Here is a 57,671-nt window from a genome sequence, read left to right as displayed (position 1 = left end):
ATGTCACGCCGCCACATTTTCTAAACACATCGTCAACATAAGGAACAGGGTACCCATGAATGACAGGGACTTACATGCGATGTAAGAGTGCGATGCGCCTGCCCCCTGCCGCGATGTGATCAGGCATTGCGGTAAGTGCGGAACGAGTGGTTCCTTCACAATGCATGCCTACCTTGACCTGTATCAGGAGAGTGGCGAGTCGGGCCTAATCGAATTGGGCATCAGGTGCCTATGATGAAAGCGAGGCGCTGTCCGTTCAGGCATATAGCTTAGGCATTTGCATGCCCGCTGAATCGGCGACGCTGCAAAGGCAGCGACTACGTCATGCTTATCCATATCGATCCATATTCTGCACCGGACATGCAATCCGTTCGTGCGCCAGACGCTGCGTTTCGGATCTGACGCGAGACTATCTCGCTAATGCCACCGAGCATGCCGCCACCGTTGCTAACCTGACTGTCAATCAACATGCATGGAGGTATACGATGACCACAATGAAGCATGACGTCATTGACGATTTCAAGACCCGGCTCCGCGGCGAACTGCTCGAGCCAGGTGATCCGGGATTCGACGAGGCGCGCAAGGTATGGAACGCCATGATCGATCGCAAGCCTGCGATGATCGTGCGCTGCCTGGGTGTGGCCGATGTAATGCGTTCGGTTGCCTTTGCGCGGGACCATGATTTGGCGTTGGCCGTGCGCGGCGGCGGTCATAACATTGCGGGCAGCGCGATCTGCAACGATGGCCTGGTTATCGATCTGTCGCGAATGAAGTCCGTACGGATTGATCCCGATGCACGCCGCGCCTTTGTGGAACCGGGCGTGCTGCTCAGCGAGTTTGATCATGAAGCACAGGCTTTCGGTCTGGTCACGCCTTTAGGCATCAATTCCACCACCGGTGTGGCGGGCCTGACACTGGGCGGTGGCTTTGGCTGGCTGACGCGCAGGCTGGGCCTTGCCGTCGACAATCTGCTTGCGGCCGATATCGTGACCGCCGACGGCAAGCGGCTGCATGTCGATGAACAATCGCATCCGGATGTTTTCTGGGCAATCCGCGGTGGTGGTGGCAACTTTGGCGTCGTGACGATGTTCGAATTCAAATTGCATGCGGTCGGTCCCGAAATCTTCGGCGGCCTGATCGTGTTTCCCTTCGAGCAGGCCGAGACGGTTCTGCAACGCTTCCGCGACTTTGCACTCACCATGCCCGACGAATTGGCCGTGTGGGCGGTGCTGCGCAAGGCGCCGCCGCTACCTTTCCTGCCGGCCGACATGCATGGCAAGGAAATCGTGGCGCTCGCCATTTGCTACTCGGGCGCGGTGGCCGACGGCAAGCGTGCGATCGAGGCCTTGTACACCTTCGGCACACCCTGTGGCGAACATGTGGGGCCAATGCCTTACGAACAATGGCAGCAAACCTTCGATCCGCTGCTCACACCTGGCTCACGCAATTACTGGAAATCGCACAACTTCGCGACGCTGGATAACGAAGCGCTGCAGACGGTGATCGACTATGTCGGGAAACTTCCCGGCCCGCAATGCGAAATCTTTATCGGCGTACTCGGCGGGCAGGCCAATCGTGTGCCCGCCGACGCAACGGCGTATGCGCATCGCGATGCGATCTTTGTGATGAACGTGCATACGCGCTGGGACGATGTCAATGAAGACACGCCCTGTGTTGCATGGGCGCGGGAATTCTTCGACGTCACCACGAAGTATGCGACCGGGGGTGTGTACGTTAACTTCCTGACGGAAGATGAATCATCGCGGATAAAGGCGGCGTACGGCGTCAACTATGATCGGCTGGTGCAGGTCAAGGGCCGCTATGATCCGCGCAACCTGTTCCGGCAAAACCAGAATATCCAGCCGCCCGCGCAAGGCACGTAAGATGTTGTGCGTTGTTGCGCAGACCCGCTGTTAAGCTGCCGGGTTCGCAAGTCCGCCGTTGCCTTTTGTCCGAAGGGGAATGGCGGACCTGTTTCAGGCGGGCGCCAGTTTGTTGCTTCCTTGTTGCTTGCATGTTGCTGTTATGGCAGGCGCGCCGTCACAAACTGTCAATCCTTGATAAGATGCCGCATATTTCGCACTCTTGCCGTGCGAGGATCTTTTCGGCAGCTATGTCTTCTACTCTTGCAACGCCTGGTTCATCCGACCGCATGTTCGGTTGCGTAATGAGCGGTTTCTTCCTGTTGGTTTCCGGTTTGCCCTTGCTGTCCGGTGGCGCCGCGCGGCGATGGGCATTTATTGTATCGGCCGCATTCCTGGCCTTTGCACTCGTACTGCCACGGCTACTCGCGCCGCTCAATCAAGCGTGGACCCGTTTCGGGCTGGTGATGTCGTCGGTCATGAGTCCTATCGCACTTGGTGTGTTGTTTTTTCTTGCCATTACACCGTACGGATGGCTGATGCGGCGTCTGGGTAAAGGTGCAATTCCTGTCGGCTTCTGTAAAGAGAGTGAAACCTACTGGATAAAGCGCGATCCGCCCGGACCAGACCCGGAAAGCCTGAAGGACCAGTTTTAACGCAAAGCCAGAAAACAAAACCGCAAGCGCCCACTTACCTTCCTGCCCTACGGCAGGATTTTTGTTTACCGACGTTTACTGACGAGACGGCACGATGTCATTTATTAAAGAGTTGTTTTCCTTCATGCGCATGCGCAAGAAATTCTGGCTTGCCCCCATTTTGCTGGTCATTGCCTTGCTGGGCATGCTGGTCGTAGTAACGCAAGGCTCGGCTATTGCGCCGTTCATTTACACACTGTTCTAAGCTGCAATGATTGTTCTTGGTATCTCTGCGTTTTATCACGACAGTGCGGCAGCCTTGGTGTGCGACGGCCAGATTGTCGCCGCCGCGCAGGAAGAGCGCTTCACACGCAAAAAGCATGATGCGGCCTTTCCTGCAAACGCCTTGCGTTTCTGCATGGAAGAGGCGGGCATTACAGCGGCGCAGATCGATCGCGTGGTGTTCTATGACAAGCCTTTCCTGAAGTTCGAGCGACTGCTGGAAACCTACCTGTTTTTCGCGCCACGCGGCTTTTCCTCCTTCCGTCTTGCCTTGCCGGTATGGCTGCGCGAAAAGCTTTTCCTGCGGCGCTTGCTGGAACAGGAACTCAGTGCGGTGGTGCCTGCGCCGGCGGAATGGGCATCGAAACTGCTGTTCAGCGAACATCACCTCAGCCACGCGGCAAGCGCGTTCTATCCATCGCCTTTCGACAAGGCCGCGGTGCTGACGCTGGACGGTGTCGGTGAATGGGCGACCAGTTCGCTGGCCATCGGCGACGGCACAGATCTGCGCATCGTCAAGGAAATGCATTTCCCGCATTCGCTGGGTCTGCTGTACTCGGCCTTTACCTATCATCTCGGGTTCAAGGTCAATTCCGGCGAGTACAAGGTGATGGGACTGGCGCCCTATGGCGAACCCCGGTACGCCGCACAGATCCGCGAACACCTGATCGACATCAAGCCGGACGGCTCATTCCGGCTCGACATGAAGTATTTCAATTACGCCGTTGGCCTGACGATGACCAATGCGCGGTTCGCGGCGCTGTTCGATCTGCCGGTCCGCAAAGCCGAGGATGCGCTGACGCAGCGTCATATGGACATGGCGGCATCGGTGCAGGCGGTCACCGAGGAAGTGGTGATCAGGCTGGCGCGCTCGATAGCAAAAGAAACCGGCCTGCGTAATCTCTGCCTGGCCGGCGGTGTCGCCCTCAACTGCGTTGCCAATGGCAAGCTGCAACGCGATGGCTGCTTCGACAACATCTGGATTCAGCCGGCAGCAGGTGACGCCGGCGGTGCGCTTGGCGCGGCGCTGATGGGATATCACGGCTTCCTCAAGCAGGAGCGCGTGTCATGCACTACGATGGACCGCATGCAGGGATCGTATCTTGGCCCAGCCTATACACAGGCGGAGATCGAACGACGTCTTGCGGCAGCCGGCGCACGCTTCGATGTGCTCGGCGATACCGAACTGATCGCCACCTGTGCCGATGAACTGGCGCAGGGCAGGGCGGTTGGCTGGTTTCAGGGGCGCATGGAATTCGGACCGCGCGCGCTTGGCGGCCGTTCCATTCTTGGTGATCCGCGTGCGCCATCGATGCAGTCGACCCTCAACCTCAAGGTCAAGTTCCGGGAATCCTTCCGTCCGTTTGCACCCTCGGTATTGCGTGAAGACGTGCAGGAGTGGTTCGACTTCGATGGCGACAGCCCCTATATGCTGATGGTGTCTGAAGTCAGCGGAAAACGCCGCAAGCCATTGCCGGAAAACGCCGCGTCGCTGTTCGGCATCGACAAGCTCAAGGTGCCGCGCTCGGATATTCCCGCGGTGACCCATGTCGATTACTCGGCGCGCATCCAGACCGTGTATGCGGAAACCAATTCCCGTTATCACGCGCTGCTGAGCGAATTCAAGCGGCGGACCGGATGCCCGGTACTGGTCAACACCAGCTTCAACGTGCGCGGTGAACCCATCGTCAATACACCGGAAGATGCATTCCGCTGCTTCATGGGAACGGGGATCGAGGCGCTCGCCATCGGTAACTGCTATCTGCGCAAGGAGCGGCAGGATACGTCGCTGCAGGCGAGTTATGAAAATGCATTTGAACTGGATTGATGACCATGTCGCGCAAGAACCTCCTGCTGTCCGCGGTTACCTTCGCAGTTACCCTGATACTGGTCCTGTTGGCCGTAGAGGGAGCGCTGCGAGCGGCGAATTACCCACCGGCGCCACCCATCGGATGGCGCTGGGATGAGAGCCCTTATCGGGCTCCGTTCAATGCCAGCGACAACCAGACCAACCAGCTTGGTTTGCGTGGCAACAGGATCGAATACGATACCGACGATTTCGTGATTGTGCTGCTCGGCGACTCGCAGGTGGAAGCCGGTACACAAACCGCGGACAAGCAGCCGGAAGTCGTGTTGCGGCAGGAACTGGAGCGCGCAGGCATCCGCAAGGTCAAGGTATTCTCGGTAGCAAGCGCCGGCTGGGGCCACGACCAGCAACTGGTATGGCTCAATGAATATTTTCGTCATTATCGCGCAGACCTGGTGCTGAACTGGCTGACGCCGGTCAACGACTACTGGGAAAATACCTTTGTCGATCGCAGCGTTACGAGGGAAGCCGGACGGCTGAAGCCAACCTATACTCTGACCAATGACGGGCAACTGCAAACGATCATGCCTGCTTCGGTCGACCTGCGGCTTGCCAACCTGGTGGGGCTGGCGAAAGGACGCATCAGCAAGGGAAACAGCTACACCATCGAACAGTACCGCCTCGATCGCTGGCTGGCTCGTCTGCCCTCGTCACAGTCACCGCAGGCTGCGGCAGGCGTCTGCCCAGGTAACGAGATCGACCAGAAAATCCTGATCGGTGCCTACATGAGCGGCAACCGCAATTACACGCTGGTGACCGACGAAGACCTGGCCGATCGGCGCAGTCATTTTTCACCCTTCCTGAAGAATCAGTCGGCGCGGGATCGCTATGCGGTCGACGTCACTCATCGCCTGCTGGAAGAACTCGGAAATGTAGCGAGGGCGCACCATGCGCCGTATTTGATGTTCCATCCGTACCGGCATGATCTCGATGCCGCTTTCCGTGAAATCCGTTGCGTAAGGACGGCCGACGGCCGGCTGTTCGAGTACGACGGTTCGGATTGGCTGCGGCATCTGAAGGCAACGCCCTTGAAGGACCAGCTGATTACTTTTGATGTCAGTGCCGACAAGGCGCTTAGCTCGGGACCGAATGACTGGCATTTCAATGAAGAGGGCAACCGGCGCGCAATGCATGCGCTTGCCGAAATTCTGAAGCAGAAAAAGCTGGTGCCGCAGGCTGCGGATTGAGTAACTGTCCTTCTCATCCGCACAATTTGTACAGATAGCCCTACCAAGCGCACTTCGAGGTACTACAGGATCTGCTCGAACACCCCGGAAAAGCCGCTACCATCCCACTGGTACAGCATCTGGCTGCCATGCCGGCAGTTCGACAGTACCGTGGTGCGGAACGCCGCCACGCATTCTCCCGGCTCGTGGCGCACGCTGCGATAGACGATACCGTTGCCGCCTTCCGCGCGCACCTGCTTGCCCACGCTCTGTGACGCCGCATACGAATCCGGGGCGCCGATCGCATCACCGGCCGGGATGCCGCGCAGGTCGTACAGACTGCCGGCGATTTCCACATGGTAGACCCGCATCTGCAACTGGATCGGCGCTTCAGAGGTCGCGGCCAGAAAGCGTCCCTGGTGGTACATCGTTTCGGCTACCGCTGTTTCCTTTTCCCGCGCTGCATAGAACACTCCGTAGCTGCCATCGCTGAAGCGGCTGCCCGCCGGATTCAGGTGCGTGAACGCCGCCATGATGGGTCCGCAGCCAGGGCCATAGAGACGCTCGCTTTTCGGGACCAGTTCGATTTCACCGAGTTCGTCGCGCAGCCGGTCATTGGTCATCGCCTCCAGCGCATAGAGCGCGTCGAAGTCTTCCGGAGAGGCAACTCGGTCGAACAGGTTGATCGTAGGAAAACGTGTCGGAATGATGCGAAAGGCTGGATGCCATTCGATGATGGTTAATGGATACCTCATGTTGAGCCCGCCACTTTCAGCCGCCACGCATGGCATCGAGATACTGGCGCACCACGTACAGATCGGAGACATTGCCGGAAAGCATGCGATCGAGTGCGCTTTTGCCGGCGAAGAGAGGGGCGGTATTGGGTTTGCGAATCCAGGAGTCAGCCGCAGCGGGTTCGGGAAGAAGAATTTGCAGGGCTTTGTAAATGCCAAGGATGTAGGAAATACGTTCCAGCGTGTCACGGCCAAGGTGTGCGGACTGCGGGTCCTTCTTCCACTTGTAATAAGTTGATCGCGGCGGATCGCCAAGCAACGTAAGCTGGGCTTCGGTATCAAGTTGCCACGCCTGCGCGATGTTGCCGAACGCACGGATGGCAGCGGCTGACATGGCTTCAGGGCTTACCTTGACGGCAGGGGTGTGCGGATATTGCGGATATGCACCCATCGGACGACTCCGGCTGAAGATGAGTAAAGCCTAGTCCATAAGTGGATTTATTTCAAGAGAAAATCTATTTGGAGACTAAATAGAAATGAAAGACAGCGAAATATTTGTAAAAATTCTGTCCCGATAACCAGTCGGTGCAATCTTTCCGGCATCATGCGGTCAGAGCACCGTGCGCTGTCGCGCATCCTTCTTCCCTCGTCATTGTGCTGACAAATCAACGGCGTACAGCATCGAGGCGTATAATGGAAGGTTGTTCATTCAGGCAAAGCCAGGCCGCCATGGCCGGCAACGCTTAACCAGCGGCTGCATTCCAGCCCATTCATACCGACTATGCCAGACACCCAGTTAGCACCCTCGCAGCCTGCCTCGCCTGCGGTCCGCTTTGAAGACTTCGGACTCTCGCCCGACATTTTGCGTGCGCTTGCCGACCAAGGTTATATCCATCCGACGCCGATCCAGGCAGAAGCCATTCCGGTGGTTCTGCAGGGACGTGATGTCATGGGCGCCGCCCAGACCGGCACCGGCAAGACCGCAGGCTTTTCATTGCCGATCATCCAGTTGCTGCTCGCGCACGCCAGCACCAGCGCATCGCCGGCGCGTCACCCGGTACGGGCCCTGATCCTGACGCCGACGCGCGAACTGGCCGACCAAGTCGCCGATAATGTGAAAGCCTATTCCCGGCACACCCCGCTGCGCTCCACCGTGATTTTCGGCGGCGTCGACATGGCTCCGCAGACCGCCGCCTTGCGTAGCGGTGTCGAGATCGTGATCGCCACACCAGGCCGCCTGCTCGACCACGTGCAGCAAAAAACATTGAACCTGTCGCAGACCCAGATCCTGGTCATGGACGAAGCGGACCGCATGCTGGACATGGGCTTTTTGCCCGACTTGCAGCGCATCATCAACCTGTTGCCCAAGCAGCGGCAGAGCCTGATGTTTTCGGCAACCTTCTCGCCCGAGATCAAGAAGCTCGCCAATAGTTTCCTGAAAAATCCCGTGACGATTGAAGTCGCGCGCAGCAATGCGACCGCCGACAACGTTACCCAGGTGTTGTACAAGGTCGAGGAAGAAGCCAAGCGGGACGCCGTTGCGTACATCATCCGTGAGCGTGGCCTCAAGCAGGTCATCGTGTTTTCGAATACCAAGATTGGTGCTTCCCGCCTGTCGCGTCACCTTGAAAAAGAAGGCGTCAAGGCGTCTGCGATTCACGGCGACAAGACACAGGCCGAACGTATGCAGGCGCTCGAAGCTTTCAAGCAGGGCACCATCGAAGTGCTGGTGGCAACCGACGTTGCCGCCCGCGGACTGGACATTGCGGAGCTGCCATGCGTGATCAATTTCGACCTGCCGTATAACGCCGAAGATTACGTGCATCGTATCGGCCGTACCGGGCGTGCCGGTGCGTCGGGCGATGCGATTTCCCTGTTCACCGACAAGGATGCACGCCTGCTGGTCGACATCGAAAAGCTTATCAAGCACAACATTTCTCGCCTGGAGCTGAGCGGTTTTGTTCCGCAGCGCTCGTCCGATCGCCGCCCCCGCTTCGACGATGCGGAAGAGCTTCCGCGTTCCTCGACTTCGCCTCGTAGTGGCAACAGTGCTAGCCAGGGCAGTAGTGGAGGCGGCAGTCAATATGGCCGCAGCCATGCACCCCGCAAGGAAAAGATTGACCCCTGGTTCCTGAAGCCCTATGAGCCAGCCGCACCCACGACCGGGCAGGATGGCGGCAATGGCGGCGAAGCAAACACCAAACCGCCGAAAGCCAAGGTCGCGGCATTGCTTGGCGGTCTGTCCAAGCGCTGATTTCGCGGACCCATCCGACCTGCCGCGCTTTACCTCCTACGCATTACATTGACGTTACATCAACGGCTGGCTGTTGCCAGCCGTTTTGCCACGTGCGGCAATTGCGCGCTTCAGGGGCGCTGTTTCTGTGATTGCTGCCCTGTCACCTGTCCATGAGCTAACAAGCAATGCAATGCTGCTCTGCCCATGCGTTCATTGCCCGCTCCCAGAACACCTCGGCAGACACCACGTCTCTGATCGCCAGGCCAAGAAAACCCGCCGCTTCCTTCAATTCATCCAGCGGCCTGGCCAGATCCAGTGCTAGCGCCCCGGTTTGTTTCGACAGCTTTTCCCCCGCGGCATTGGTCACCACCGGCACATGCAGATAACGCGGCGTCGGAAAACCGAGCACGCGCTGCAGCAGGATCTGGCGCGGGGTGGAATCGAGCAGGTCGGCTCCCCGAACCACATCGGTGACGCCCTGGTCCGCATCGTCAACCACGACGGCCAGTTGATAAGCCCAGAAGCCATCCGCGCGTTTCAATACAAAGTCGCCGACTTCGGTCGCCACGCATTGGGACACCCGCCCCACCCAACGGTCCTCAAAGCTGATGCATCCCTCATCCGGCACGCGTAGCCGCCATGCGCGTGCTGCCTTGCCCGGTGCCAGTCCGTCGCGACAGATCCCCGGATAAATCGCCGCGCCATCGCCGGCGACCCCGGTGCGCGAGTCGGCGATTTCCTTGCGCGTGCAGCCACAGGGATAGGCCTGCGCGCCAAGTCGCTTGAACGCGCTTTCATACAAGGGCTTGCGCCGGCTTTGCCAGACAACGTCGCCATCCCATCGCATGCCGAATGCCTGCAGGCATTGCAATATGCTGTCGGCCGCGCCGCCCACGGTACGCGCTTCGTCAATGTCTTCAATACGGACCAGCCACTTGCCATGGTGCGCACGCGCATCAAGAAAACTGGCCAGGGCCGCCACCAGCGAACCCTTGTGCAGCGGACCGGTGGGAGAGGGCGCAAAGCGGCCGATATAGGCGGTGTGATTCATCTGTACGTCATGGTGCGGAGTATGGAGAACTCAGTAAATACTTGAACACTCAACCCCCATCCCAACCTTCCCTCTCGCCGGGCGCCCCTCCCAAGGAGAAGGAGTCGGCAGGCGACAGCAGAAGCGGCAAGGACTTGGTCCGAGGTCTTGTCCGGTATTGTAAACATCTTCATCGCCCCCATTTATCAGTGATTGATGGCGAACCGACTCCGGGCGCCCACTTCAGGAAAGGATAGCAACATGATTGAGCTGCGTCGAAGTGAAGAAAGAGGGCACGCAAACCATGGATGGCTGGACTCGTATCACAGCTTTTCCTTTGCTGATTACTACGACCCGAAACATATGGGGTTCGGTCCGCTGCGTGTCATCAATGAAGACCGTGTGGATGGCGGCGAAGGCTTCGGTGCCCATGGCCACCGCGATATGGAAATTATCAGCTATGTGCTGGACGGCGAACTTGCCCATAAGGACAACATGGGCAATGGCAGCGTGATCCGGCCGGGCGATGTGCAACGCATGAGCGCGGGGCGCGGCATCATGCACTCCGAGTTCAACCATGCCAAGGACAAGCGCACCCACTTCCTGCAGATCTGGATCGAACCCAACCAGTTCGGCATTGCACCGGGCTATGAAGAAAAGCGTTTTGAGGAATCCGCCAAGCGCGGGCGCCTCTGCCTGATCGCCAGCCCGGATGGAGGCGAAGGTTCGGTCACCATTCATCAGGACGCGAAGGTGTTTGCCGGATTGTTCGACGGCGAAGAACGCGCCACCCTGGAAGTCGCCAGCGGTCGCCGCATCTATGTGCACGTTGCGCGGGGGAGCGTCAGCGTCAACGGCATCGCGCTGTCGGCTGGCGACGCGGTGAAAGCGGTAGATGAAACGCGGATCGAACTGACGCAGGGCAACGGGGCGGAGGTGATAGTTTTTGATCTGCCTGCGTAAGCGGTTCTGCTTGTGGATCATTGGGATGGGTTATTAAGAGTACGGTAAATACCTGATGTACTCAATCCCCGTCCCGGCCTTCCCCCTGCCAAGGGGAAGGAGCTACCTGTGCTATCCATGCTATTCGCACAACACCATTTCCTTGCTCCAATTTAACAGCATGGCAAAGGACTTCCTTTATACTTGCAGGCCTTGATGCATGCGTGTTGTCCTTAAAACAAGGCTGCAGGCGCATCGCCATTGTTTTCAAAGTTATGCAGTCTCCACAGCAACCAGACCAGTCAACCAGTCAGCCCCTGACATTCCGCCAGCGCTTGCGTTACCTGCCGCTCATCGGCCCGGTCATCAGCTGGGCGTCGTCCATTGTCCGCATCAATCAACTCCAGGCCAAGACCAAGGAGGAGTTCGCCGAGCTTCGCCAGTTGCAGCAGGCACATCTGCTCCATTTCACCGAGCGTATCGACCGCTACGACAACCTCGGCATCGAAAACCGCTTTGCGGCACTGGAGCAGCAATTGGCATTACAGCAGCAGCAATTGCTCGACCAGCGTATGCAGCAACTGGAAGTGCTTGATATCGGTACACGCCTGACGCGGCTGGAAGAAGCAGTCGCGGCAATTCCGGCCACCATTTTGCCCACCGTATTGCCTGCGATCACCTCAAGGGCGGCTGAACTGGACAACCGTATTGCATCCTTGATACGTGAATTGCGCAGGGTTGAACACCAGTTCGTCGCACAACCGGCCCCACCTCAGGCGGTCGACCAGGCAAATGCGGCAAGCTCCACTGCAGCCACTGCGCCGGCTACGGCATCCAGTTTCGACATGGAAAGCTTCTATGTCGCCTTTGAAGACAAATTCCGCGGCACGCGCGACGATATCCAGGGCCGGCTGCAGGCGTATCTGCCTTATGTAAGCAAATTTGCAGGCCAGCCGGACGCCCGCGTGGTCGATATCGGCTGCGGGCGCGGTGAGTGGCTGGAACTGCTGAAGCAACATGACATCGCCGCCATCGGCGTCGACCTCAACAGCGCAATGGTGGACGTCTGCCGCAGCGTCGGCCTGCAGGCAGAATACGGCGATGCCGTCGAATGGCTGCGCCGGCAGCCGGAAGGCAGCCTTGCCGCCGTAACCGGTTTCCATATCATCGAGCACCTGCCGTTTGAAACCATGGTCGCCCTGTTCGACGCCGCCTTGCATGCCTTGCGTCCGGATGGCCTGATCATCTTCGAGACTCCCAACCCGGAAAACGTCATTGTCGGCTCCTGCAATTTCTATTACGACCCGACACACCAGCACCCGCTGGTGCCGACCGTGATCGAGTTCCTGGCACGACAGCGAGGCTTTGCCCATGCCGACATCCTGCGCATGCATCCATTTGCCGAAGACCAGCGCATCCATGAAGACACCGACCTTGCGCGACGTCTTAACCATTTGTTCTATGGCCCGCAGGATTTCGCCATCCTCGCCTGGAAAACCCACGAAGTGCAGGGCGATCCAGCGGCCGTTGTGCCGGCCTGAGCGCGGCTAAGGCCGAATCGCCGCGATGCTTGGCACCTTTCGTCTGTTGCTGGCCGTCCTGGTGGCCCTGAGCCATGTCGGCGTGACCGTGTCCGGGCTCAACCCGGGCGTGGTCGCTGTTGTCTGTTTTTACCTGATTTCCGGGTACGTGATGACCGGCTTGCTGCGGACACATTATGCGAGCGTGGCACGGGTTCCGGCGTTCTATCTCGACCGCGCGTTGCGGCTGTTTCCGCAATACCTGGCCATCGCCGCGCTGACACTTGCCTGGTTTGTCATTACCGGGCGCCATACCGCTTTCCTGCAGCATGCGCCGGAGTGGGGCGATCTGGTCAACAACCTGATCGTGGTACCGCTGAACTACTTCATGTTCAATGGCAGCGATCGCTTCACATTGGTGCCGCCGGCCTGGTCGCTTGGCGCGGAAATTCAGTTCTATCTGCTGATTCCATTTTTACTGCTGTGGCGCCTGAGGATGGCGTCATTCGCCATAGGCCTCGTCGTCTTCGGCATGGCGGCGTGGGGCGAGCTCAATACCGATACCTTCGGGTACCGGCTGTTGCCGGGCGTGCTCGTGTTCTTCCTGCTGGGCTCCGCGCTGTACGACGTCAGAGGGCAAAAGCGTGCGGCATGGCTGGTCCTCGGCGGCATCGCCGCCACCGCGCTTGGATGGTGGCTGCTGGCGGTTGCCGGACAACTACCGGTGACCTATAACCGGGAAACCCTGCTTGGCGTCGCGATTGGCCTGCCGGCGCTGTACCTGTTGGGACGCCTGCCGCAGCACTGGCTCGACGACCGGCTCGGCGACCTGTCCTACGGCGTGTTTCTGAACCATTTCCTGATCCAGTGGCTGGGAATCGGGCAGCCGACCGAAGCCGGAGCGCTGTTCGTGTACCTGCTGATCAGCCTGCTGGCGGCGGCGCTGACGCAGAGGCTGGTGGAGCAGCCGGTACTGCAGCTGCGCAGGAAGCTGCGTATGGTCCGGCGCCCTGTCCCGGCTTAGCGTTTTCGCACACAAGGGCGCTTACATTTTGCAAAAGTTCGGTGCTGTTTCCGGCATGATGCAGGGCTGTTCGACCGCAAATCGCCTTGCATAATCGGGTAATATGTGCCGCCAAACCCGACCTTAAGTCTATATAGAGTTCGGTAAATGCTTGGCACATTCGACCCCCATCCCAGCCTTCCCCCTGCCCGGGGGAAGGAGCCGTGTTCACTCCCCCGGGCAGGGGGAGGGGTAGGGGCGCCCGGCGTAGGGTAGGGGGTCGAATGTATCAATACGCTCTTTCGTCATTCATATAATGAATGCTCAGTAATCAATTAACCAGGCGACCAGTTACATTCCACCATGACGACAAGCGACACCCGGCATACCAACACGACGCTGATTTCCATCGTCGCGCCGTTTTACAACGAAGCCGAAGGCATTGATTATTTTCGCAATGCGATCCTGGCGGTGGTGGACGGTATCGCCGATGCCGCATTTGAAATCGTTTGCGTGGACGATGGCAGCAAGGATTCGACGCTGCAGCAACTGATCGCCTTGTCGAAGTCCGACCCGCGCTTCCGCGTACTGGAGCTGACCCGCAATTTCGGCAAGGAGGCAGCGCTGACTGCCGGCATCGATTTCGCGCGCGGCGACGCTGTCATCCCTATCGACTCGGACCTGCAGGACCCGCCCGAGCTGATTCCCGTGCTGATCGAAGAATGGCGCAAGGGTGCCGAAGTGGTGCTGGCGCGACGCGCCGATCGCGGCACCGATTCCTTCCTCAAGCGAAAATCGGCGGAGTTGTTCTACAGCTTCCACAACCGCCTGTCGAGCGTGAAGATTCCGCAGAACGTCGGCGACTTCCGCCTGATGGACCGGGTTGCGGTCGATGCGCTCAAGAGCCTGCCGGAGCGGCAACGCTTCATGAAAGGCCTGTTTGCATGGATCGGGTACAAGACCGTGGTGGTCGACTACGTGCGCAAACCGCGCGCCGCCGGCGAAACAAAATTCTCCGGCTGGAAGCTCTGGAATTTTGCGCTGGAAGGCATCACCAGCTTCAGCACCGCGCCGCTGCGGGTCTGGACCTACATCGGCGGGCTCGGCGCTTTGCTGACGGTGACCTATGCGATCGCCATCATCCTGCGCACGCTGATCCACGGCGTGGATGTGCCCGGTTATGCGTCGCTGCTGGTTGCCGTCCTGTTCTTCGGCAGCCTGCAGCTCATCAGCGTCGGTCTGCTGGGCGAATACATCGGCCGCATTTATCTGGAAACCAAGCAGCGTCCGACCTACCTGATCCGTCGCGAATACGGAGCCGTGGATGAGCCCTGAAGCCTACCTGGAGATGGCCGCGACGGAAGAGCAGCACTGGTGGTTTGCCGCGCGCCGCACCATCCTGTCTTCGCTGCTGGAACAACTCCGTCTGTCCGCGCGTCCGGCGATCCTGGAACTGGGCTGCGGCACCGGCGGCAACCTCGACATGCTGTCGCGTTTCGGTACGGTCAGCGCCATGGAAATGGACGATGTCGCGCGCGGCATTGCTCAATCCAGGAACGGTAGCCGTGCCGACATCCGCGCCGGTAGCTGCCCGGCAGATATTCCATTCAGCGGACAACAATTCGACCTGGTCTGTCTGTTCGACGTGCTCGAACATATCGACCAGGACCGGCAGACCCTGGCCGCGATCCGTTCCCTGCTTGCACCGGGCGGCCATGCGGTCGTCACGGTGCCGGCGTACCAGTGGCTATGGAGCCGGCACGATGAAGTCCTGCATCACAAACGCCGATACACCGCGTCCGAACTCAAGGCCAAGGCATTGGAAGCAGGCTTCCGCATCGAACGCATCTCCTATTTCAACACCTTGCTGTTTCCGCTCGCTGCCGCACTGCGGCTGAAGGAGCGGCTGCTGGGAGGTAGCCCGGGCGGCACGGCGGTACCGCCAGCGCCTGTCAACAAGGTATTCCGCCTGGTCTTTGGTTCCGAGCGCCATCTGCTACGCAGCATCAACCTGCCATTCGGCGTATCGCTGGTGGCGATCCTGAGTCCCGCATAAGATGCGCCGGACCCTGCAAACACTCCGCTGGCAACAGGCTCAGCGCTTCCTTGTGTCCGGTGTGCTCGTCACCGGCCTGCATGTGCTGGTCGCCGCCTCGGTGATTCGTTTTCTATGGCCGAATCCGATGTTTGCCAATGGGTTTGCCTTTGTCACGGCAACTGTTGTGTCGTATGTGATCAACACGCGCTGGAGCTTTTCCAGCAGCTTTCAGTCACGCAGCTTCCTGCGCTTCTGCGTCGTTTCCGTCATCGGCTGTGTACTGGCGATGGGCGTATCCGGCATAGCCGACGCCTATGGCTGGTCGTACTGGATCGGCATTGCGGGGGTGGTGATGGTGGTGCCGCCGATGACATTTTTGTTGCACAGTCTGTGGACCTACCGATGAAATCGATGACGACATTTCGCCCCGGCGTCGCCTTCGATGACATGCCGGCGTGGCATGGGCAACAGGGACAAAAAAAGCGGCGCACCGACTTCCTTGACCTGGCGATTGCCATCCTGGCCGGGATCGCCGCCTTCATGCTGACGACGGGTGGCAAGCTGCTGAGGCCGCGCTACATCGACTGGCTATGGCAGCAGGATCCGGCGACCTTCTTCCTCGGCTGGCATTTCTTCCGCAACACGCCTTTGCTGCAATGGCCTCTGGGCGCCAATCCCGCGTACGGTACCGACATCGGCAGCTCGGTCGTGTTCTCGGATTCGATACCCTTGCTCGCGCTGCTGTTCAAGCCATTTGCCGCGATGCTGCCGCCGACCTTCCAGTACCTCGGCCTGTGGATTCTGCTGTGCTTCGTGCTGCAGGCGGTATTTGCCAGCCTGCTGCTGGCGCGATTCACCAATGACCGCTGCTTGCGTGCGCTGGGATGCGCATTCTTTGCCTGTGCCCCGATTTTTCTCTGGCGACTCTACGGCCACTATGCGATGTGCGGCCAGTGGATACTGGTGGCCGGACTCTGCCTGTACTTCTCCCCACGGCAACGGTATGGACGCTGGATGCTGTTGCTGGCGGTCGCCTCGCTGGTGCATGCCTATCTGCTGGTGCTTGCCGGAGCGATCTGGGCTGCCGATATCCTGCAGCGCATGCTGAAAAAAGAACTGGGGCTGATGCGTGCCGCATTCTTCATGGTCAGCACCTTTGTCGTTGTGCTGCTGGTCATGTGGGCGGCCGGTTATTTCATGGTGGCGGGGGAGGGACTGAAAGGCAGCGCACCGATCCTCTACCGGATGAACCTGCTCTCGGTGTTCGATCCAGAAGAAATCTGGTCGCACCTGCTGCCCGACCTGCCGCAGACCGAAGGCGATTACGAGGGCTTTGCGTTTCCTGGTCTGGGCATGCTGTTGATGACACCGGTCGCGCTGTTCCTGTATCTGCGCGGACCACGTGGAAATATGGCATTGCGTACCGTGCTCCCGCTGCTCCTCGTCTGCATCGCGCTGGTCGTTTATGCCGCGTCGAACCAGGTCGCGCTCGGGAATCGCGAATGGTTTGCCTATCCTCTGCCACCGGTACTCGAAAGCATCGCGGCGACCTTCCGTGCAACCGGCAGGATGGTCTGGCCGACGGTATATGTGCTGTATCTCGCCGTGCTGGTGATGGTCTTTACTCGTCTGTCGCGACGTAGCGCGATACTGCTGTGCACCGGTCTGCTGTGCCTGCAACTTGCCGATTCGACCGCAGCATTCCGCTACTTCAGGCACAAGTTCAGCCGCCCGCCCGCCCAGATGGTCGAACTGCAGGCGCCGTTATGGAAGCAGTTTGCGACGCGCTACCGGCATATCGTGTTTGTCCTGCCCTACAACGCGCCCAAGGGCTATGTGCCGCTCGCCTTCTACGCGGGAAACAATGGCATGACGATCAATATCGGTTATTTTGCCCGGATAAGCGAGGAGAAACAGGCGCAAGCCCGCCGCCAGGTGGAAACAGCGGTGCGCGCGGACAAGCTGGACCCGGCGACGCTGTATGTGTTCCAGAATGAGGAGTTGTGGCAGGTCGCGCTATCGCATGGCGACAGCGCGGATTATGCGGGAACGCTGGATGGGTATCGCGTGTTTGCGCCGGGGTTCGCGCGGCGCTGAATGACGAATGGCTGAGTTGCCGGCCCGCTCAGGCCGCGTTTTCGGTTTTTTCCGCCTTGCGGGCAGCAGCCGTCACCGCAGCCGCCGTCGCCGCCGGCATGTCATCCAGTCCGGCTACCGCTGCAGTCTTGAGCTGATCCGGTCGGTTCACGATGAACACCGTGCCTTTCTTTTCGACGATGTTCAACTTCATCAAGGTATGCAGCGCGCGCGAGACGGTTTCGCGGCTGGTGTTCACCATGATCGCAATCTCATGCTGCTTCGGCAGACCTTCGATGACCTGGCCTTCATTGGTATCCCGCACAAACTGCTGCAACTGCGCAAACACACGCTGGAAAGCGTTCGGAATACTCAGCAGGGTGCGCTGACGCGATGCCGACCGTACGATCTGGGCAAAGTGAGTCAGGAAGCGCTCCGCGATCAATGGCCGGTTGAATATCAGCGCCTTTGCCTGGGCGGTCGGCAGGAAAGCCACTTCGGACTGCTGCACCGAGACAATCGAGGCCGAGCGCGGCTCGCCATCGATCACCGACAGTTCACCAAAATACGCACCCGGAGAAATGAAGTGAATCCCGATTTCACGTCCGTCTTCGGTTACGTCCACCACTTGCAGCCGACCGGTAAGCAGGAAGCATAAATGATCCGCGGTATCGCCCTTGCGCAGAACCATGTCATGGCTCTGGAAGGTTCGGCTGGACATGAGCTTGGCGACGACGACGAGCGTGTCTTGGTCCAGGCCCTTGAATAGCGGAATGTTGGCAGCGGTTTCTAATGCGATTGGCATGTAGCTTCAATAATCAACAGCTTTCAGGCTTGGGAATGCTGTCAATTAAACAGCACATCGGCCAAAAAACGTAAATATGCAATAACTTCAATTAGTTAAACGCTTGGTCAGAGCTAATTATTGCTCAAGACCATGCATTTCGCGTAGGAATTTTTTTGGAATATTTGGGGAACAATTTGCCAAACTAAATTGTTGTCGTTGAAACGCTGTGGAGCATGTTGGCAAGAACATAAACAATGCTGAACCCCAAGCCGTCCAGCCGCGTTTACAGAAACCAAGAGTAGATGAAGATGTTTCATTAAAAACTTGGCAAAACAATAAAAGGCCTGCGCATTCTGGGACGTTATTGCATGTTGCGCCTTTTAAAATACACGCCGGAAACCAGAAACATAGCCCCCTGGCAAGCTATGCTGCTATACTTTTCCCCAAAGTAGGGATAAATCCTATCTATAAAGCGAGAGAGATGATGCAACCGGTAGTTTCGACTGGCTGGAAGAAATGGGCGGCACTGGTCTGTATGACGGTAAGTTCGGCGTGCGCGTTTGCGGCCGATATGGCCGGTTCCGTCTCGTTCGCGATCGGTGAAGCAAATGTCATCGGTGAAGACGGTAAATCCCGTGCGGTAACCCGTGGCGAAAGCATCAACGCCGGACAGATCCTTGAGACAGGGGCGACTGGCCATATCCACTTGCGCATGGTCGACGGCGCTTTTGTTAGCATTCGTCCGCAATCGCGTCTGCGCATCGAGGACTATCACTACGATGCCGCCAACGCAGAAAACAACCGCATCAAGTTCGTCCTCGAAAAGGGCGTCGCCCGCAGTATTACCGGCCGCGCCGGCGAAGCCTCCAAACAAAATTACCGTCTCAACACGCCACTGGCAGCCATCGGCATCCGTGGCACCGATTTCGTGGTGCAGGCAACCGCCGATATCACGCGTGTCACTGTGCAGAGCGGCGCCGTTGTCATGTCGCCGCTGGCAGCCGATTGCCTGGCCAGCGCGCTCGGGCCATGCAAATCCACATCGAGCCGCGTGCTGACAGCCGCCATGCGCGACGCCTATCTCGAACTGCGCAATCGCAATGAAGCGCCGTTGCTGATCCCGGCTGAGAAAGCGCTTGAATCCCCCAACACCGTGGCCCCGCCTCGTCCGGAAGAGCCACGTGCGACGAGCGACAAACAAGCTAAAGGCAGCGTGGGAATCGATTCGCGTGATGCTGTGCGCGAAGCCACTGCAGACAACTTGAAGAATCAAGTTGATACCGCCATACCGCCCGCACCTACTCCGCCGCCTCCGCCCCCTCCTGTCGTAGAAAAGCCAGCGGAGTTCTGGTGGGGACGCTGGACGAAATTCATACAGCCGGGCGAGGATGGTAACCCCGTCACTGCGGCACAGGCTCCGGACCGTGAAATGTCGATGAGTAATGATGTGTTCGGCATGGTCAAATTAAAAGGTCCGGTCATGCTGCCGACCACCGGGGTTGCCAAATTTCAGCTGGCTGGTTCCGAAGCCTACGTCATGACGGACAAGAAAACCTTGGCTGCTGCAAATATTACGTCGCCAAGCCTGACCATGAACTTTGAACAGCGCCGTTTTGAAACGTCATTAACAATTAATTCCAACGGCATCGCGCCTGTCGCATTTCAATCGTCCGGTTCCATCAACAAAGACGGTGATCTGAGAGGTGATGCGAATGCAACGGGGACGGTCTTGAACGGTATGCTGTCTAGAGATACCGACCAGGCGGCATATGTATTCCAGCGTGACATTTCCGGCAACCAGAGCGTTGTCGGTGTTACCCGCTGGACCCGCTGATACCCGCCTTCCAGACATCGGTAGATGCTTCGTTTCTGTTTGCTCGGGGCTGCGCTATGCGCAGCCCTGATCGCACCCTCCGCACTTCCCGGACTGTTCACTCCTGTTGATCATGCCCTGAACGACTGGCGCGTGCGCTTTTCGGTGCGGCCGCATGTCGAGTCCCGCATCGTCATCGTCGACGTCGACGAGCATAGTCTGGCAGAGCAGGGCGCATGGCCATGGCCGCGCGAGACGCTCGCCCGCCTCATGAAAACCCTGATCGACGATTACCATGTCGCCGGCATTGCCGTCGACATGGTCTTCCCGGAAAAGCGTCCCAATGACCGCGTCCTGGCCGATCAGCTGCAGCGCCCCGAAGTCACCGGCGCGGTCGTCTTCGACCTTGAGCAGCGCAACCTCGCGGCGCTCAAGTTTATGCTGCCACCCGCCATGCCGGTCAGGATGGAAGAGGGCGCGCCCCAGGTCCCCGGCGTTCCCGTCGTCACCAATCATGCCAGCCTGATGCCTGCGCGCGTCGGTCATATCACACCGATCTTCGACAGTGATGGCGCCGTGCGCCGCCTGCCGCCGCTGGTCTGCGGCGTAGGCAGCGACTGTCGGCCCAGCCTTGCGCTCGCCGCGTATGCAAGCATGGTCGACAAGCCGCAACTCAATCTGCATCGTGGCCGGAGATGGTTGTCCGCCCCATGGGAACTATCCCTTGAGACCGATGACGGCGCGGCGATTGTCACCCTGCCGCTAAATGAAGATGGTTCGCTCGTCGTACCCTACCGGCATTCGCGCCAGGACTGGACGTCGGTCTCCGCTGTCGATGTCCTCAACCGCAAACCCGACCCTGCGGTGCTCAAGGGCGTCATCGTCCTGCTCGGCGGCACCGCACTCGGTTTGTCGGACGTGATTGCCACGCCGCTGGGTCCGGTGGCGGCCGGTCTCGAACCGCACGTCGAAATCCTGTCCGCCTTGCTCGACAATGATTTTCCGGTGCTGCCAAAGTCGGGCACGCTGCTCGCGGGATTGCTGTTGCTGCCGTTTGCGTTGCTGCTTGGCTGGCTGGTACGGCATTACGACAAGCCGCTGCAGCGCTCAGCCGTCTTCCCGGCCTGGCTGTTCGGGACATGGGTCGCCTCGGCATTGATCGCGCTGGCCGCGCTGCACTATGCCGGCATCCTGCTTCCCTTGTCGCCGCTCCTGGTCTTCCCGCCGCTCGCGGTATTGCTCATCCTGTCGACCGAGCTCTATCGCACCGGACGCGACCGGGCCGGTGTATTTGCCTTGCTGTCGGCCTACCTGCCGCGCTCGGTGGCCGACCGCCTCAGTGCCTACGGTCAGGTCCATACCACCGTCGATGCATCACGCCGTGAAATCACTGTGCTGTTTGCCGATATCCACGGCTTTGCTGGCCTGAGCGAACGCACCACGCCGGAGATCGTCGCCCGCCTGATGCAGCGGGTCTTTTCCGAGATGGCCGAAGCCGTCGTCAATCATCACGGCACCATCGACAAATTTATCGGCGACGCCATCATGGCTTTCTGGAACGCACCCGACGACGATCCGCTGCACGCCAGTCGGGCACTCGCCGCCGCAGTCGATATCCAGAAGCGCATGGACGCACTCGCACCTTTTTGCGACGAGCTCGGCCTGTTGCCGATCAAGGTCGGCATCGGCCTGGAAACCGGTTCGGCGCTGGTCGGCAATTTTGGTTCCGCGCATCGCCGCACCTTTACCGCATTGGGCGAGCCGGTCATCCTGGCCAGTCGTCTCGAAGGACTGACCAGCATGTACAAGGAGCAGATCCTGATCGGCCAGACTTGCGCCAGTGCGCTCGGCCTGCAGGATTTGCGCGTTTTGGGTACAGTCCAGATCCGAGGACGCATCCAGCCGGTCACGATTTACTGTACCAATTCATGAAACGACTATTTTCAAGGGACCGCTGGCAGCAGGCATGCGCAACCGCATTGACGGCAGCCGGCGTGCCTGCATTGGTGACGGCAAGGGCGACCGTGACAATGATTGCGGCACTGCCGATACTTGCAGCCGTGCCGCTGGACGCCCACGCGCAGCCCCAGGTTCAGCCCTCCGCGACGGGCGAGACACAGAAGCCTGCCATGCCCGCGCCGGCCTCCACGTCCATGCATGGCATCACACCGGACGATCTGGCCGCCTTTCCCGAGGCGCGCAGCCACCTGGACAACGGCAACCTCGTCGCCGCGCTCAAAACTTTGCAGGACATGGAACGCGCGCATAGTGACAATCCCAACTACTTCAACCTGGTTGGCATCATTGCGCTCAAGCTCGCCGATTACGCAACGGCGGTCACCGCCTTCGAACGGGTGGTCCTGATGCAGCCGGAGAATGCCGGCGCCTGGCTGGACCTGGCGATATCGTCCGCGGAAGCCGGCAACTTCACGAGCGCCAAAGGCTATTTCGATTACATCGAAAACCAGTTCAGCCCGCCGCCGGTCGTCAACATCGTCATCGCCCGCTACCGTGCGCGCATGGCGGCACGCGCCAATGTGTCGTTGTGGCAGTTCAGCATGGACGCCATGGTTGGCGTCGACACCAACGCCAACAGCGGCCTGCAAAATACCGCGATCCCGCTCACCTTCCGTGACGAACGTCAGGAGCTGTTACGTCGGGAGTATCTGCTCGATTCCACCTTCGAGGCGCGCAGCGACCGCTACGTACAGGCAGGCGTCGGCGCACGCTATCGCCAGCCCCTGGGTGACAACCTGCTCGATGTATCGATGGGATTGCGCACGCGCGACTACGTGCAGGAAAGCAGCTTCTCGACCGTCAGCGCCAACCTCAGCGCCGGCCTGTATCGGCCCACTCGCCTTGGCGATGCCAGTGTGCTGATGCACGTCGAGCACCTGTGGCTGGGTGGTTCGCCGCTGCTGCGCAACGTGCGCGCCGTCGCACAGATAGAACACCCGGTAGAGAGTTGCCGTATCGGCTTCAGCGCCGAGAACGAATGGCGGCGCTATACCGAGCTCAAAAACTTCGACGCCAACATATTGTGGGGACAGGCAGGCGTTGCCTGCGACTGGAAACTGGCCGACGTCCCGATCCAGACCATCGTGCTGGGACGCACCGGTCATGACAACCCGACCGGCGACCGCGCCGGCGGCGTGACCCGCCACAATGAACTGATTGCCCAGGTCGCCATGCCGATCGCCTGGGGCGCCCGTGCAGAATTCAGCACTACCTTCGCCAAAGCGGCCGACAGGGAAGGGTATAGCTCGGTGCTCGAAGACAATGCCGCGCGCCGCCTCGATCGCCGCAATATGCGGCTGACCGTCACCGTACCGTTAAACACGGCATCGGATGTCCTCTTCCTCGCCGAAGACAACCGCTTCAAGTCCAATCTGGCCCTGTTCAGGCAAAGCGGCAAAAGCATCAGTGTCGGATTCCGCTACAGGTTCTGACGCCGAAAGTTATACCAATTCCAACCTGCGGGCAGTTGAGGTAACGGTCCATATTGATGGCAGTAGCCGTCATGATCCAAATTGGCCAATTTCCCGTATAGCACAGCAGCAAATGGCTATGAATTTTTAATTCAAAATGCTATTCACAATTCCATTCAAAAAAGACATACTCACTATGAAAATCGATTAAATATTGCTATTCATAGAAATGAAGAAACATGGCTAAAATCCAACATATCGACAGGCTTTACCAGTTGCTAATGCGAGGGCCGGCAAGAACGTCGACTATCTTGGACGAGTTGGAAACCAGCCAGCCGACGTTTTCCCGGCTCTGGGCAACCGTGAAAGACGGCTTCGTATTAGGAGCAAGCAAAGCTCGGCAATACGCATTGCGGCGTCGCGTAGCGGGGGTTGATACGCCAATCCCGGTATTTCGTATTTCCGAAGAAGGGCAGGTTGAGCCGGTCGGCCAACTCCATCCTCTTCAAGGAGAGTTTTATGCGCTTACCCCGCTAGAGGGAACAGCGTATCAGATCTTCGAAGGAATGCCGTTCTTCCTGTCGGATCTGCGTCCGCAAGGTTTCTTGGGCCGGGTGGAACCAAGCAAACATCGCGACCTGGATCTGCCGTCGGATATTTTGAAATGGACCGATGAGCATGTGCTTAAGTACATCTCGCGTCGCAGCGAGCATGCGCCCGGCAATCTGCTTCTGGGAAATGAGTCATACGCCAGATATATCGCAGACATGATGAGCGCGCGGGAGTCAACCATGCGGGAGATCGACCGGGCCGCGCACTATCCAAAAATGGCAGAGCACTCCATGCAAGGAGAGCCGCCTGGTTCCTCAGCAGGCGGCGAGCAGCCGAAGTTCACTGCAACCATTGAGCGCAACGGCGAAAACGCAGTCATCGAACACGTCATCGTGAAATTTTCTCCCCAGGTCGCTACGCCGAGCGGTCGCCGCTGGGGCGATTTACTTATCTGCGAACATCTGGCGCTCGAAGTGTTAAGTCGCAACCAGATAGCTGCGGCGAAAACATCGATCCTCGAAACGGGAGGGCGTGTGTTCCTGGAGGTAGTCCGATTTGACAGGGTCGGACTGAAAGGGCGACGTCCAATGGCGACCTTTTCTGCATTGGATGGGGATCTCGGCATGCTGGATCAGAGTTGGACAGTGGTTGCCCGTGAGCTTGGCCGCCGTGGCGAGTTGTCACCAAAAGACGTGCAGACAGTCGAAATCCTTGACCTTTACGGGACACTCATCGGTAACACGGACAAGCATCATGGAAACATCGCCGTCGCGTGGTCATTCGATCGGCGACATCAATTGCTCGCTGCCTATGACATGCTGCCAATGCTATATCGTCCGAACACGCATGGTGAAATTGTCGAACGAGAATGGCTGCCTAACTTGGGGACGCGACTTGAACTACGACATCTGCCATTCTGCTATGACATGGCAAATCAATTCTGGACGGACGTACTGAACGACCCACGCATTTCCGCAGAATTCAAGCAGGAAGTCGCATCTCGCCATGCGAATACGATGCGTGCTTTAGATATACAAAAAAGTTGAGCACAAGGGCGCTGGTGAGTCCTCGTGATCACCCACTGCGCAATCAGCCATTCAGTAAATCATAAAGTCTTAACCGCAAACAAAACCCCACCAACTTGCCCACCATCGCCTACAAGCCCCTTCCCCTTGGCAGGGGCGCCCGGCGAGGGGGAAGGTTGGGATGGGGGTTGAGTGCATCAAGCATCGACTAACCGCTCTAAGATAAGAATTGAGTGCATCAAGCATCGACTGACCGCCCTAAGATAAGAATTGAGCACATCAAGCATCAACGGACCACTCAATAACCCGACCCCGTCGCATTGACAGTCCCAAGGCAAGCGAAAAAGCGCGTAGCGCCGAGACGTTACGCTGAACGACGACTCCCGCCAATACATAAACCAGCCTTCAACCTATCGAGAGCTTAACGCGTAGGCCGCCCACCGCCGGATGCATGCCCGCATGACCTCCAGTGAAAACCGCATCCCTTTTGCCGGTAGCAAACCAAGCACCATTCTGAAAACCCGGCACACGACCTCGACGGCAATGCATGCGACAGAGCGGTCTTGCTAGGCCGCGCAGCGGATCGCTCTCGCCCAGATATAGAACAGCGCCGTTCTACCCTTGCAAACGACTAAATCAGTCCCTCGCAACAAAAAAACCACCCATATTTCCGCCCAAAACAATAAAACCAACACTTCCGTATAGACAGACAAGTTATTAATAAGCATCTAAAACAGGCAACACCTACATATAAACCACGCAAAAATGCCATCCTGACAAGGAAACCCATTGCAAAAATGCATGATTGTTGGACGGTGGCAACGATTTCATCGTAGAATCGCGAGCAGTCCGAGAACGCTGCGGATTGAGCGTGTTGTTTTTGAGAGAAAGAAAGACACGTGTGATGACCATCACATTGAAACTTGTCTAGCCTCAATACTATACGCACAGCAACTGGCTCAACACAAAAAAAGCCGGCTTCGCTGGGATTCTTAATTTTTCCTTTTTGGGAGTTTTACAAATGGCAATTACCGTAGCAATGCAACAAACAGTCGCCGCAATGTACGCTGCACTGTTCAACCGTGCACCTGAAAAAGCTGGTCTCGATTTCTGGTGCGGCCAGCTGGACTCCGGCGTTTCGCTGGCAGCTATGGCTCAAACAATGTACGAGACAGCACCTGCTCGTGCTACTTACCCTGACGGCATCAGCAACGCTGACGTTGTTAAAGCTTTCTACCTGAACGTTCTGGGTCGTGCTGGCGACGCAGAAGGCCTGGCTTTCTGGGAAGCCCGCCTGAACACACTGGGCACCAAAGGCGCCCTGATCGCTGAAATGGTTGCAAACGTTCAGTCCTACACTGGTACTGATCCTGCTGGCGTTACTTCCAAAGCACTGTTCGACAACAAGGTTACAGTCGGTTTTGCTTACGCAGTTACCCTGGGCAAGGAAGACGTTGAACTGGCCAAGTCCGTCCTGGCACTGGTTACAGCAACTGACACATCCGCTGCTCTGAGCGCTGCTAATGTCGGCCAGACTTTCACTCTGACTACTAGTGCTGACACACTGGTCGGTACATCCGGCAACGACACCTTCACAGGTGCATTTACAGGACTGCAAGGTTCCGACACCATCATCGATCAATCCTCGACTGATGCTGACGTTGCAAACCTGACTCTGACTAGCGCAATCAGTGCCGGCAACGCTAACAAAGCAAAGATCGCAGGTGTTGAAAAAGTTAACCTCGAGTGGAATGCATTCGGTACCGCTTCTGTTGACGCTGAAAACATCTCCGGCGCTACTATTACGCTGACAAGCGCAAAGGCTGGCTTCTTGGGTAACGGTACTGTTACCAATGCTGCGAAGAACACTGTAACCGCTGGTTCGGGCATGGTTGGTACACTGACAGTCGCAGGTATTACCGAAGCAACCGTGAACGGCGGCGTTGCAAAATCTCTGGTTGTTGATGGCACTACCACCAACACAAAGAACCTGAGCGTTACTGTTAACGCTGGCACAGCTACTACTTCCGTTGACGTCGGTTCCACAAATGGCTTCGTTGCTGCGACTATTGATGCTGGTGCTGCAAAGACCATCAAGGTTACGGATGCCGACGCAGTTGCCACTACTGACGGTTACACTGCAACTGTCAAATCCAGTGCTGCTACTGTTAGCTTGACAAATGAGTTCGACGTACTGAACTACGAAGCGACCGTAAATCAGACACTGACTCTCGTTGATAACATCGAGAAGTCCATGACGATCACTGGCGCTGGCAAGGTCGCAGTTGAAACAGTGCTGGCGAACGTGTCGGGTCTTACATTGACCGGCGCGGACTCCTTGAAGATCACCGATGCTGCTGCTACTGGCGATCTGACTAAGATCGACGCTAAAACTGTTGAACTGGCAGTGAACGCTGGTGGCACAGTCACTTTTGTGAACGGCCAAAAGGTCCTGTTGTCTTCGGATCAAAGCTCGACGCTGACCGTAAAGAATGGTGCAGTTGGTACAGCTGATAGCCTGTCCTTGTCGGTTACCAAGGCCCAGACTTCGCTGACAACTTCTGACGTTGAGACAACCAACGTTGCTGTTGATGTCGCTGCGACGACTGTCGTTGGCGGCTACGATATCAACCTGGCTACTTTCAATGCCGGCACGAAGAAGGTTGTTCTGACTGGTAACAATTCTGTTGAATTCGGTACCGCTCTGACAGCAAAAACATTGGACGCTTCTGGTCTCACTGGCAACCTGAAAGTTGTTTCTACTTCCACGGCTGCGATGGACATCATCGGCTCCGTCGGTAAGAACAACATTGACACTGGCGTTACTGCTGCTGGTGCTACCGCTAGCGTGACTACTGGTGACGCCGATGATACGGTGAAGTTCGATGGTACTGCTGGCGATGCAGTCGCTAACGTCGGTGGCGGTAAGAACAGCGTGACTTCCGCGGTTGTGGGCGGTACGCTGGTTGTGAATTCCGGTGCCGGTGACGACACTGTTCTTGCAACTGCTCTTTCGGCTGGTACCTTGGTTGCTAGCCTGGGTGACGGCAAAAACACCATCTCTACAACACTGGCTAACGGTGCAACTGACAACGTGACCATCGCTACCGGCGCTGGCGCTGACAGCATCAAGTTGGGCCTCGGTACAAACGACGCTACCGACGTTCTGACAATCACTGCTGGTGACGGTACCGACACGCTGACACTCGACACAACCGGTGCACTGAAACTGGGTACGATTTCTCTGTCCGGTATTGAAGCGATCCAAATCGGTGCTGCTAGTGCTGCTGGTACATCGGCTACCTTCGCTGCTAAGATCCTGAGCGGTCAGTCCTACGCAATCGCTGGTGGTTCGTCCACTACTGTTACGGTTGATGCAACAGCAACGACCGCAGGCGAAACTATCGACCTGAGCAGCCTGGTTATCGACCAGTCCCTGACTAAGGCAGTTACTAGCGTTGTTATCAACGGTACAGCACTGGCTAATTCTGGTGACACAATCACTGGTACAGCAATTGCCGACACAATCGATGGTAAGGCTGGTAAGGACACCATCACTGGCGGCAAGGGTGCTGATGCTCTGACTGGCGGCGCTGATGCTGATACGTTTGTATTCGCTGCTGGTGATTCCGGAACGACGACTGCAACTGCTGATACTATCGCTGACTTTGTTTCTGGCACTGACAAGATCAAAATTGGTCTTGCTGGTACAGTAGCGAACTACACTGAAGTTGATGGCGCAGCGGTTGCAACTTTGGCTGCCGCAGTTACAGCCGCGGATGCAGCATTCGCTGGTAGCGCAACGAATCTCCAGTTCTACGCAGTGTTCGATCTGAATGGTACTGGTGCCGGTGCGCTGCTCGTTGACCTCAACGATGACAATGCAACGGATCTGGTCATCCAATTGACCGGTGTTGGTACAGCTGCAGGCTTTAACTACGCTGACATCATTGCCTGATCTTTATAGGAGATGCACCCTAGGCGCAAGCAGAGGGTGTTAATAAAAGCAGTTAAAACCCTGTCTCTCAATAGGAGACAGGGTTTTTTATAAGAACAGTAATAGCAAAATAGCAGTAATGCAGACTGGTGCAGTCGCCATCTGCACCGACCAAGAAGGAATTTGACGGCTGGGGAGTGCAAACTCCTCAGTCTTTTTTTGTTTTTCAAGAGCACAGCAAATTAGTTTATTGCTTGTGAGCGTCGTATCTGAATCAATTGCTAAATTCGTTTCGAGACTGCGATTTCTACCGCGAAACTGAACATTGACAATGCATTCTCTATATAAGCCCGGCCGGTAGGCTAAGTAGTAAAACCGCTGTTGCCAAACGAACCCCGTGTGTTGCACTGGGCCGCTGAGGAAATACTTACCCAGCGATATTTACTCCCAGCGGTGACCACCATCGAAGCTTTGTTCCTTCAACTAAGAAGAGAACTCGATCCCACCCTAATTCAAACTCAACCTGTCAAGCTCGGCAAGCCGTACCCATTGGAACAATGCTTAGAAATTTCATTGGCGATGCAACATCATTTACAGAGACTCGATCCATCAACCTTAGCTGGGCCGTCGAGATTAGGTTACTCGGCATTGGCGGGCTTTCCGCGTTGCGGAGGAAGTATGCGGCAGGTATGGGATGACCTGCGTGGTGAATACTTTCAGAATGCGTTTTTGGCAGGGGCGTTATACATCGATGTCTCCAACGATACGGTCACCCGTACCAAGCCGCCGGTTGAAATTCTTTCCTTTGCGGATGCGCACTTCAAACCTGTCGAAGATTATCGCCACTTCGCCACATTGGCGTCGCGTTACTGGAAAGCACATTTTTCCCCCAACCATATTGGGCCAACCCTTGCGCCGTACTTTCCCCTGATAGCCGTAATACCTGAAAGTGGTGTGCACTTCCAGTCTATGTCTGGCTACATCCTTGCAGTTGTAGCGACTGGAGAATTTCGTCCCAGCGAGGTAGTGTTGGACGCACCGGCGATGAAAGCCGACTTATTTGAACTTATCGCAAACTGTCTTGCAGGGTCTTCGTTTGAGGTGGCAAGTGACCCGCTAAAGGGGCGTGCGATGGCACTTCATTATTGCAAAAAATATCGTGCTGAAGGCTACCGTCAAGCTGCCGAAGCACGTACAAACGCATTACGAGATTTGTTGGAGGCGAACAAGCGTTTATCCAGTTTGAAAGTCACGGTCATGGCACCTTAAGAATCGGAGATATTGAACAGCTCAATAAAATGTCCTGCACCGAGAAAGCAATAATCTACTGACCGGGACTGATCGGCTCTTTTACGCTCCAGGTACTTCTCCCTACAGGTAAAATGCCTAGCAACCTATTTAAGGAGCGACACCTATGAGCGATTGGACGGCAGGCTATGTGGCAGATATCGGTTATACCTATGGATATTACAGTGAGCTCAATCCACTACACCTACGTTTTGCATTCTTGAGTGCAGGATTAGCAGAGCCAAACGTTCGCGTTGCATGCGAGCTTGGCTTCGGGCAAGGGTTAAGTGCAAACATACATGCTGCTGCCTCTATCACCAAATGGTACGGTACGGATTTCAATCCTTCACAAGCCGCCTTTGCCCAAGAACTAGCACAGGTATCAGGTTCTAATGCGCAATTATTTGATGAGGGTTTTGCCGAGTTCTGTGCACGCTCGGATTTACCTGATTTCGACTACATTGGGTTGCATGGCATCTGGAGTTGGATCTCGGATGAGAACCGTAAAACCATAGTTGACTTTCTTCGTCGCAAGTTGAAGGTTGGTGGCGTCCTATATATCAGCTATAACACGCAGCCAGGTTGGGCAGCCATGGTGCCGATGCGTCATTTGCTCACTGAGCATGCCGAAATCATGGCAGCACCCGGGCGCGGTATAGTTTCGCGCGTAGATGCCGCCATGGATTTTGCTGGAAAACTGCTTGCTACCAATCCGCTCTACGCTCGTGCCAATCCTCAAGTTGTCGAGCGTATTGCGAAGATGAAAGAACAAAACCGCAACTATCTTGCTCATGAATATTTCAACCGCGACTGGCATCCTATGCCGTTTGCCGAGATGGCAGAATGGCTTGCGCCAGCAAAGCTCGATTTTGCTTGTTCCGCCCATTATTTGTCACATGTAGATGTTGTAAATTTAACGGAAGAGCAGCAGACGTTTTTGAAAGAGATCCCCGACGTAATGTTTCGTGAAAGTGTGCGGGATTTCATGGTCAACCAGCAATTTCGCAAAGATTATTGGGTTAAAGGAGCACGTACATTATCTGCCTTAGATCGGATAGAACACATACGGCAACAACGAGTGATCCTAGTAGTCTCTCGAGCTGACGTCTCGCTTAAGACAAAAGGAGCATTAGGCGAGGCCAAGATGAGCGAAGCGGTGTATAGCCCGATCCTTGATACCTTAGCCGGTCATTCAATTTTAACGGTTGGACAAATCGAGCAGGAAGTAGCAAGTCGCGGTATCAGCTTAGGGCAAGTTGTTGAAGCGTTGATGCTACTTACACATATGGGCGTTTTGACGGCTGTTCAGGATGCAGAGTCCATTAACAAAGCTAAACCGCATGTCGACAAACTGAATTTGTACCTCATGAGCAAAGCACGGAGTAGTAACGAAATTAGTTACCTCGCCAGTGCCGTGAACGGAGGAGGCATTGCTCTCGGCCGCTTTCAGCAGCTGTTTATACTAGCAATCCGCCTAGGTAAAACGGAACCCGCAGAGCTTGCAAGTTTTGTCTGGAACATTCTCTCCGCGCAGGGACAGAAGATTGTCAAAGAAGGTAAAACGTTAGAGACAGTGGAGGACAACCTTGCTGAACTAACAGCACAGGCGACTACTTTTACAAAACAGCAGCTGCCAATATTGAAGGCACTTCAAGTCGCTTGAGATTAGACGGTCAAGTACGATCTGCACATCAATCGCAAAGACGGCGTTTGATAGCCGGAGAGTGAAAGCTCTTCGGCGTATTTATATGCCGCTTAGGCCCTCGAACCAAGTATCTAACTTCCGAAGGCGAATAGGTAGGGATCCGGTTGCGTAGTCATCTGCTGCCTGTCTTTGGCAAACGGCACATGGATGAGATCGGCAGGCATGAAGTCATCGCGATGCATCACGCGCGGCGTCACGAAGGCGCATCGCCGGCATCCGCCAATCGATTGCTCATCATGATGCGCTACATCTATAACCTTGCCATCAAATGGGGCATCCCGGGTGTGAAGGTCAATCCTGCATCGGGTGTGCGTCTGCTGGAAGAGAACAACAAGCGCGAACGTTTTCTTAGCAAGGTCGAAGTGCAGCGCTTGTACGACTGCCTGCTGTGCAGTGAAAACCGCATACTGCAGTACATCGTCCCGATGCTGATCTATACCGGTGCGCGTCGCCGCGAAGTGCTGACTGCACGGTGGGAAGATATCAATCTCGATACGATGTCGTGGCGCATCCCGATCAGCAAGAGCGGCAAGGCGCGCCATGTGCCCTTGTCCAATGCGGTGATTGAATTGCTGCGCAAGGTGCCGCGCCTGAAGGAGTGTCCTTACGTCTTCGCCAATCCCAACACGCACAAGCCTTATGTGTCGATCTTTTATTCATGGGATACCGTGCGCCGCAATGCCGGCATACCGGATGTGCGCATCCATGATCTGCGGCATAGCTTTGCCAGCTTTCTGATTAACGCCGGTCGCTCGCTGTACGAGGTGCAACGCATTCTTGGTCATGCGCAGATCACGACCACGCAGCGCTATGCACACTTGAGTAGTGAGACCTTGCTGGATGCGGTCAATGAGGTGGTTAAGCTGAGTGGCTTGTCGGGCATGGGGGGAACCTCGGCTTCGACGTAGGGGTATTGTTCGCTGTGCCGCGCCACAGGCGCGCTCAAAGGCCACAAGCGCTCATGGCAAACCGATGAATGCCTGTTGCGTAATCATCTGCTACCCGTCTTTGGCAAGCGGCACATGGATGAGATCGTCAGGCGTGAAGTCATTGAGATGCATCATGTGCGGCGTCATGAAGGCGCATCGCCGGTATCGGCCAATCGCCTGCTCATCATGATGTGCTACATCTATAACCGCGCGATCGATCAACGATCAGGTCACAGCGTTCATCGATCACTTGAACGGTCTATCGGACCATGAGCGTCTTTTAGGTGCCGCAATTCGTCATCCAGCAATTTCAACAAGGCTTTCATCTTTTCGGTTTCAAAAAATGGTTCAAAGACTGCAGCAACTTTGACAGGTGTTTCATATGTAACTTCCCCATTGAGTATCTGTCTCAACTTCTGCATACCAGGGTGGGCATGTCCCGCGTAGCCAGGGGGGAAAAAGCTTCTGTACATGGGCGGGAATTTGTTCACTTTCAAGATACTGTTGAATCCCAACGTCAAGTGCATGATCAGATGTCGACGTTGACTCTCCCTGTCGGAAGGAATTTCTCCTGACAGGAAATCTGTTTTCCTATGCAATTCATATGCCGGACGAATCAGGTGGTCTTCGTAGTTACGGTGAAAGTGAGTCGCTTTCCCACTTTCCGGCGGCACGCCTTCTTCTGAAATCAGCACTCTAAACACGCCTTTGCGATCGAACGCCGTCAGAAGGACATCATATGTTGCTGGTTCACAGAGCACTTCCATCTGATCACGATTCAGCGAACTGATATCGCCATTCTTAGGGGCAGCCACTGTAAGTTTGATTCCATCGTGCCAGCTATTGACAAACGCGCTATCGGAAGAGGTCGACATCAAGCCCAATTCCTTAAACTTCTTTCCTTCTGTGAACAGCTTAACATGCGAATTGTCATGCGAATTAATGCCAGCGGTCATACCTCGGTGCAACAGGCCTGGGTAGGAGCCGCCGCGCTCCCTTATTTTTGCGAGTGCGCTCTGGATATGAGTAAGCATCTTTGCCTGTTCCGAGGTCAATGAACGATCGTGTCGCATTGCCTCGCTAAGGCCGCCGCCATCTTGGATGTACTTTTTTAGCGCTCCGATTTCCTCTCCGGTCAGGAGCGTTTCGAGTTCGTTCAGGCTTAAAGGAACGTAAGGCTGCTTCTTCGCCGGGGGTATCTCGGTGTCTAGAGAACGCGAGATATGTTTCGCTGCCCGCCCATGTGCTGTGCGAAGAAAGCCTTCCATAAGGCTTGCAGTCGAGCCACGTCGCAATGGCGTCCGTAACTGCGGGCTGTCCTCAGCAGCTGGAGTGGCATTGGAAACCGTCGGAGCGGCGTCAGGGTAACGTAAGTCCGGATAACTGGCACGTTGTCTTCCCGTTGGGGAGGTTGGGTTGTTTGAAGGGCTTTCTGTACCTTCACTTCGATTGTCAGTAGGAAAACAGCATCCAATTGAAGACGCGGCGGCGCTCCATATATTATTCATTTCGATGTTCTCCTCTATGACTTGGACTCTGGTATTTAGCCTGGTTGTAGATGAGTGTCAAAAAAGAAAAAGTTGTTCCATAGGGATCCTAATTAGGCTCCATGCGATGGGATAAGTGGATATTTTTCTTCACATAAGCGGCCAAAAGAACGGTGTTACCCATTAGCCGCCCATCGTCAACAGTCCGAAGTCAATACTCACAATGTGCTGCGATAGTCGTATTCGATGTGGCCGTCGCTTGAGATTTTGCAGCTCATCGTGTGCGCCCTAGTTTGTGCGCCGTAGCTTTAATCGAGACAATGCCGTTTTAAGTGAAATGCATATTTAAATTATCATTCTTGCAATGATATTTTCTTTTTGCTATTGTCCCGTCTACATTTTTGGCGGGAGGCATTTTGGTATGGGCAGTATTTTAATCAGCGTTCCGGATATGGCGGATGGTGATCTGGTGTTCGATGAGGCCGAAACAAAACTGATTCTTACATTTTTCTGGCCCCACAAATCGGCGGACATCGGTGGCATGACCGTTGATAACGATGCGCGCCGACTAGCGCAATCCGCATTGATCGCCGCTATCGACGGATCCTATGCAATGGGCTTTATCGACGCATTGGGGCGGACCATCGTGCGCCCAGGCTCGGGCATCAAGTCCCTTGCACAAAAACTCGGTCGCAAGTTTGTCAAGCACTGGTGGAAGCATGCTACACAGCGTAACCTTGAAGACGTCAAAATTTATGATGCCGTGAAAGTCACCATCGCATCAAAGTTAAAGTTTCGTATTGACGCTACGCTGCAAGGCGTTGCCCTCAAGCGTGGCAATGCGCCATTCTACGCAACCACTACCGGCGTGGCGCTCGTATGGGCATGAACTCTCGCGAGCTCCGGTCTTTGTCAATCTGGATTGGAGGCGCCCTGGCTGTTGGCATACTCGCGCTTTACGCGGCGGTTGTTCGTTCAACGATGAACGAAAATCCGGTCTCACTGCTTGCCTGCATGGAGGTCGAAGCATCATGGCGCGCATGGACGTGCGAGAAAGTGCTCCGCCATGCGTCGTTGACGGAAGATCAGGTGCGTCAACTCAATCAGGAGGCCGGGCTCCGCTTCCCTCTGGCGATGGAGAATCCCAGGCATGTCGAAGAGATGTTCGCGTTATTCATCGACAGAGGCGTCGATATCAATGCACGCGACCAGGACACCAAGGGATGGACTGCATTGCATGGCACCTCCATGGGGGACCCTGCAGAGAAAGTCGCGATCCTGCTTAGGCATGGCGCACGGATTGACCTCCGTGACAGCGACGGCCGAACGCCATTGGACCTCGCGCGGTTGGCACAGCAAAAGCAACCTGCGAACCCGCATATCGCCGAGACGATCCGGCTCCTTGAAGAAGCGCAGGGAAAATTGCCGTCATAATCGATTGTGCTGGTGTCGTCGTACAGATGTTGCGAGATGGTTGAAACCGCAAGATGCTCCAATGCGATGAGATGGATTCCTGTCCTGTTAAGTGCCACCACATCCATCGTCTTGCGGCTTGCGAAGAATGGGGTCAAGTCTTGCATTAACGTACCTACCTCCCAATTAGCCGTTAGTCCTGGCCAAATGTATACGTCACATCTTTACGTGAAAGGTCACACGAGAGTCAGGCCTTTTATGTAGATAGAGTCCTACAAAATTACAGCAATGCAGAGGTTGCACGCGCATCCTGCGTCGTCCAGGAAGATATTTACAGCCGGAGAGTCAAAGCTCTTCGGCTTTTTTTAGGCGGTTGCTGCATGGCGTTTGTACGACAGTAGCTTTGTCGAGAAGCTTACATGGCCGTACGCTGGAAAATGCGCCATGCGATTCGCCCGCACTGCGTGCCGAAAACGGACGGCAAACATGCATGCCATGGAGTTTAATGTGATGGGGTAGCCTCTGGCGGACTGCATGGCTGAACAGTTTCAAGCGTGACCGACCGAGGCGAGAGAGTCTTCTGCGTCGGTCGAAGCATGACCAGGTCGACGAAATACAGCACAGCTGCATATCCGTAGATACACATTAGGACAAGTGCAGCGAAGACGTGATATCCGATCACTTCGGCGTGCCCAGGCTGATGGTTCATCGCTGTCTCCGGTATGAAATGTTTGTACCAATGTACCGCTAGGCGGTTACAGAGATTTGATTCATCGCAAAGGTATTTTTAGGTGCCGGACCTATCTGTAGGCGTGACCGCGTGCAAAGAATGAAGTCAAGTCTTGTAGCTGGAGCTTGTCCGTTACGTCGTCCTGAACCCCGTACGTGCAGGCATGGTGAGCGACACAGTCGAGTGAATCTGGTGTTCTTGCGAGACGACGGTTGGGATGTCGCCAGCAAAATTTGTACGGCATGCCAGCGAAGGTGAGTGATTGCAAGACCTAACTCCCGGTTTTGCGGACTTGGTTTTCTGGGATGCGACGTGAAATCCTCTTGTCCTGTCTTATCGGGATGGCATGGCTTTCCGGCAAATCAATGCTGCAAGATTGAAACCGAAAGTCTGTTGCCAACCCGATACTTCCATTAAAATAATCCCCGGCTCAATTCCGAGTGCAACTTGTAAACCAGCTAACACCTACCAACACGGAAGTCGGCGAATAGCCACCGAATAAAAACGTGCCTGCATGCGCACCGGCCCAGCGTCCGTTTGCATGCGTGCCAATCCAATATCAAACAGACCTTCATCGAAAGAAGGCATTGATCACGTCAAAATGTCTTGACGTCTATATCAGGGGGAAACCATGGGCTTCGACTGGAAATCAACGACCTTCGTCCTGCAGAGCCCGGGTGCGGCGACTGCGGACCGCCTTGCCGACTTCAAGGCTTACCTTGCCGCCAACAAGGCAGCCGGGCTGAACACCATCACGCTCTTTTCGCCGGTGCCGGTTGATCCGGTGACTGGCGAGATCAAGGCAGCCTTCACGCCCGGTAACGCGTACAACGCTGAAGCAAAAAGCCCGGATTACTTTGGTGCCTTTACTGCCGCCGCGCATGAAGTGGGATTGAAAGTCATCTGGAAGCCGCAGTTCAACCTGGACCGATTACAGCCCGATAACGTGAATGAGTTTTCCACGCCGGCCAACTTTAACGTTGCTAATTTTCTGGCCGGGGTCAAGACATTCTGGGCGCAGTGGGCCCCGGCGGCGCAAGCCTATGGCGCCGACATGGTCATTATGAGCACCGAGAACGGAGCCTATGCGGCCAAATATGAAGCAGCCTGGCGCGACATCATTGCCACCATACGCAAGGATTACAAGGGGCCGTTGACCTACGCGGAGAACAACATCGTTTCACGCGACTATGCGCATGGACCGGATGACATTCCCTTCTGGGATGCGCTCGATTTCATCGGCGTGGACGCTTACAACCCAGTGGGGAACGGTGGTTCGACCAGTTACGAGACAGCAGTGCAGGATTTCCATGCGAACAGCGTCAATATCAGGGACAACGGCTTCAAGGTTGACATCCCGGCGGTGTTGAAGGCGTTAAGCGCCAAATTCGGCAAGCCGGTACTGTTTGCCGAATTTGGCATACGTTCCGTGGCGGGCGCATCGTCGATGCCGGCGCAGTTTGCCTTGCAGCCCGGCGAGACGGTGGATTTTCAGGAGCAGTACAACTACTACAAGGCGTTTCTGGATATCTATCGCAATGAGTCCTGGGTTGCGGGAGTTAGCACCTGGAATGAGCATAACGAATGGTCTCCCTATCCGACGCATCCCTTGTGGGCCCACTACACGGAAACGTTTGGGCGTGCAGGTGGCGATTATCTTGGGAAGCCAACCGAGCAGTTGCTGAGGGACTACTGGCTCGAGATGTCGGCACCCGGCATTACCGTCAAGGCATTGCACAATGCTGACGGCAGCTTCCGCCAGAACGATGTGCTTGTCGGCGGTGCGGGCGCGGATATATTTGCCGAGCTGGGCGGCACCTACCGTGCGTATGGCGGTGCCAAGGCTGACATTGCCGTGTTCACTGGCGCACAAAGCGGCTACACCGTCACCAGCGAAGGTGCCGCGCTTAAGGTCATCGATAAAAGCGGCAAGGAAGGCACAGGTACCCTGTACGACATCGAGCGTCTGAAGTTTGCGGACAAGACCATCGCGCTCGATATCGCGGGCAGTGCCGGACAAGCGTATCGCCTCTACCAGGCAGCGTTCGACCGCAAGCCGGATCTTGGCGGTCTCGGTACGTGGATTGATTTGATGGACAAAGGCATGAGCCTTACCGAAGTGTCGTCGTACTTCCAGCGATCGGATGAGTTCAAGACCCTCTACGGGACCACCGTGAGCGACGACAGATTTGTCGAGCTGCTGTATCAGAACGTGCTGGACCGTCTGCCGGACCCCGGCGGTTACGCGACCTGGAAGGGCGTTCTGGAAGCGAAATCATGGACAAGGGAGCAGGTCCTGATCGGCTTTAGCGAAAGTACGGAGAACCAGGTCAAGGTCATCGGCTCGATCCAGAATGGTATTGAATACCAGGCCGTTGCCTAACGCTGGTGCCGCAGGTCGCCCTGTTACCAGATCACGTTTTACCCTTAGGAGGAGACCACCAAATGAAAAAAACCCGCGTCATCGGTGTCATCGCATCGGCCATATTGCTCGGCTGCGGCGGCGGGGCTGATATCAATACCGCTGCTGAGTCCTCTACTCAGTCGACCTCTCAGTCCGCCTCCCAATCCGCTTTTCACTCTACTTCCCAGTCCGCTCCGGCTGACGAAGTGTTATTAGCAAAACCGCTCCGGCTGGTAACGGTTACGGACACCATTGCCACGTTCTCGGGGGTGCGGGGAAATTACACCGTCTCAAGAACTGCCACAGGCTATACAGTGACCGACAATATCGGTTCTGATGGCACCCGCACTTTTGCTGCCGGTGAAATTAAAGTTCTTAAATTTGCCGATATTTCCATCGACCTGGAACTCATTAACAAGTCCGCGACAGTATCGTCCACAGATCTGGCTTCCCTCATTGAGCTGTATATCGCTTACATGAACCGGGTACCGGATGCCGAAGGCTTGAGCTACTGGATCGACCAGATGAAAGCGGGGATGAGCCTTGAGGACATGGGCAAGATTTTCTATAGCGCTGCGGTCGCCAATGCGTCGCTGACGGGCTATCTGCCCAATGCAACCAACGATGATTTTGTACGAACGATCTATAAGAATGTGCTCGCCCGGTCAACGCCGGATGCGGAAGGTCTCGCATATTGGGTCGATCGGCTTAATACCGGCGCTGCCACTCGCGGCACGCTGGTGAAGTCGATGCTGGCGTCTGCGCATACGTTTAAGGGCGATGCGACGTACGGCTGGGTCTATGACCTGCTCACCAATCGAATTGCAGTCGCGTATGAGCATACCGTCAGCCAGGGAGTAACTTACAACTCGGCGTCCGATGCGATCACCATCGGCAAGGCGATTTCGGGCGCTGTGACTGCCACGGACACGACTGCGGCGGAGACAGCAATTGACGAGCTGATGGCAGACAAACGGGCAGCAAGCGCAACCATTGTTTCCGGCGCGGTCTCCATGGGCAATGTTGTGTCAGACGGTACGGTATCCGCCTACCGCGTCGCCAATGGCGTAAAGGATGCGTTTATCACCAGTGCGAAAGTCGACTTTAACGGCCAGTACACACTGAACCTCGGCGCATATACCGGACCGGTCCTGGTCGAAGTATCAGGAGGAACGTATAAGGACCCGGCAACATCGGCGATCGCATCTGTTTCTTCACCGATGCGTACCGCAATCGCCAACGCAACGGGTGCGGTCAAAGCCAATATCACGCCCTATACGGAAGCTGCGGTCGTGAACGCGAGTGTAGCAAGTGGTGGTCTCACCTCGATCAACATCACGGTTTCATTTGATAATATCAACACCAAGTTGGGCTTTGATATCAGGATAACCAGGCCATCCAACATCGCGCAGAAGTCGAATGATTTCGCGACGTCGAAGTCGACTGGTTATGGTGTATATCTCGGCACGCTTGCTCAGTACAAAGCTGAAAAGGTCATTGCCAATTACAACCAGGCGATTGCCGATGCCGCTGCCATGTTGGCCGCCGTGCAGCCGTTCATGAGTAACGATTACATCCAGCAGGCAGCCAACAACTATGTGGCGAATGCCAACGCGCAGAATATCGGCGCAGCAAAGCTGGTATGCCTTCCACCTAACCCCTATGCGTTGGTCACGGTTCCCTGGCGTTGTGATTCAGGCATGACACCACCGACCGTTAAGTGCATTGCGCCGAATGTGCTGCAAAACGGCATATGCATAAGCCAGGGGACTACAGCACCAATCAATCTTGCAAAGACCTGGACAGGCACATGGAACTGGACAGGCGCGGCCACACAATGTTCAAACCTGACGTTGAACAACGGCGGACCTTTAACGTTTTCTCTGAGCCAAAGTGGAAGCACGTTCTCAGGTTCCGTGACTGCTAACGGCGTTCAGTCCTATTCGACCCCGTCCTGTCAGGTGACAAGCACCGGCTCCCGAACCGGTTCTGTCAGTGGCACCTTGTCTGGCAGCACAGTGAAATGGACTATGACACTGAATGGTGTTGGCTATACCGGGAACGGTAGCGTTTCAAATGGTGTGATGGCCGGCAGTGTCGTGAGAGATTCCGTCGGCGGGTCGGGGGCGTTTAATCTGCAATAACCCTGAATAGCCAAAAAAGTTTTCTGAAGGTTTCTAAGGCCGGAGAGTACATGCTCTCCGGCTTTTTTACTTCTGAGCACTGAGCGAGGTACGGTGGTTCTTGCAACAGGGTGAGCTTGTTCGCTCGACTCACAGCAACCCGGTAACAGTCACTACATCGCCAGCGACGGTCACCGATGCAACTCCTGTCAATACAATCGACTCGTAGTCGCCCGTTCCCGCATTGGCCTCGGCGTCCCACCAGGTCAGCGTTCCGGCGTTGAAGTGCCAGTTGCCATCGCCAAGCGCTGCGGAACTCGCCTGCGGCGCCAGAAGATCTGTCATGGCGTCGTTACCATCGATATCGAGCACGTCCCCGACGCGGAAGCCGGAAAGCATGCCGCCTGAGACGTATGCGGTTTCCAGATCCACTGTCGTTGTTCCCGAATTCGTGGCTGCAAATATCGTGCTGGCTTGAGCGGCCGTTGCAGGTCCGGTTGCGGTAATGTTCACTGCATCGTTCAGTACGGTCGCGGTGGCGGCTGCAACTGTGCTTGCCGTTTCGCTGATGTGGTACACCACGGCCTTGGTAAAACCCTGCAGCGTGGCGGCTTGCGCAACTGTGGCGTCGCCGGTCGCAGTGACGGTACCAGTGACCTGGCTCAGTACGGCATTGCTGCTGCCAGCGATGGCAGCCGCCGTATCAGTCAGGGCGGAAACGGTCACGGCCTTGGTAAAGCCCTCTATCGTGGTGGCTTCCGCCACCGTTGCCGTCCCCGTTGCCGTGACCGTGCCGGCAACCTGGTCCAGCACCGCATTGTTGCTCCCAGCAATGGCAGTCGCCGTATCGGTCAGCGATGAAACAGTCACGGTCTTGGTAAAGCCTTCAATCGTGGTGGCCTGGGCCACCGTTGCGACCCCTGTCGCTGTAACAGTGAGGGTGACCTGGTTCAGAACAGCGTTGCTGCTGCCAGCGATGGCAGCGGCCGTGTCAGTCAGGGTAAATAGGGTTACAGCCTTGGTAAAGCCCTCGATCGTGGTGGCTTGGGCTATCGTTGCCACCCCCGTCGCCCTGACAATGCCGGTGACCTGGTTCAGTACGGCGTTGGAGCTTGCGGCGACGACTATCGCCGTGTCGGTCAGGGCAGCAATGCTGGTCGTGCCCGTGTTGGTTGCCGCTTCAATGATTGTGGCTTGAGCGACCGTTGCCGTCCCGGTGGCTGAGATATTTACCGCGCTGTTAAGAGCGGAGGCGGGTGCGCCGGTGATGTTGGCAACCGTATCCCTGATGTTGTACACGACGGCCTTGGTGAAGACCTGCAGTGCAGCAACGTCTGCGACAGCGACATTATCGCTCGCCGTGACAGCGCCGGTAACCAGATTCAATACCGCATTGCTGCTGCCGGAAATGGCAGCAGCCGTGTCGGTCAGGGCGGCAATGCTGGTTGTGCCGGTATTGGTTGCTGCTTCAATCGCGGTAGCCTGAGCAACGGTTGCTGTCCCGGTGGCGGCGATATCCGCGGCACCGTTGACAACGGAGGGAGCAGCGCCGGTAATGCCGGCAACCGTATCGTTGAGACTGTAAGCTGTCGTACCTGTCCACGCTAAAAAGTTCATGCCGACATATTGAGCGACTGACAGTGCCTCTATCGCTTTCAGCGTACCCGCCCCTGTGAACGTCACACCGTTGAGCGCAGTGACATTGGCAGAGGCGACCGCGAGCGTTTGGCCGGCTGTCAGCGCAATGGTTTTTGTGGCAATGCTGGCAACTCCGGTGCTGGCAGTGATTCCTCCGCGGGAAAACGTAGCTGTCCCACCGGCGATAGAGATAACGATATCACCGGTCGCATCGCCGCCGAAGCTCACGACATGGGTTGTGCCATGTTCCGCCACGGTAAAGACCGGAGTCCAAGGTGCTTCCTCCACTGGATCGGCGATGATGACTGGCGGAATGAGTCCCAATATAGCCTGGTCCATCACCGTCCCTCCCGATGTGCTGCTCACGCCCTGCGCGATATTTCCAATTTCCGTGGACTTGATCAGGGTGGCTAGTCTGCTGCCCGTGAAGCTGCTTGCCGCATTGCTTAAACTGCCATTGGCTGCTTCGGCGGTGATTGCGTTTTCAATCATGCCATTGGCGACCGCGTCTACCCTTGCAATGACCGAAAATGCGTCGATGGCTATGGCCGTGTTGAACGTTGACGCGTTGATGGCAGCGGAAACGGCAGCCTTCACCGTGGTATTGAGTGCACTGATAATAAGAGCCGCATCCGCCGCAAGGCTAGTAATCTTATCCATCGTCGTAGCATCGACAACGCCGGCCTTGGCCGCCGTCATGCCGATTAGCGCCTTGATGAGGTCCTGCGACTCAAGCGCCATGAGTGGCGTATGTTGCGAGGAAGAGGCGCTGGCGGTCGCGCTGATGATCTTGTCGGCGAGTGCATGCGCAACACGGACTGTGATCGCAGAGGTGTCCGGAATGGCGCTTCCGGCAGCCCCTTTGATCAAGCCGGCAGTGATATCCATGATTACCGCAAGCTGTGTGACAGCCCCCTTCATGGCGACCGCGTTCTTTACATCGACTGTAGAGGAGCCGGATGCTGTTGCGACCGCGGTATGGTTGAATGTCAGGAGGTTCAGGTTGAGGTCGAGGCCAAGTGCAGTCTTCACTTTTATCGCCGCTTCGGCGATGCTCAGGCCCTGACCTGCCATCGCATTTACCATCGTGGTCATCGGCGTGATCATCGTTTCCGCTGATGCGCCAAGTGTCGGCACCGGCGCAATGAGCACCGTGTCGTTGGCCTTGCCGGTCGTCATGTCCTTTCCGCCCGTCGCAACGATGGGTCCGTAGCCACCAACGAGGGTAAATTTACCGTTTGCGTCAGTCGTCACAGTAGTGGCGCCAGCATCCGGTAGTCCGTCGCCGTTGGCGTCACGGAACACCGTTGCGCCTTGGATAATGCCATTTTGAACTGATCCCTTGATAGACTGCAGTTCAGCGATCGCATCCGCCAATGACTTCTTGGCCAATGCCTTTGCCAATGCGGTTGTCGGCTCATCCATTCCGGACGATCGTAGTGCGAGGTAGCTTTCGGCAAAACGGGTTGCGGCGCTTGCCGACGATCTGGCCTCGTCGGATACCGTGAATGACAGTGCCACTTCCGCGCGCGTCATCCGGCCGCTATCGAGTTGATCCACCCAAAATGCTTTGCCGCCCGCATCACTGTCGCGCTCGAAGAAGCTGAGGTACAGCGCCTCCACGTAATCACTGGTTGAGGTGTTTGCATGCTTGCTCTGGAAAACCGGAGAAGCGCCAAATGCGAATGCAAGGTCTTGCAGCGAGGCGCCACCGTGCAGCTTGCCGATCCAATATTTCAAGCCTGTGATATCGGGTGCGCGGTCGAAGAAAATATCGTAAAGACGTAATACCGACGTGTGCGTATGCGCTTCGGTAGACGTGATGAATGACTGGGCCATCGACATGGAGGTCAGGCCATTTTCCGCTTGCCTGGACCAATACGTCGTCCCCTCGGCATCGCCGTTTCGCAGCAGGATGCTCTGGTACAGCCTATGGATGTAATCGTGGATGGCAGGTTGCGTCATGATCTGTCATTTCTTTATGATGATCTATGCGGTGGCGCTTTTGTTAACAAGGACACTGAGCTGCATCTATTGTCATGGTGCCAACGGAACGCGTCCAAGGCTAGGTGATGAAAGTCCCGCACTTTTCGGAGTACATGTTGCAAAAGAGAATAACAGAAAGAGAATTCATCCGATATGGATATACCGCTGCAATAAACCGCCGCTTCTCAATTCGTTCTGACGGACTGTGTTCGTGGCGGCGTGACAACACGTTCATCAGATGTCATCCCTGGAGTGATATCCGCCTTCGGTGTCCGGCAGTGTTATCGAATACGTACAAGGCCATGATGGATCGCATCGGGCAGTTCACCTCGCGCCAACCCATGACGCTGCTGGCTTGCCGCTTACAGCCTTCAAACGTCGCGGGCTCGTTCCTGTGCGCTGAATGAGGTAAGCTTTTCGCTTTTCGTAACAGGCATCAACGAAGGCTACAATGACCTCGACATCATGGCAAGCGCAGCTTCAGGCAGCACAGCGGGCCGCACAGGAAGCACGGTTCGATACATTTCTTGCACAGTGCCAGGCGATACTTGACCAGCATGGCAATGATATCGATGCAGTCTTGCATATCGGCTCTGTATTACTCGCTTTCGGTTTTCTCTCCGGCGCACGCAAATGCTTTTTGCATGTCCAGTCACTGGCGCCGCGTGATCTGCGACCGCTTGTTAATCTTGCCAACATCGCGCAGCAGCAAGGCGATCATGCGGAATGTCGCCGCTTGTACGCTTCCGCGTTACAGCACCTGAGCAATCATCCGGTTATTCGCCGCAACGCATTGCTCAGTGTTGAGTACGATCCGGATATTACGAATGCAATGCGCTTGTCGGAAGCACAAGCCTGGGGTGATTGGGCTGTTGCGCAGGCCGGTGGAATCAAGCCAAGGCCCGAACTTCGTCGCCTGCACGACCGGCCCTTGCGCATTGGCTATGTATCCGCTGACTTGTGCCAGCATACCGTTGGCTTGTTTGTAAAAGATATCTTGTCGGCCCATGACACTAGTCGCGTCGCAGCGTACGCATACAGCGCGGGTCAGGTTGACGATTGGGTCACGGCGGTGGTGCGGCGGTCGTGTACCTTCCGTGATGTGCGTGCGCTCGATGATCTTGCGCTGGCTGCACAGATTTGCGCCGACGAGATCGATGTGCTCGTCGACTTGTCCGGCCATACCGGCGGTTCCCGCCTCACCGTGTTTGCGCATCGTCCTGCGCCTGTGCAGGTGAGCTGGCTTGGCTACTTTGCCACCACGGGTCTGTCTGCGATCGATGCCGTCATTCTGGACGAATGGCATGCGCCGCCCGGTACGGAAGCGCAGTTCGTTGAGCCGATTATCCGTCTGCCGCATGGTCGCTTCTGCTATACCCCGGTGCCGTTTGCACCAGCAGAAGCCGCACCTCCACCGAGTATCACCAAGGACTACATCACGTTTGGCTCGTTCAACAATACCGCGAAGCTGAATCACCAAGTGTTTGCCCTTTGGGCGCAAGTGCTGCACGCTGTTCCTGATTCGCGCCTGATACTGAAGTGGCGCACTTTCCAGGATGCGGAGTTCAGGCAATCGGTACATCAGACGTTTGCCGCGCTAGGCATTGACCCGCAGCGTGTTGAACTGAGAGGAGCGTCGTTCCATGCCGATCTGTTGAAAGAATACGCAGATATCGATATCGCGCTTGATCCTTTTCCATTCACTGGTGGCCTGACTAGTTGCGAAGCGCTCTGGATGGGTGTACCGGTCGTGACCTGGCCGCAGGGCAGGGTGGTGAGCAGGCAGACGCATGCTTTTCTGCACGCGATTGGATTGCCGGAGCTGTCTGCATGCGATGAAGAAGACTATGTGCGTATCGTTACCGGATTGGCACAGGATGTCACTTATCTGAGCGAGTTGAGAAGCGGCATGCGTGAGAGGATGCGCGCTTCAACGTTAATGGATACGCAGGGTTTTACCCGACAGCTTGAACGATGCCTCATTGACCTTTATCGGGGTTTCATGCCTGACCTGCTTAGGACTCAGCAGTAAGTAATTTGGTCAAATTCGTCGATCCGGCACGGACGTGGATTAATCATATAGCTCCATGCTGAGCAACTGTCACATCAGATCGTGACTACTACAATTAGAAATGCGCTCTGCGTTTTTTGGACAAACCCTAGTCAATCGAGGTTGTTTCCATCACACCTTTACCCTTTGGAACATACTGACTCCACAACGTCTCGACATTGTGTTCTATTGTTTCCAGCTTCCCGTTTTGAAATCTGGTTGTCTTGTACTCTTCCCATGGCGGCCGGCAAGGCTTACCTTCGAACCAGAAATGCACATATCTCTGCACATCGCTGTCTTCGCGATTGCGATAGATCCATCTCAGTTCGGAACCGGTAACTGACCGGTTCTTGACTTCCCCTGACCCAAGCGATTCACTTGAGCCAATTGGATGGTCGCCATTTTCTCCCGCGAAAGATTTTGTTACAACGGATTTAATATCGAGACCGTCGAGTACAAAATGCACATGCTTTTTAGCTTCCTTGGTTGCCCAATACAGACCTCCTTTCGATTTGCGGCGAACTGCACTGTTATCGAATTCGCCGCCGTTGACCGCAGTTTTATACTTGTCATGTTTAGTTAGGGTTTCGATGAAGTTTTTTTCCTGGCTCAGAAAGTCGCCGCTTTTTTCTTCCGGCACTTTTCTCTTGTTGAGAGGCTGGTTTTGTTCTTCCAATAGAACCCGGAAATCACTGATCTTACAAGGCAGATGCCGTGCATTGAAGACTTGACGTACGTAGTGATTGCGATCCCACGCTAGTGGTCCAGATGATTTTTCAACCCCGTATACCAGATCACCTTCTCGAAAGTTTCTGGAAGCGAAAGGCCTATTGTCTTGAAATTGTTCGCCTGATTGTTGCCTGACTCTATAAGCAGCCGTCGTCCGACGAAGAGTTCTTCCTTGACGCATATGCGAAGATGCTCCATTCCCGGAAGGTTCATTTGTTACGGGAGAGTCTATATCGATAGGGGCGGCTCTATATGACATACGTGTAGCAGTCGGGTAAATGACCATTGGCCCATTACTCTGTGGTGCCGCTTCCGCCCTATCCTCAGCTGTCATTGCTGAAGCTGGCGATGGCATACCGTTACCCTCTTGCACTGGCGTCAATGCTATCTCAGCAGTCGTCTGTGCAGTCCTTGATGGAACACATGAGAAACACGATAAAAGTGATCTCAGCATAGTCTTCTCCTCATTAAACGATATGGGAAGTGATTTTTAAGCCGCTTCTGTGCACGCGAGTGTCGCTCTTTATGAGTCGCCTGACTTTGTTTCTGGTTCCTTAAACACATCATTTAAAGGTTTCGTGTTTGCCCTTTGGGCGCAAGGACTGCACGCTCCTGATTTGCGCCTGCTACTGAAATGACGCACTTTCCAGGACGCGGAGTAATAGATCGTGGAAAAGATCTGTACACCGTGCTGAAAGATGGCCACGTGACGTGAGTCACGATTGCAACAACACCAAGCCCATTCTGCAAGACATTCCGATAATGCCAATTTATAATGGCTGAAATTTCCCAGCAAGCTTGCAGTAAATCGCGCCCGAAGAGTGTAAGCTCTTCGGGCTTTTTTTATTTCATGCTTCGGCAATTGATCATTCATGCAAACACAACCGCCCTTCGATCCACCCTATGTAAGCACCTACTCTGCGGAGGATGGCATCAGGCACGTTGAAACGCTGGCAGATGGCAGCACACGGATTCTTTCGACGGCAGAATATGCGGAACGCTATCGTGTCATCACCGCACTCGCGAATGCGGAAGCGCGTGGTTCGGCGCTTGCAAAGACAACGTCCAACGCGACTGGCAAATCCGCTTCATCGTCATCCGCGACCAACAAGGCTGCGGTTATTCTGAATGTGCCGTTTGCGGAAAAGGACCAGGCAAAAGGCCTGGGCGCACGTTGGGACGCCGCCAGGAAAAAGTGGTACGTGCCACATGGCGTCGATGCCAATTTGTTCAGTCGCTGGCTTCCGGACGAATTGAAGTAGCAGAAGTAGCAGAAGCAGCAGTGTGGACGCCGACGGGTTGCAGTACTGGGCCGGTGCTTTGGCGGCCGGCACTGAAACCCATGCATCGCTTGTCAGCGCGATCCTGTTGTCCGCGCATACCTTCAAGGAGCAAACGTATAAACCTATCTGTTTCCGCTCGCTGCCTGCACCAGGCATTTCGATAACTTGTCGAAGTGCAGCAAGGCGGCCTGCGTCAGCTCGATTTGCTTGCGCCGGGTGTCTTCGGTATCGGACAGCATGATCCAGCCTTTTTCGCGCATGGATTTAAGCCGGCTATGGACAGTGGCGGGCGACCCGAACTCATCGTTGCCCATCATGTCTCTTACGGATAAACGCAGGTTGTCCTGACTGGCACGGGCGATGAAGGAAAGAATGCGTTCCTCGAGTGGATCAAGAGGCGGCAGCGACGGCAAGCCACGAATCGCTTCGGCAAGTTGCAGGAAGCGAAGGTAAATATCAGCGGGGCGAGTCGATCTTTTCATCGTCAAACCGTGTTAGTGTTTCAAAGCGAAAACATGCGGCAATATGCAGTCGAACATCGTGTGTTGTCTGATTATCAAAAAAGTTTATTGTAATACACCTGTTTCCCGATGCCTCTGCTTTTGCTTAACGCTTCCATGGTCGCCGGTTCGGCCATTCTCTTTCTCTCGGTGTTTGTCGCAAATGAATGGCTGTTCAATAGTCACTACTTCTCATTCATACCAGGGGTCAACTGGATTTATCTGCCGGCAGGAATGCGTTTGCTATGCACCTTGCTTTTTGGTGGTGCAGGCGCAATCGGCATTCTGATCGCTTCCTGGCTTACCTGCATATTTTATTTTTTTCCGGACGATCCGGTACGCTCTGCTGCGGGCAGCATTGCCTCAGCGCTTGCACCTTATCTGGTCTACAAGCTGGCGCAGTATCGATACGGCCTGCAACCGTCATTGGTCAACTTGAGTCCGACGGGCTTATTGCTGCTCAGTGTCTTGTACTCGCTCGCCAATCCGTTGCTGCACCACACCTGGCTGTTTATGCGTGGCGACCCGGTGGGATCGGGTATTTTTGTGATGATGCTCGGTGACTTTCTTGGCACTCTGGCCGTGCTGTACACGATCAAAGGGGTTTTGTCTTTTGTGCCAACAGCCAGGTGAAGTCACAGAAAATCGCTCATGGACAGCCTGATTGGTCTTGGGGCGCCGGTCATAAAACGCTGTCTGGCAACAGTGTCGATTCGCGACTGGTTTTCGGTGTATGCGCGGAGCAGATGACGATCACCTTCACCGCTGGCGTTGAAGCAATTTTTTAGCGCTTCGGCTGAAACGAACGCAATGAATTCTTCTTCGTCCACGTGAAACGAAAACCAAAGACCCCGCGTCGGATCGTGCTCACTCATTTCTGTCTCTCTGTCGTTGGCTGTAACTCTTATAGGGCTTGCCGTGTAATTTGACGAAGCGCATAAGCAGCAAATCCGCTGATACCGCGCACGCCGTCACAGCTGGCGTGGCTGGCGACATTCTGTAAATACGATCTATATTCTATAGCGGTACGCTGAAGTTCCGATATCCCGTAATTATGGGATGTGTGGAATGACGACGCCTGTAGGTCTTATTCGATTTTTCATATCATTCCTTGCCTTTTATAAGGGGTAACGGGGGAGCCCCCGTTCGCAAAAAAGCCGACTCTCAGCCGACATAAAAGTTATCAAAAATACAGCTTTTTCTGCAAAGTATGTTATTGTTGTGCCAACATTGCTTTTGTTGCAATTATTTGGGGCGGAAATCCATTTATCGGTATGTGAGCTCCTAATGAACGTCAAGCGACAAAGCAAAGATTTAATAAGTCGCTATATCGTTAGGGGAATGTCGTGTCGTTCAAGCCGTTTGATTCTGAAAACGAGGCCGGTTCTCTGGAACCGGATTCTTTGGTTGCTCCCGTCGCCGACAAGCTTCTACAACCCGTCGCTTCGCTGACGAAATCAGTACAGGCCTTGCAGTCAGGGCAAATTCAGAACGCTCTGACGGAGGGTTTGTCGGCCGTAGGACCGTTCAATAAAAACCTAGCCAAAGCCCTGGGCACAGCGAAGTTGCTGCACACAGCGGCGTCCGCCGCCGAAGAATTTGGCAAAAAGTCTGCCAGCCAAGCCCCATCCCACGTGATCGCCGATCATCCGCTCACCGGCAGCGCAATTAATGATTTCGCGGTAAAAACCCCGCCGTTTGTTCCTGAAGCGGCCAAGGCCGGCAACAGCAACGATGACGAGGCAGGTGATGATTCGGCTGCAATGCTGCAGGCATTGTCTCAAGAGTTTTCTGATGAAACCCGGCTGTTGCGCTTTTACTCGGCGCTGCCCGCAAACATCGCGCTGTACATTGAAGACTTGCAGGGTCATGCAGGCTTGTCCGAACTATTCAGCTTCGAACTCACCTTGCTTTCCAAAGATGCCGGGCTTGAACTCAAAAGCCTGATGGGCAAGAACGCCAGCGTCGGAATTCAGCAAGCTGATGGCAGCGAGCATTACGTCAACGGTTACATCAACAGTTTTGCGTTTACCTCGGCAGATGGCGGATTTGCTTTCTACAAAGCCGAAATCGTGCCTTGGCTTGCGTTTCTGAAGCGCCGCATTAACTCCCGCATCTTCCAGAACAAAAGTGTTATCGATGTTCTGAAAACAGTTTTTAGTGAAGATTATCCAGGCCTCGCCGATTTCGAATTCCGGGTACAGGAAGAATACAAGCCTGAAAGCTACATCGTTCAGTATCACGAAAGCGATCAGAACTTTGTATGTCGTCTTCTCGAAAAAAATGGACTGTTCTACTTCTTTGAGCACGGACCGTCCGGACACAAGATGGTGATCGGCGATAAGTCGTCCGACAACACCTGCTGCATGCCGCACAAACGACATGCAAAAATAAAGTTTAACGCCGGTAATCGTACGCATGACGAGGATGCCGTCATGCATATCGCGGCACAACGCACACTGCAGTCCTCGAAGGTCGCGCTCAACACCTTCAATTACAAGGCGCCGTTATCGCCGCAATACGTTGAATTACCGACTGATGCCATTCAAGGCGACGTTCCCATGCTGGAGGTCTACGATGGAACTCCGGCGTTTGGATACAAGGATGTCGGCGACGGCATGCGGCAGGCAAAGCAGAGATTGGAGGTTCTGGAGTGGCAAGCCAAGGTGTTCAAGGGAGCATCGGATTGCAGGTCGCTTGAGCCGGGCCGTACGTTCATCCTTACCGAACAAGAATTGTTTGATCCACTTGATGAAACGGCTTCGGATTTTCTCGTTTTATCGGTAAGTTACACCGCATGTAATAATTATTTTCACCGCGGGGGTGCGGCGGTCTACAGCAACAGCTTTACCTGCATTCGTCGCAAGATCCCATTCCGGCCTCGGCAACAGCACGCCAAACCCACCATGCCCGGCCCGCAAACAGCAACGGTCGTCGGTCCCAAGGGAACCGAAATCCACACCGACAAATATGGACGTATCAAGGTCCAGTTCCACTGGGACCGGTACGGACGTAACGACGACGCCAGCTCATGCTGGATACGCGTGTCACAGCCATGGGCTGGTCAGGGTTGGGGAACAGTCGCTATCCCGCGTATCGGTCAGGAAGTCATTATCGATTATCTCGAAGGCGACCCTGACCGGCCGGTCTGCACCGGGCGACTGTATAACGAAAACCAGCCTTTGCCATACGCCTTGCCGGGAGCCGCGCACGTCATGGGTTTCAAAAGCAGGTCGACACCCGGCGGTGGAGGCTACTGCGAAATAGTCATCCATGACAAAAAAGGACAGGAACTCGTCAATATCCATTCGCAAAAGGATATGGTGACCACTGTCCAGAACAACCAGGCAACGGTAATCAACGGATCGAGTCAGACAAACACCGTTACCAACGGCTTTCACGTCACAAAGGTCAAGAAGAAAGTCGAACTGGAATCTCAGACCGAGTTCATTCATCTCAAAGCAGCGACCGGAATTACGCTGGAAGTCGGCGCAAGCAAGATTCATATGGCCGCGAATGGAAAGATTACGATCGAAGGCGTGCATGTGGATGTGATCGGATCTGCGCGGATTGATTTGAATACGAATTCCGCAACGCCTTCGCAACCAGCAAGTAACAACAAACAGGGAAGCTCCGCCAATGCGGTTTCAAGCGATAGCAAAAAAAAAGTGCCCAGTTAAGCGCAAAGAAACCATCGATCCTGAATTTTGAAGCCGAGAAACCGTTCGTAAAAAACAGTGGATACCGGATTGGCAAACTGTCGAGCAAATATGAAACCAGTGGCCGTGGGCCTGGTACGGTTTCAAGTGGTAAGGATGACGAAGGCGGAGTGTCTTACGGTAGCTATCAATTAGCGTCGCGAAAAGGTTCCGTCGCCAAGTTTCTAGCCGGTGAAGGTGCTAAATGGGCGGATGAATTTAAAGGGCTTGATCCCACAGTCCCTGGAGGGGAGTTTACGAGGAAATGGAAAGCGATAGCAGCTCGTTCGCCGATGGAATTCGGCGACGCGCAGCATCAATTTATTCAGCGAACACATTATGAACCCGTTATTGCAGCAGTAAAAAAACGAACTGGCTTAGAACTTTCCGAACATTCAAATGCAGTCAAGGATGTGGTTTGGTCGACAGCCGTCCAGCATGGCGGCGCTCAGCACATTATTGCTGCCGGAGCAAGGTCAGTAAGCTTGAAAACATCTGATCCAAAATTTGATCATGCGCTCATCAATGCCATCTATGAAAGTCGATCGAACTACGTGGCCGGGCTCAAGAAAATGTCTCCGGTCCGGAAAAGTAGAGAAATTGCCAGGTATAAGAAAGAACGCATTGATGCGCTAAACGCGTTGAATGGAGATTCGTAGTGAACACGGTTAAGCAGTTTCAATCAAATATCGAGCGACGATGTGTCGCTCTTCTGAGCATGACTCTATTCATGGTAACAGCAGGGATTAATGCCCACGCAAATGAGTGTACTGAGGCCGACCTGAAATTTTCCAAAGAATACGAATCATGTATGGATAAGTCTGGCGGGGTAACGGTTGATATGCGAGCTTGTATCCAAAAAGAACTTGAGCGGCAGGACGCTCGTCTGAACCGCGTTTATCAAAAATACTCTGCGTCGCTAGCACCTAACGTTCTAAAAAGTCTGCGCGAGGCACAGCGTGCCTGGGTGCAATATCGTAATAAAGATTGTGCTTGGGCCGGAGCACCTGACGAGAATGCCACGTTGGGGCCTCTCATTATCGACGGATGCCACCTCGACATGACGGTGCGACGTGCTAATGAATTTGAGAGCTTTTTATCGTCCAGATGATATGAGCAGGGCCTAATACCTTACCCCTTGTAGCCTCCGCTCCTTCCCCCTGGCAGGGGGAAGGTTGGGATGGGGGTTGAGTGTGTCAAGTATCCACTGAACTCTCAATAGAGTATCGATGATGCTTCAGTCGACATTCAGTCCATGAGGTAAAGGTCTTAAAAGGAAACTAATACGAAAACCTGGGACTTTGATAAAGCAAAACTACATCTAAATCTCCCAGAGAAAATCAACCGTTATATGACCGAACACCACATCAACGAAGCTTCATTCAAACTTCCAGTCGAATTAAAGGACAAAACTGTCCATATGTTCGTCACCGCCGATGATGGGCCAAACGATTTCAATGTCGTCGTAACCCGGGCCGATGTCGAGTCCTTTGAAACCCTTGAACATTTCACGCAACGGCTAGTTAATGAACTGAGCGAATCGCTCCCGGCATTTGAACTCCTGCAAACGTTTGAACGAAGTTTCGAGGACACGCCGGCAATTGAACTGACCTACAAATGGAACAATGGCGGTAATGCCATGCACCAGCGGCAGGTCATTACACTGGTCGTTGGCGTAAGCGCTGAAACCAGGCAAGCCATCATGATCGCCGCTACGTGTCCCAAGCCGTTCAGCGAACATTGGAACAAGGTTTTCAATGATCTGCTGGACAGCGTTCAGTTACGACGCCCCGCATCGATCGTTGAGGATACCCTTGGTGATAATTCAGAAGAGATACCAATTTCTGGGGAAACGCCGTCGCCGGCGTCGGTGAACGTTGAGCCGTCATGTGTATTTTCTCTCCGTGTGCGAGACCGCATCCTGCATGTCTTTCACACAGACGATGAAGCATGCAAGTCAATTAGTGCCATTGAAGTCGAGGACGGCTTGTGGAAATTTTTCGATGCAGCCGGCGATGCATTGCACCCTGAATTTATTGAACCGAATACCGGGAAAATCTGGCGCACAGCAGGCCGCTACCTGTTGCGTCCCAGTATGACGCGTGATGTGGACACACTCTACCGTTATCTGGATCACGTGCAAGGTGTGCGTGGCACTCCACCTCTGAACGGCATCACCGCAATCCGTGCATATCTTGAGCGTACGCGAGTGAGTTCTCCGATAGTCTTGCAAGAGAGTAAAGCGGGATGACTCAAGCGGCAAGGCTGGGGGACCCTATTGGGCATATCCCAAGCATGAGTTGGTTGCTACGTGGCCTATTGATAGGGGCGGGAATTGCACTGTTGGGTGTGGCAATCGCCGGAACCGGGGGGCTGGCGGCAGCCGCGATCATCGGCGCTACCGCTGCTGGCGGTGCCGGGCTCGGCGAACTCCTCAGCACCATGAGCTGGGCACCCAAGGAAGTATGCGGATTCATCATTGGGGCATGTTCGTCAAACGTATTCACCAACGGAATCAAGGCGGCCCGTGCACATGTCGACTTGGTGAATTGCTTTAAGCATTCCACACCACATCCGCCAATCGCCACGGGAAGCGCAACAGTTTTTATCAACGGACTCCATGCCGCACGGGTAGACGATCAGATTGCATGCGGAGCCGTAATTACGAGTGGGTCGTCAAATGTGTTTATCGGCGGAGGCATCTACCAAACCGACCCAGTCAGTCCGGAGAATCTTGTACCCGGTTGGATTCATGCCGCATTGTTTCTCGTTGGCGGAGCAAGTGCGATTGCCCTTGCGGGCCCGGTCATTGCGATTGGATGTCTGATCGGTGGCGTGGTAGGCGGCAAGGCCGGAGAAATTCTGGGCGGAAAAGCATTTGGCGATGGTTCGGATGGACAGAAATGGTCCATGCTTGCTGGATCGTTTTTGGGCGGCATTGTGGGAGCAAAAGGCGCTCCCAAAACTTGGGACATTGCAAAAAGGATTGATGTGCAGGTATCGCCGGGTACCTTGGGTATGAGTGGTGGGAATATTAAAGTATCCTTGAAAACGTCGAAAGATGCCGGATCGGCAGGCCAATACAAGACGACTGGAATGGACAATAAATATCTATCTGAAGAAATTCCAGGAAATTCAGTGTGGCCCGGGCAGCAGGTAAAGTACTTGACGTCAGTTGAGAAAATGAAGCGCCAAATAACCTTTAAGAATGGTAACGCCTATGATTCTGATGGCAAACTATTTGACACAGGGGACGCCTATGGTGGAAGGGCCATTTTTGTTATGGACGAACATGGGGCTTTCTACGTTGAGAAGTTTCCAGAAGTCGGTGAATTTCATCATTCAAGTTTTTTGGCAGGAAAGCCTGTTGCTGCAGCAGGGGAAATAGAAGCGACCGAAGGAGTAATAACTGCAATTTCCGACCAGAGCGGCCATTACAAACCTAGTTTGGACTTTACGGCTCAGGCGATGGGGGCATTAAAAGAAAACGGCGTGAAGATGGAATATGTTTATCCAGATTTTCGTTCAAATTGATTCTATAAATTACCTGGTTCTATTTAGATGAGCATCTCAAATCCAGACAAGGCAGCTCTGCTGTCTTTGACGTACGCTGCGCAATTTAGCCACCCAATGAAGAATGGAGTTAAGCGGGTATTCGACACGCTGATTTTTCCTAAACTTCCATTTCAGTCTCCGGCAATATATTTGGATCAAATCCTTCATCTTCTCGATTTAAACAATTCGTTTGAAGAGATAGTACCCACCACAGTGGGGCATAAAGATGCTGAAATACGTGAGTTTCTGGAGGTGTTGGCGGACGAAATAGAAAGTCGATACCCTGACTACCGGCGTTCTGGGCGAATGGCAGGCACTTCCGGGAAATGGTCGCAACATACTTCGCTAAGCAATACCATTATTCTCGAAAAAGACGAACGTCTTCCTGACGTGGACGGTAATGCCGTTATATGGGTGTACGTTGAGCCTATCTCTACCCGGTTGCCAGAAGAACTAATAAAAAATGAACTCCAAAAATTTTATACGCGTGAAATTGCTGCTGGTGCACCTAAGAGAAAAGATCCGGAAGAATACGCCGAAGCTTCAGCGAAGCGGCTAGTAAAATATTTTCAAGAGGGCGATGAGCTTGTAGCTGCGAACCTTCTGATTGAGCTATCAAGGAACTCTGAGCACATTCTGTTAAAAGAGATCGATACTTCGACCGGCATGCAATGGATTTCAAATTCCGAAAACTTTGACTGGCTTTCTAAAGTCCTCCGCGGTATTGCGGAGAGAGTACGGCCGAACAGAGTGTGAAACAGGCACGACTTTGATCAGTCCGCCGGTTCGAAAAGTATTTCAGATTGAAGTATTGGATTAAGTGCACGGTGCACGAGCGTTTCTGCCATCAATGAGGGTTTTTAGTAGGAACTTCCTCGCATAAGCGTTCGCATCCGCCATATGTTCTCGGCATCGTCGCAGACACGCCAACTAAATTATATGGAATTCTTAGACAACTTTCGCGGACCATTGAATGCAATGTTGTATCCCGCTCGATGGAATGGCTTAAGAAAGAATGAAGTTGGAAGGGTGATGAGCGGCTTAGTCCATCCTTGGATTCATAAAATACCGGCGCATTGGTATTTGGAGCGGATTTGACCTGCAACCCAACTTAGTCCGAAACCGCGATGGAAACTGCGGTTAGAAATCGTTGTGCAAAGCGGTTAGGCGTCAGGTAGCCAAGCGAACTGTGCGGCCGTTCGTCGTTGTATTCCTGTCGCC

44 protein-coding genes are annotated in these 57,671 nt (G+C 55.1%); 34 read left to right on the top strand and 10 right to left on the bottom strand.

Going from position 1 to position 57,671, the window contains the following annotated elements; genetic code table 11:
• The first annotated feature begins 485 nt into the window (after window positions 1-485).
• The 5 genes from ACFQUU_RS19595 (at window position 486) to ACFQUU_RS19575 (ending at window position 5,833) form a co-directional block, all read left to right on the top strand.
• Entirely contained in the window at window positions 486-1,883 is a 1,398-nt protein-coding gene (locus tag ACFQUU_RS19595) for an FAD-binding oxidoreductase (protein ID WP_382249805.1), read from the top strand.
• 230 nt (window positions 1,884-2,113) lie between these two features.
• On the top strand, window positions 2,114-2,518 hold the full coding sequence (locus ACFQUU_RS19590; RefSeq protein WP_382249804.1) for an SxtJ family membrane protein: 405 nt from the start codon (window positions 2,114-2,116) through the stop codon (window positions 2,516-2,518).
• A 94-nt stretch (window positions 2,519-2,612) separates the two neighbouring features.
• Window positions 2,613-2,762, top strand: coding sequence for a DUF5989 family protein (locus ACFQUU_RS19585; RefSeq protein WP_382249803.1), 150 nt, complete (start codon window positions 2,613-2,615; stop codon window positions 2,760-2,762).
• 6 nt (window positions 2,763-2,768) lie between these two features.
• Complete coding sequence (locus ACFQUU_RS19580; protein WP_382249802.1) at window positions 2,769-4,607, top strand: carbamoyltransferase; 1,839 nt, start codon at window positions 2,769-2,771, stop codon at window positions 4,605-4,607.
• Window positions 4,608-4,612: 5 nt separating this feature from the next.
• Complete coding sequence (locus tag ACFQUU_RS19575) at window positions 4,613-5,833, top strand: hypothetical protein (protein WP_382249801.1); 1,221 nt, start codon at window positions 4,613-4,615, stop codon at window positions 5,831-5,833.
• A gap of 62 nt (window positions 5,834-5,895) precedes the next feature.
• Here the strand turns inward: ACFQUU_RS19575 and ACFQUU_RS19570 are convergent, their stop codons facing one another.
• The gene (locus ACFQUU_RS19570) at window positions 5,896-6,567 is read right to left on the bottom strand and encodes an RES family NAD+ phosphorylase (protein WP_382249800.1); all 672 of its coding nucleotides are present in this window, start codon (window positions 6,565-6,567) and stop codon (window positions 5,896-5,898) included.
• A 16-nt stretch (window positions 6,568-6,583) separates the two neighbouring features.
• Window positions 6,584-6,997, bottom strand: coding sequence for an antitoxin Xre/MbcA/ParS toxin-binding domain-containing protein (locus tag ACFQUU_RS19565; RefSeq protein ID WP_382249799.1), 414 nt, complete (start codon window positions 6,995-6,997; stop codon window positions 6,584-6,586).
• A 330-nt stretch (window positions 6,998-7,327) separates the two neighbouring features.
• On the opposite strand from ACFQUU_RS19565, the gene ACFQUU_RS19560 reads away from it, so the two are divergent.
• On the top strand, window positions 7,328-8,800 hold the full coding sequence (locus ACFQUU_RS19560) for a DEAD/DEAH box helicase (RefSeq protein ID WP_382249798.1): 1,473 nt from the start codon (window positions 7,328-7,330) through the stop codon (window positions 8,798-8,800).
• A 157-nt stretch (window positions 8,801-8,957) separates the two neighbouring features.
• Here ACFQUU_RS19560 and gluQRS read toward each other — a convergent pair whose 3' ends face one another.
• On the bottom strand, window positions 8,958-9,833 hold the full coding sequence (gene gluQRS, locus ACFQUU_RS19555) for a tRNA glutamyl-Q(34) synthetase GluQRS (protein ID WP_382249797.1): 876 nt from the start codon (window positions 9,831-9,833) through the stop codon (window positions 8,958-8,960).
• Between the two features lie 240 nt (window positions 9,834-10,073).
• Here gluQRS and ACFQUU_RS19550 point away from each other — a divergent pair, with 240 nt between their 5' ends.
• The 7 genes from ACFQUU_RS19550 to ACFQUU_RS19520 all read left to right on the top strand — a co-directional run bounded on the left by ACFQUU_RS19550 (window position 10,074) and on the right by ACFQUU_RS19520 (window position 17,412).
• Complete coding sequence (locus ACFQUU_RS19550) at window positions 10,074-10,775, top strand: pirin family protein (RefSeq protein WP_382249796.1); 702 nt, start codon at window positions 10,074-10,076, stop codon at window positions 10,773-10,775.
• 254 nt (window positions 10,776-11,029) lie between these two features.
• Window positions 11,030-12,295: a class I SAM-dependent methyltransferase gene (locus tag ACFQUU_RS19545; RefSeq protein WP_382249795.1), complete on the top strand. Its 1,266-nt coding sequence runs from the start codon at window positions 11,030-11,032 to the stop codon at window positions 12,293-12,295.
• A gap of 25 nt (window positions 12,296-12,320) precedes the next feature.
• On the top strand, window positions 12,321-13,298 hold the full coding sequence (locus tag ACFQUU_RS19540) for an acyltransferase family protein (protein WP_382249794.1): 978 nt from the start codon (window positions 12,321-12,323) through the stop codon (window positions 13,296-13,298).
• Window positions 13,299-13,640: 342 nt separating this feature from the next.
• Window positions 13,641-14,612 carry a glycosyltransferase family 2 protein gene (locus tag ACFQUU_RS19535; protein ID WP_382249793.1) on the top strand — a complete coding sequence of 324 codons (972 nt, stop codon included), beginning with the start codon at window positions 13,641-13,643 and terminating at the stop codon, window positions 14,610-14,612.
• On the top strand, window positions 14,602-15,333 hold the full coding sequence (locus ACFQUU_RS19530) for a class I SAM-dependent methyltransferase (RefSeq protein WP_382249792.1): 732 nt from the start codon (window positions 14,602-14,604) through the stop codon (window positions 15,331-15,333). The genes ACFQUU_RS19535 and ACFQUU_RS19530 overlap by 11 nt, the downstream gene beginning before the upstream one ends.
• A 1-nt stretch (window position 15,334) precedes the next feature.
• Window positions 15,335-15,721: a GtrA family protein gene (locus ACFQUU_RS19525; protein ID WP_382249791.1), complete on the top strand. Its 387-nt coding sequence runs from the start codon at window positions 15,335-15,337 to the stop codon at window positions 15,719-15,721.
• A 5-nt stretch (window positions 15,722-15,726) separates the two neighbouring features.
• Window positions 15,727-17,412 (top strand): DUF6311 domain-containing protein, encoded by a 1,686-nt coding sequence (locus ACFQUU_RS19520; RefSeq protein ID WP_382249790.1) that lies wholly within the window; start codon window positions 15,727-15,729, stop codon window positions 17,410-17,412.
• A gap of 28 nt (window positions 17,413-17,440) precedes the next feature.
• On the opposite strand, the gene ACFQUU_RS19515 is transcribed toward ACFQUU_RS19520, so the two are convergent.
• Entirely contained in the window at window positions 17,441-18,196 is a 756-nt protein-coding gene (locus tag ACFQUU_RS19515; RefSeq protein ID WP_382249789.1) for a Crp/Fnr family transcriptional regulator, read from the bottom strand.
• A 463-nt stretch (window positions 18,197-18,659) separates the two neighbouring features.
• Here ACFQUU_RS19515 and ACFQUU_RS19510 point away from each other — a divergent pair, with 463 nt between their 5' ends.
• The 8 genes from ACFQUU_RS19510 (at window position 18,660) to ACFQUU_RS19475 (ending at window position 32,833) form a co-directional block, all read left to right on the top strand.
• Window positions 18,660-20,012: a FecR domain-containing protein gene (locus ACFQUU_RS19510; protein WP_382249788.1), complete on the top strand. Its 1,353-nt coding sequence runs from the start codon at window positions 18,660-18,662 to the stop codon at window positions 20,010-20,012.
• 24 nt (window positions 20,013-20,036) lie between these two features.
• Window positions 20,037-21,923: a CHASE2 domain-containing protein gene (locus ACFQUU_RS19505; protein ID WP_382249787.1), complete on the top strand. Its 1,887-nt coding sequence runs from the start codon at window positions 20,037-20,039 to the stop codon at window positions 21,921-21,923.
• A complete protein-coding gene (locus ACFQUU_RS19500; protein ID WP_382249786.1) occupies window positions 21,920-23,440 on the top strand; it encodes a tetratricopeptide repeat protein in 1,521 nt (506 codons plus the stop codon). The genes ACFQUU_RS19505 and ACFQUU_RS19500 overlap by 4 nt, the downstream gene beginning before the upstream one ends.
• Before the next feature lie 218 nt (window positions 23,441-23,658).
• Entirely contained in the window at window positions 23,659-25,017 is a 1,359-nt protein-coding gene (yjjJ, locus tag ACFQUU_RS19495; RefSeq protein ID WP_382249785.1) for a type II toxin-antitoxin system HipA family toxin YjjJ, read from the top strand.
• 1,000 nt (window positions 25,018-26,017) lie between these two features.
• Window positions 26,018-28,954, top strand: coding sequence for a DUF4214 domain-containing protein (locus ACFQUU_RS19490; RefSeq protein ID WP_382249784.1), 2,937 nt, complete (start codon window positions 26,018-26,020; stop codon window positions 28,952-28,954).
• 432 nt (window positions 28,955-29,386) lie between these two features.
• Complete coding sequence (locus ACFQUU_RS19485; protein WP_382249783.1) at window positions 29,387-30,202, top strand: hypothetical protein; 816 nt, start codon at window positions 29,387-29,389, stop codon at window positions 30,200-30,202.
• 145 nt (window positions 30,203-30,347) lie between these two features.
• Window positions 30,348-31,883, top strand: coding sequence for a class I SAM-dependent methyltransferase (locus ACFQUU_RS19480; protein ID WP_382249782.1), 1,536 nt, complete (start codon window positions 30,348-30,350; stop codon window positions 31,881-31,883).
• A gap of 185 nt (window positions 31,884-32,068) precedes the next feature.
• Window positions 32,069-32,833: a tyrosine-type recombinase/integrase gene (locus ACFQUU_RS19475; protein WP_382249781.1), complete on the top strand. Its 765-nt coding sequence runs from the start codon at window positions 32,069-32,071 to the stop codon at window positions 32,831-32,833.
• Window positions 32,834-33,093: 260 nt separating this feature from the next.
• Here the strand turns inward: ACFQUU_RS19475 and ACFQUU_RS19470 are convergent, their stop codons facing one another.
• Window positions 33,094-34,362, bottom strand: coding sequence for a hypothetical protein (locus ACFQUU_RS19470; protein WP_382249780.1), 1,269 nt, complete (start codon window positions 34,360-34,362; stop codon window positions 33,094-33,096).
• Between the two features lie 400 nt (window positions 34,363-34,762).
• On the opposite strand from ACFQUU_RS19470, the gene ACFQUU_RS19465 reads away from it, so the two are divergent.
• The 4 genes from ACFQUU_RS19465 to ACFQUU_RS19450 all read left to right on the top strand — a co-directional run bounded on the left by ACFQUU_RS19465 (window position 34,763) and on the right by ACFQUU_RS19450 (window position 41,032).
• Complete coding sequence (locus ACFQUU_RS19465) at window positions 34,763-35,230, top strand: hypothetical protein (RefSeq protein ID WP_382249779.1); 468 nt, start codon at window positions 34,763-34,765, stop codon at window positions 35,228-35,230.
• 92 nt (window positions 35,231-35,322) lie between these two features.
• Complete coding sequence (locus ACFQUU_RS19460) at window positions 35,323-35,775, top strand: ankyrin repeat domain-containing protein (protein ID WP_382249778.1); 453 nt, start codon at window positions 35,323-35,325, stop codon at window positions 35,773-35,775.
• A 1,340-nt stretch (window positions 35,776-37,115) separates the two neighbouring features.
• Entirely contained in the window at window positions 37,116-38,867 is a 1,752-nt protein-coding gene (locus ACFQUU_RS19455) for a DUF4214 domain-containing protein (RefSeq protein ID WP_382249777.1), read from the top strand.
• A 5-nt stretch (window positions 38,868-38,872) separates the two neighbouring features.
• Window positions 38,873-41,032, top strand: a complete 2,160-nt coding sequence (locus ACFQUU_RS19450) for a DUF4214 domain-containing protein (RefSeq protein ID WP_382249776.1) — start codon at window positions 38,873-38,875, stop codon at window positions 41,030-41,032.
• Between the two features lie 129 nt (window positions 41,033-41,161).
• Here ACFQUU_RS19450 and ACFQUU_RS19445 read toward each other — a convergent pair whose 3' ends face one another.
• Window positions 41,162-44,614, bottom strand: coding sequence for a DUF4214 domain-containing protein (locus ACFQUU_RS19445; RefSeq protein ID WP_382249775.1), 3,453 nt, complete (start codon window positions 44,612-44,614; stop codon window positions 41,162-41,164).
• Between the two features lie 472 nt (window positions 44,615-45,086).
• Between ACFQUU_RS19445 and ACFQUU_RS19440 the strand changes: the two genes are divergently transcribed.
• Window positions 45,087-46,667: a glycosyltransferase gene (locus ACFQUU_RS19440; protein ID WP_382249774.1), complete on the top strand. Its 1,581-nt coding sequence runs from the start codon at window positions 45,087-45,089 to the stop codon at window positions 46,665-46,667.
• A gap of 127 nt (window positions 46,668-46,794) precedes the next feature.
• On the opposite strand, the gene ACFQUU_RS19435 is transcribed toward ACFQUU_RS19440, so the two are convergent.
• Window positions 46,795-47,595: a hypothetical protein gene (locus ACFQUU_RS19435; RefSeq protein ID WP_382249773.1), complete on the bottom strand. Its 801-nt coding sequence runs from the start codon at window positions 47,593-47,595 to the stop codon at window positions 46,795-46,797.
• Between the two features lie 691 nt (window positions 47,596-48,286).
• Between ACFQUU_RS19435 and ACFQUU_RS19430 the strand changes: the two genes are divergently transcribed.
• Window positions 48,287-48,676, top strand: a complete 390-nt coding sequence (locus ACFQUU_RS19430) for a DUF5710 domain-containing protein (protein ID WP_382249772.1) — start codon at window positions 48,287-48,289, stop codon at window positions 48,674-48,676.
• Between the two features lie 143 nt (window positions 48,677-48,819).
• On the opposite strand, the gene ACFQUU_RS19425 is transcribed toward ACFQUU_RS19430, so the two are convergent.
• Window positions 48,820-49,179 (bottom strand): winged helix-turn-helix domain-containing protein, encoded by a 360-nt coding sequence (locus ACFQUU_RS19425; protein ID WP_382249771.1) that lies wholly within the window; start codon window positions 49,177-49,179, stop codon window positions 48,820-48,822.
• Window positions 49,180-49,287: 108 nt separating this feature from the next.
• Between ACFQUU_RS19425 and ACFQUU_RS19420 the strand changes: the two genes are divergently transcribed.
• On the top strand, window positions 49,288-49,830 hold the full coding sequence (locus ACFQUU_RS19420) for a hypothetical protein (protein WP_382249770.1): 543 nt from the start codon (window positions 49,288-49,290) through the stop codon (window positions 49,828-49,830).
• Between the two features lie 2 nt (window positions 49,831-49,832).
• Here the strand turns inward: ACFQUU_RS19420 and ACFQUU_RS19415 are convergent, their stop codons facing one another.
• Window positions 49,833-50,072: a DUF1488 family protein gene (locus ACFQUU_RS19415; RefSeq protein ID WP_382249769.1), complete on the bottom strand. Its 240-nt coding sequence runs from the start codon at window positions 50,070-50,072 to the stop codon at window positions 49,833-49,835.
• A 471-nt stretch (window positions 50,073-50,543) separates the two neighbouring features.
• Between ACFQUU_RS19415 and ACFQUU_RS19410 the strand changes: the two genes are divergently transcribed.
• The 6 genes from ACFQUU_RS19410 to ACFQUU_RS19385 all read left to right on the top strand — a co-directional run bounded on the left by ACFQUU_RS19410 (window position 50,544) and on the right by ACFQUU_RS19385 (window position 57,206).
• On the top strand, window positions 50,544-52,877 hold the full coding sequence (locus tag ACFQUU_RS19410) for a type VI secretion system Vgr family protein (protein WP_382249768.1): 2,334 nt from the start codon (window positions 50,544-50,546) through the stop codon (window positions 52,875-52,877).
• Between the two features lie 17 nt (window positions 52,878-52,894).
• Window positions 52,895-53,554, top strand: coding sequence for a hypothetical protein (locus ACFQUU_RS19405; RefSeq protein WP_382249880.1), 660 nt, complete (start codon window positions 52,895-52,897; stop codon window positions 53,552-53,554).
• Window positions 53,554-54,006 carry a lysozyme inhibitor LprI family protein gene (locus ACFQUU_RS19400; protein WP_382249767.1) on the top strand — a complete coding sequence of 151 codons (453 nt, stop codon included), beginning with the start codon at window positions 53,554-53,556 and terminating at the stop codon, window positions 54,004-54,006. Before ACFQUU_RS19405 ends, ACFQUU_RS19400 begins: the two co-directional genes overlap by 1 nt.
• 240 nt (window positions 54,007-54,246) lie before the next feature.
• Window positions 54,247-55,146, top strand: coding sequence for a DcrB-related protein (locus ACFQUU_RS19395; protein WP_382249766.1), 900 nt, complete (start codon window positions 54,247-54,249; stop codon window positions 55,144-55,146).
• Window positions 55,143-56,429, top strand: a complete 1,287-nt coding sequence (locus tag ACFQUU_RS19390) for a PAAR domain-containing protein (RefSeq protein ID WP_382249765.1) — start codon at window positions 55,143-55,145, stop codon at window positions 56,427-56,429. Before ACFQUU_RS19395 ends, ACFQUU_RS19390 begins: the two co-directional genes overlap by 4 nt.
• A gap of 27 nt (window positions 56,430-56,456) precedes the next feature.
• Window positions 56,457-57,206, top strand: coding sequence for a hypothetical protein (locus ACFQUU_RS19385; protein ID WP_382249764.1), 750 nt, complete (start codon window positions 56,457-56,459; stop codon window positions 57,204-57,206).
• 355 nt (window positions 57,207-57,561) lie between these two features.
• Here the strand turns inward: ACFQUU_RS19385 and ACFQUU_RS19380 are convergent.
• Window positions 57,562-57,671 (bottom strand): integrase core domain-containing protein (locus ACFQUU_RS19380; protein WP_382243339.1); only part of this gene is annotated, 110 nt, incomplete at its 5' end.

Source organism: Herbaspirillum sp. GCM10030257 (assembly GCF_042666555.1).
Lineage (GTDB): Bacteria > Pseudomonadota > Gammaproteobacteria > Burkholderiales > Burkholderiaceae_D > Noviherbaspirillum.
Note: the sequence above shows the minus strand (reverse complement) of the source record. Positions and strands in the feature narration are given on the sequence as shown.

Coding starts and splice junctions, on each gene's coding strand:
- ACFQUU_RS19430 (WP_382249772.1), top strand. CDS start 48,287: ATGCAAACACAACCGCCCTTCGATCCACCCTATGTAAGCACCTACTCT.
- ACFQUU_RS19395 (WP_382249766.1), top strand. CDS start 54,247: ATGACCGAACACCACATCAACGAAGCTTCATTCAAACTTCCAGTCGAA.
- ACFQUU_RS19425 (WP_382249771.1), bottom strand. CDS start 49,179: ATGAAAAGATCGACTCGCCCCGCTGATATTTACCTTCGCTTCCTGCAA.
- ACFQUU_RS19420 (WP_382249770.1), top strand. CDS start 49,288: ATGCCTCTGCTTTTGCTTAACGCTTCCATGGTCGCCGGTTCGGCCATT.
- ACFQUU_RS19465 (WP_382249779.1), top strand. CDS start 34,763: ATGGGCAGTATTTTAATCAGCGTTCCGGATATGGCGGATGGTGATCTG.
- ACFQUU_RS19435 (WP_382249773.1), bottom strand. CDS start 47,595: ATGCGTCAAGGAAGAACTCTTCGTCGGACGACGGCTGCTTATAGAGTC.
- ACFQUU_RS19500 (WP_382249786.1), top strand. CDS start 21,920: ATGAAACGACTATTTTCAAGGGACCGCTGGCAGCAGGCATGCGCAACC.
- ACFQUU_RS19550 (WP_382249796.1), top strand. CDS start 10,074: ATGATTGAGCTGCGTCGAAGTGAAGAAAGAGGGCACGCAAACCATGGA.
- ACFQUU_RS19525 (WP_382249791.1), top strand. CDS start 15,335: ATGCGCCGGACCCTGCAAACACTCCGCTGGCAACAGGCTCAGCGCTTC.
- ACFQUU_RS19530 (WP_382249792.1), top strand. CDS start 14,602: ATGAGCCCTGAAGCCTACCTGGAGATGGCCGCGACGGAAGAGCAGCAC.
- yjjJ (WP_382249785.1), top strand. CDS start 23,659: ATGGCTAAAATCCAACATATCGACAGGCTTTACCAGTTGCTAATGCGA.
- ACFQUU_RS19460 (WP_382249778.1), top strand. CDS start 35,323: ATGAACGAAAATCCGGTCTCACTGCTTGCCTGCATGGAGGTCGAAGCA.
- ACFQUU_RS19560 (WP_382249798.1), top strand. CDS start 7,328: ATGCCAGACACCCAGTTAGCACCCTCGCAGCCTGCCTCGCCTGCGGTC.
- ACFQUU_RS19470 (WP_382249780.1), bottom strand. CDS start 34,362: ATGAATAATATATGGAGCGCCGCCGCGTCTTCAATTGGATGCTGTTTT.
- ACFQUU_RS19415 (WP_382249769.1), bottom strand. CDS start 50,072: ATGAGTGAGCACGATCCGACGCGGGGTCTTTGGTTTTCGTTTCACGTG.
- ACFQUU_RS19385 (WP_382249764.1), top strand. CDS start 56,457: ATGAGCATCTCAAATCCAGACAAGGCAGCTCTGCTGTCTTTGACGTAC.
- ACFQUU_RS19585 (WP_382249803.1), top strand. CDS start 2,613: ATGTCATTTATTAAAGAGTTGTTTTCCTTCATGCGCATGCGCAAGAAA.
- ACFQUU_RS19475 (WP_382249781.1), top strand. CDS start 32,069: ATGGATGAGATCGGCAGGCATGAAGTCATCGCGATGCATCACGCGCGG.
- ACFQUU_RS19445 (WP_382249775.1), bottom strand. CDS start 44,614: ATGACGCAACCTGCCATCCACGATTACATCCATAGGCTGTACCAGAGC.
- ACFQUU_RS19565 (WP_382249799.1), bottom strand. CDS start 6,997: ATGGGTGCATATCCGCAATATCCGCACACCCCTGCCGTCAAGGTAAGC.
- ACFQUU_RS19505 (WP_382249787.1), top strand. CDS start 20,037: ATGCTTCGTTTCTGTTTGCTCGGGGCTGCGCTATGCGCAGCCCTGATC.
- ACFQUU_RS19535 (WP_382249793.1), top strand. CDS start 13,641: ATGACGACAAGCGACACCCGGCATACCAACACGACGCTGATTTCCATC.
- ACFQUU_RS19440 (WP_382249774.1), top strand. CDS start 45,087: ATGACCTCGACATCATGGCAAGCGCAGCTTCAGGCAGCACAGCGGGCC.
- ACFQUU_RS19545 (WP_382249795.1), top strand. CDS start 11,030: ATGCAGTCTCCACAGCAACCAGACCAGTCAACCAGTCAGCCCCTGACA.
- gluQRS (WP_382249797.1), bottom strand. CDS start 9,833: ATGAATCACACCGCCTATATCGGCCGCTTTGCGCCCTCTCCCACCGGT.
- ACFQUU_RS19515 (WP_382249789.1), bottom strand. CDS start 18,196: ATGCCAATCGCATTAGAAACCGCTGCCAACATTCCGCTATTCAAGGGC.
- ACFQUU_RS19480 (WP_382249782.1), top strand. CDS start 30,348: ATGAGCGATTGGACGGCAGGCTATGTGGCAGATATCGGTTATACCTAT.
- ACFQUU_RS19590 (WP_382249804.1), top strand. CDS start 2,114: ATGTCTTCTACTCTTGCAACGCCTGGTTCATCCGACCGCATGTTCGGT.
- ACFQUU_RS19570 (WP_382249800.1), bottom strand. CDS start 6,567: ATGAGGTATCCATTAACCATCATCGAATGGCATCCAGCCTTTCGCATC.
- ACFQUU_RS19455 (WP_382249777.1), top strand. CDS start 37,116: ATGGGCTTCGACTGGAAATCAACGACCTTCGTCCTGCAGAGCCCGGGT.
- ACFQUU_RS19510 (WP_382249788.1), top strand. CDS start 18,660: ATGATGCAACCGGTAGTTTCGACTGGCTGGAAGAAATGGGCGGCACTG.
- ACFQUU_RS19580 (WP_382249802.1), top strand. CDS start 2,769: ATGATTGTTCTTGGTATCTCTGCGTTTTATCACGACAGTGCGGCAGCC.
- ACFQUU_RS19595 (WP_382249805.1), top strand. CDS start 486: ATGACCACAATGAAGCATGACGTCATTGACGATTTCAAGACCCGGCTC.
- ACFQUU_RS19575 (WP_382249801.1), top strand. CDS start 4,613: ATGTCGCGCAAGAACCTCCTGCTGTCCGCGGTTACCTTCGCAGTTACC.
- ACFQUU_RS19490 (WP_382249784.1), top strand. CDS start 26,018: ATGGCAATTACCGTAGCAATGCAACAAACAGTCGCCGCAATGTACGCT.
- ACFQUU_RS19390 (WP_382249765.1), top strand. CDS start 55,143: ATGACTCAAGCGGCAAGGCTGGGGGACCCTATTGGGCATATCCCAAGC.
- ACFQUU_RS19540 (WP_382249794.1), top strand. CDS start 12,321: ATGCTTGGCACCTTTCGTCTGTTGCTGGCCGTCCTGGTGGCCCTGAGC.
- ACFQUU_RS19520 (WP_382249790.1), top strand. CDS start 15,727: ATGACGACATTTCGCCCCGGCGTCGCCTTCGATGACATGCCGGCGTGG.